Source organism: Rhizobium sp. SJZ105, assembly GCF_007828365.1.
GTDB lineage: Bacteria > Pseudomonadota > Alphaproteobacteria > Rhizobiales > Rhizobiaceae > Agrobacterium > Agrobacterium tumefaciens.
This window is the reverse complement of the sequence record NZ_VIUP01000005.1, coordinates 57,672-115,342: the sequence shown is the minus strand read 5'-3', so window position 1 is coordinate 115,342 and position 57,671 is coordinate 57,672. Positions and strand designations below refer to the sequence as shown.

The 57,671-nt window shown below is 57.7% G+C and carries 47 protein-coding genes and 2 pseudogenes (2 of these 49 cut by a window edge); 23 read left to right on the top strand and 26 right to left on the bottom strand.

Annotation, left to right across the window (positions count from 1 at the left end; all coding sequences use genetic code 11):
* Window positions 1-420: the 5' portion of a glutamate-1-semialdehyde 2,1-aminomutase gene (locus FB593_RS17105; protein ID WP_145166788.1), read on the bottom strand. 984 nt of this gene lie to the left of the window's left edge; the window shows 420 of its 1,404 coding nt (coding positions 1-420); its start codon is at window positions 418-420; its stop codon lies beyond the left edge, outside the window.
* Between the two features lie 214 nt (window positions 421-634).
* Window positions 635-1,363 carry a LuxR C-terminal-related transcriptional regulator gene (locus FB593_RS17100; RefSeq protein ID WP_003517620.1) on the bottom strand — a complete coding sequence of 243 codons (729 nt, stop codon included), beginning with the start codon at window positions 1,361-1,363 and terminating at the stop codon, window positions 635-637.
* Between the two features lie 691 nt (window positions 1,364-2,054).
* Between FB593_RS17100 and FB593_RS17095 the strand changes: the two genes are divergently transcribed.
* Window positions 2,055-6,434, top strand: coding sequence for a CheR family methyltransferase (locus FB593_RS17095; RefSeq protein ID WP_321186286.1), 4,380 nt, complete (start codon window positions 2,055-2,057; stop codon window positions 6,432-6,434).
* A 33-nt stretch (window positions 6,435-6,467) separates the two neighbouring features.
* Here FB593_RS17095 and FB593_RS17090 read toward each other — a convergent pair whose 3' ends face one another.
* The 3 genes from FB593_RS17090 to FB593_RS17080 all read right to left on the bottom strand — a co-directional run bounded on the left by FB593_RS17090 (window position 6,468) and on the right by FB593_RS17080 (window position 10,390).
* The gene (locus FB593_RS17090; protein WP_111851576.1) at window positions 6,468-7,427 is read right to left on the bottom strand and encodes a glycosyltransferase family A protein; all 960 of its coding nucleotides are present in this window, start codon (window positions 7,425-7,427) and stop codon (window positions 6,468-6,470) included.
* Window positions 7,424-8,935, bottom strand: a complete 1,512-nt coding sequence (locus FB593_RS17085; protein ID WP_111793527.1) for an oligosaccharide flippase family protein — start codon at window positions 8,933-8,935, stop codon at window positions 7,424-7,426. Before FB593_RS17085 ends, FB593_RS17090 begins: the two co-directional genes overlap by 4 nt.
* A 222-nt stretch (window positions 8,936-9,157) precedes the next feature.
* The gene (locus FB593_RS17080) at window positions 9,158-10,390 is read right to left on the bottom strand and encodes a polysaccharide pyruvyl transferase family protein (RefSeq protein ID WP_111793526.1); all 1,233 of its coding nucleotides are present in this window, start codon (window positions 10,388-10,390) and stop codon (window positions 9,158-9,160) included.
* 271 nt (window positions 10,391-10,661) lie between these two features.
* Here FB593_RS17080 and FB593_RS17075 point away from each other — a divergent pair, with 271 nt between their 5' ends.
* The 6 genes from FB593_RS17075 to FB593_RS17050 all read left to right on the top strand — a co-directional run bounded on the left by FB593_RS17075 (window position 10,662) and on the right by FB593_RS17050 (window position 17,177).
* Window positions 10,662-11,861, top strand: a complete 1,200-nt coding sequence (locus FB593_RS17075) for a glycosyltransferase family 4 protein (protein WP_145166787.1) — start codon at window positions 10,662-10,664, stop codon at window positions 11,859-11,861.
* A 64-nt stretch (window positions 11,862-11,925) separates the two neighbouring features.
* Complete coding sequence (locus FB593_RS17070; RefSeq protein WP_321186285.1) at window positions 11,926-13,185, top strand: DUF4038 domain-containing protein; 1,260 nt, start codon at window positions 11,926-11,928, stop codon at window positions 13,183-13,185.
* A 254-nt stretch (window positions 13,186-13,439) separates the two neighbouring features.
* Window positions 13,440-14,585, top strand: coding sequence for an MraY family glycosyltransferase (locus FB593_RS17065; RefSeq protein ID WP_065660123.1), 1,146 nt, complete (start codon window positions 13,440-13,442; stop codon window positions 14,583-14,585).
* Between the two features lie 142 nt (window positions 14,586-14,727).
* Window positions 14,728-15,291 carry a YdcF family protein gene (locus FB593_RS17060; RefSeq protein WP_321186284.1) on the top strand — a complete coding sequence of 188 codons (564 nt, stop codon included), beginning with the start codon at window positions 14,728-14,730 and terminating at the stop codon, window positions 15,289-15,291.
* The gene (locus FB593_RS17055; RefSeq protein ID WP_162692320.1) at window positions 15,288-16,565 is read left to right on the top strand and encodes a hypothetical protein; all 1,278 of its coding nucleotides are present in this window, start codon (window positions 15,288-15,290) and stop codon (window positions 16,563-16,565) included. Before FB593_RS17060 ends, FB593_RS17055 begins: the two co-directional genes overlap by 4 nt.
* A gap of 3 nt (window positions 16,566-16,568) precedes the next feature.
* Window positions 16,569-17,177, top strand: coding sequence for an acetyltransferase (locus tag FB593_RS17050; RefSeq protein WP_065660126.1), 609 nt, complete (start codon window positions 16,569-16,571; stop codon window positions 17,175-17,177).
* Here FB593_RS17050 and FB593_RS17045 read toward each other — a convergent pair.
* From FB593_RS17045 to FB593_RS17035, 3 genes are read right to left on the bottom strand one after another with little or no spacing between them, the layout of a single operon-like run.
* Complete coding sequence (locus FB593_RS17045; protein ID WP_019566354.1) at window positions 17,141-18,316, bottom strand: glycosyltransferase; 1,176 nt, start codon at window positions 18,314-18,316, stop codon at window positions 17,141-17,143. The two genes, FB593_RS17050 and FB593_RS17045, sit on opposite strands and share 37 nt — an antisense overlap.
* On the bottom strand, window positions 18,313-19,596 hold the full coding sequence (locus tag FB593_RS17040) for a glycosyltransferase family 4 protein (RefSeq protein WP_038493560.1): 1,284 nt from the start codon (window positions 19,594-19,596) through the stop codon (window positions 18,313-18,315). The genes FB593_RS17045 and FB593_RS17040 overlap by 4 nt, the downstream gene beginning before the upstream one ends.
* On the bottom strand, window positions 19,593-20,795 hold the full coding sequence (locus FB593_RS17035; protein WP_186447938.1) for a glycosyltransferase family 4 protein: 1,203 nt from the start codon (window positions 20,793-20,795) through the stop codon (window positions 19,593-19,595). Before FB593_RS17035 ends, FB593_RS17040 begins: the two co-directional genes overlap by 4 nt.
* 687 nt (window positions 20,796-21,482) lie before the next feature.
* Here FB593_RS17035 and FB593_RS17030 point away from each other — a divergent pair.
* Together FB593_RS17030 and FB593_RS17025 are read left to right on the top strand one after the other, a co-directional pair.
* The gene (locus tag FB593_RS17030; RefSeq protein WP_112222131.1) at window positions 21,483-21,959 is read left to right on the top strand and encodes an Hsp20 family protein; all 477 of its coding nucleotides are present in this window, start codon (window positions 21,483-21,485) and stop codon (window positions 21,957-21,959) included.
* 73 nt (window positions 21,960-22,032) lie between these two features.
* The gene (locus tag FB593_RS17025) at window positions 22,033-22,332 is read left to right on the top strand and encodes a DUF982 domain-containing protein (RefSeq protein WP_035199246.1); all 300 of its coding nucleotides are present in this window, start codon (window positions 22,033-22,035) and stop codon (window positions 22,330-22,332) included.
* 194 nt (window positions 22,333-22,526) lie between these two features.
* Here the strand turns inward: FB593_RS17025 and FB593_RS17020 are convergent, their stop codons facing one another.
* The 11 genes from FB593_RS17020 to FB593_RS16970 all read right to left on the bottom strand — a co-directional run bounded on the left by FB593_RS17020 (window position 22,527) and on the right by FB593_RS16970 (window position 35,219).
* Window positions 22,527-23,774 (bottom strand): glucarate dehydratase family protein, encoded by a 1,248-nt coding sequence (locus tag FB593_RS17020; RefSeq protein WP_111804141.1) that lies wholly within the window; start codon window positions 23,772-23,774, stop codon window positions 22,527-22,529.
* Window positions 23,774-24,571, bottom strand: a complete 798-nt coding sequence (locus FB593_RS17015) for a sugar phosphate isomerase/epimerase family protein (RefSeq protein ID WP_112222067.1) — start codon at window positions 24,569-24,571, stop codon at window positions 23,774-23,776. The genes FB593_RS17020 and FB593_RS17015 overlap by 1 nt, the downstream gene beginning before the upstream one ends.
* Window positions 24,568-25,602, bottom strand: a complete 1,035-nt coding sequence (locus FB593_RS17010) for a hydroxyacid dehydrogenase (RefSeq protein ID WP_162694094.1) — start codon at window positions 25,600-25,602, stop codon at window positions 24,568-24,570. Before FB593_RS17010 ends, FB593_RS17015 begins: the two co-directional genes overlap by 4 nt.
* A complete protein-coding gene (locus tag FB593_RS17005; RefSeq protein WP_112222071.1) occupies window positions 25,599-26,768 on the bottom strand; it encodes an SGNH/GDSL hydrolase family protein in 1,170 nt (389 codons plus the stop codon). Before FB593_RS17005 ends, FB593_RS17010 begins: the two co-directional genes overlap by 4 nt.
* Before the next feature lie 16 nt (window positions 26,769-26,784).
* The gene (locus FB593_RS17000; protein WP_003517575.1) at window positions 26,785-27,534 is read right to left on the bottom strand and encodes an SDR family NAD(P)-dependent oxidoreductase; all 750 of its coding nucleotides are present in this window, start codon (window positions 27,532-27,534) and stop codon (window positions 26,785-26,787) included.
* Between the two features lie 18 nt (window positions 27,535-27,552).
* Window positions 27,553-29,883: an alginate lyase gene (locus FB593_RS16995; RefSeq protein ID WP_145166786.1), complete on the bottom strand. Its 2,331-nt coding sequence runs from the start codon at window positions 29,881-29,883 to the stop codon at window positions 27,553-27,555.
* 70 nt (window positions 29,884-29,953) lie between these two features.
* Window positions 29,954-31,483 carry an extracellular solute-binding protein gene (locus FB593_RS16990; RefSeq protein ID WP_003517573.1) on the bottom strand — a complete coding sequence of 510 codons (1,530 nt, stop codon included), beginning with the start codon at window positions 31,481-31,483 and terminating at the stop codon, window positions 29,954-29,956.
* A gap of 60 nt (window positions 31,484-31,543) precedes the next feature.
* A complete protein-coding gene (locus FB593_RS16985; RefSeq protein ID WP_013761268.1) occupies window positions 31,544-32,425 on the bottom strand; it encodes a carbohydrate ABC transporter permease in 882 nt (293 codons plus the stop codon).
* Window positions 32,426-32,436: 11 nt separating this feature from the next.
* Complete coding sequence (locus FB593_RS16980; RefSeq protein WP_013761267.1) at window positions 32,437-33,366, bottom strand: ABC transporter permease; 930 nt, start codon at window positions 33,364-33,366, stop codon at window positions 32,437-32,439.
* On the bottom strand, window positions 33,363-34,478 hold the full coding sequence (locus tag FB593_RS16975) for an ABC transporter ATP-binding protein (RefSeq protein ID WP_013761266.1): 1,116 nt from the start codon (window positions 34,476-34,478) through the stop codon (window positions 33,363-33,365). The genes FB593_RS16980 and FB593_RS16975 overlap by 4 nt, the downstream gene beginning before the upstream one ends.
* A 30-nt stretch (window positions 34,479-34,508) precedes the next feature.
* A complete protein-coding gene (locus FB593_RS16970; RefSeq protein ID WP_035199230.1) occupies window positions 34,509-35,219 on the bottom strand; it encodes a GntR family transcriptional regulator in 711 nt (236 codons plus the stop codon).
* Window positions 35,220-35,660: 441 nt separating this feature from the next.
* Here FB593_RS16970 and FB593_RS16965 point away from each other — a divergent pair, with 441 nt between their 5' ends.
* A complete protein-coding gene (locus FB593_RS16965) occupies window positions 35,661-36,983 on the top strand; it encodes an NAD(P)/FAD-dependent oxidoreductase (protein ID WP_145166785.1) in 1,323 nt (440 codons plus the stop codon).
* 15 nt (window positions 36,984-36,998) lie between these two features.
* Entirely contained in the window at window positions 36,999-37,700 is a 702-nt protein-coding gene (locus FB593_RS16960) for an SDR family NAD(P)-dependent oxidoreductase (protein WP_019566339.1), read from the top strand.
* On the opposite strand, the gene FB593_RS16955 is transcribed toward FB593_RS16960, so the two are convergent.
* A complete protein-coding gene (locus FB593_RS16955; RefSeq protein ID WP_019566338.1) occupies window positions 37,694-38,464 on the bottom strand; it encodes an IclR family transcriptional regulator in 771 nt (256 codons plus the stop codon). The genes FB593_RS16960 and FB593_RS16955 overlap by 7 nt on opposite strands.
* A 175-nt stretch (window positions 38,465-38,639) precedes the next feature.
* Between FB593_RS16955 and FB593_RS16950 the strand changes: the two genes are divergently transcribed.
* The 7 genes from FB593_RS16950 to FB593_RS16920 are packed head-to-tail and all read left to right on the top strand — an operon-like array spanning window position 38,640 to window position 45,923.
* Entirely contained in the window at window positions 38,640-39,473 is an 834-nt protein-coding gene (locus FB593_RS16950) for a transporter substrate-binding domain-containing protein (protein ID WP_013761261.1), read from the top strand.
* 18 nt (window positions 39,474-39,491) lie between these two features.
* A complete protein-coding gene (locus FB593_RS16945; protein ID WP_003517557.1) occupies window positions 39,492-40,208 on the top strand; it encodes an amino acid ABC transporter permease in 717 nt (238 codons plus the stop codon).
* A gap of 2 nt (window positions 40,209-40,210) precedes the next feature.
* Window positions 40,211-41,023, top strand: a complete 813-nt coding sequence (locus tag FB593_RS16940; protein WP_112222085.1) for an amino acid ABC transporter permease — start codon at window positions 40,211-40,213, stop codon at window positions 41,021-41,023.
* Window positions 41,020-41,766, top strand: coding sequence for an amino acid ABC transporter ATP-binding protein (locus tag FB593_RS16935; RefSeq protein ID WP_013761259.1), 747 nt, complete (start codon window positions 41,020-41,022; stop codon window positions 41,764-41,766). Before FB593_RS16940 ends, FB593_RS16935 begins: the two co-directional genes overlap by 4 nt.
* A 45-nt stretch (window positions 41,767-41,811) precedes the next feature.
* Window positions 41,812-43,128 carry an NAD(P)/FAD-dependent oxidoreductase gene (locus tag FB593_RS16930; RefSeq protein WP_013761258.1) on the top strand — a complete coding sequence of 439 codons (1,317 nt, stop codon included), beginning with the start codon at window positions 41,812-41,814 and terminating at the stop codon, window positions 43,126-43,128.
* Between the two features lies 1 nt (window position 43,129).
* Window positions 43,130-44,590, top strand: a complete 1,461-nt coding sequence (locus FB593_RS16925; RefSeq protein ID WP_112360977.1) for a lyase family protein — start codon at window positions 43,130-43,132, stop codon at window positions 44,588-44,590.
* A 4-nt stretch (window positions 44,591-44,594) separates the two neighbouring features.
* Window positions 44,595-45,923 (top strand): NAD(P)/FAD-dependent oxidoreductase, encoded by a 1,329-nt coding sequence (locus tag FB593_RS16920; RefSeq protein WP_112360976.1) that lies wholly within the window; start codon window positions 44,595-44,597, stop codon window positions 45,921-45,923.
* 170 nt (window positions 45,924-46,093) lie between these two features.
* On the opposite strand, the pseudogene FB593_RS28080 reads toward FB593_RS16920, so the two are convergent.
* Window positions 46,094-47,008, bottom strand: a pseudogene (locus tag FB593_RS28080) (ABC transporter ATP-binding protein); the annotation flags it as partial.
* Window positions 47,009-47,027: 19 nt separating this feature from the next.
* Here FB593_RS28080 and FB593_RS28075 point away from each other — a divergent pair.
* Window positions 47,028-47,156, top strand: coding sequence for a hypothetical protein (locus FB593_RS28075; RefSeq protein WP_414896264.1), 129 nt, complete (start codon window positions 47,028-47,030; stop codon window positions 47,154-47,156).
* On the opposite strand, the pseudogene FB593_RS28070 reads toward FB593_RS28075, so the two are convergent.
* The 4 genes and pseudogenes from FB593_RS28070 to FB593_RS16900 form a co-directional block, all read right to left on the bottom strand.
* Window positions 47,123-47,917 (bottom strand): annotated as a pseudogene (locus tag FB593_RS28070) (ATP-binding cassette domain-containing protein); the annotation flags it as partial. The gene FB593_RS28075 and the pseudogene FB593_RS28070 sit on opposite strands and share 34 nt — an antisense overlap.
* 17 nt (window positions 47,918-47,934) lie before the next feature.
* Entirely contained in the window at window positions 47,935-48,777 is an 843-nt protein-coding gene (locus FB593_RS16910) for an ABC transporter permease (protein WP_035199211.1), read from the bottom strand.
* A complete protein-coding gene (locus FB593_RS16905; protein ID WP_013761253.1) occupies window positions 48,774-49,721 on the bottom strand; it encodes an ABC transporter permease in 948 nt (315 codons plus the stop codon). The genes FB593_RS16910 and FB593_RS16905 overlap by 4 nt, the downstream gene beginning before the upstream one ends.
* A gap of 126 nt (window positions 49,722-49,847) precedes the next feature.
* Window positions 49,848-51,377: an ABC transporter substrate-binding protein gene (locus FB593_RS16900; protein WP_145166783.1), complete on the bottom strand. Its 1,530-nt coding sequence runs from the start codon at window positions 51,375-51,377 to the stop codon at window positions 49,848-49,850.
* A gap of 476 nt (window positions 51,378-51,853) precedes the next feature.
* Between FB593_RS16900 and FB593_RS16895 the strand changes: the two genes are divergently transcribed.
* The 3 genes from FB593_RS16895 to FB593_RS16885 all read left to right on the top strand — a co-directional run bounded on the left by FB593_RS16895 (window position 51,854) and on the right by FB593_RS16885 (window position 56,488).
* Window positions 51,854-53,905, top strand: a complete 2,052-nt coding sequence (locus FB593_RS16895) for a hydantoinase/oxoprolinase family protein (protein WP_112948814.1) — start codon at window positions 51,854-51,856, stop codon at window positions 53,903-53,905.
* Window positions 53,902-55,554 carry a hydantoinase B/oxoprolinase family protein gene (locus FB593_RS16890; RefSeq protein ID WP_233283667.1) on the top strand — a complete coding sequence of 551 codons (1,653 nt, stop codon included), beginning with the start codon at window positions 53,902-53,904 and terminating at the stop codon, window positions 55,552-55,554. Before FB593_RS16895 ends, FB593_RS16890 begins: the two co-directional genes overlap by 4 nt.
* Window positions 55,555-55,723: 169 nt before the next feature.
* Window positions 55,724-56,488, top strand: coding sequence for an IclR family transcriptional regulator (locus FB593_RS16885; protein ID WP_013761249.1), 765 nt, complete (start codon window positions 55,724-55,726; stop codon window positions 56,486-56,488).
* Here FB593_RS16885 and FB593_RS16880 read toward each other — a convergent pair.
* On the bottom strand, window positions 56,461-57,135 hold the full coding sequence (locus tag FB593_RS16880) for a TetR/AcrR family transcriptional regulator (RefSeq protein ID WP_065660147.1): 675 nt from the start codon (window positions 57,133-57,135) through the stop codon (window positions 56,461-56,463). The two genes, FB593_RS16885 and FB593_RS16880, sit on opposite strands and share 28 nt — an antisense overlap.
* 159 nt (window positions 57,136-57,294) lie before the next feature.
* On the opposite strand from FB593_RS16880, the gene FB593_RS16875 reads away from it, so the two are divergent.
* Window positions 57,295-57,671 carry the beginning of a hydantoinase/oxoprolinase family protein gene (locus tag FB593_RS16875; RefSeq protein ID WP_112948815.1) on the top strand. It continues 1,717 nt past the right edge of the window, so the window shows 377 of its 2,094 coding nt (coding positions 1-377); it begins with the start codon at window positions 57,295-57,297; its stop codon lies off the right edge, out of view.

Below are 57,671 nucleotides of genomic sequence, written 5' to 3'. Positions count from 1 at the left end.
ACGGCCGGTAACAGCCCGTGCAAGTCGTATCGCGGCGGATGTCGCATCGGAACCGTTCTTGCAGAATTTGACCATTTCGGCCGTCTGGATCGTATCGAGAAAGGTCGATGCGCAATCCACCTCGATCTTTGACGGGCGCGTGAAATTGCAGCCGCGGTATAGTTCCGCACGCGCCGCCTCTACGATGTCGGCATAGGCATGGCCAAGGCCGACAGCCCTGTTGCCCATGCCGTACTCGATATATTCATTTCCATCGACATCCCAGACATGACAGCCATATCCCCTTTCAATGAAGCCGGGAGACAGGACAGGGTACTGGTCGTCACCCTTTGCATAGGTATGTGCGCCGCCCGGTATGATGTTGCGGGAGCGCAGGCGCAGTCGATCCGAGTTTTCGAAATTTTCGACGAAAGTTTGCATAGCGAAATCCCGGGTCCATATGTCCAATGACCAGAGATTACCGTATCCGGCTCGGTGGCCGTTACCCCGTCTTTATGCTTGGAATGCTAGCCGAAAGGCTTAGAGGAGATGTACAACCTTCTTGTCATAATCGCTCCGATGCGTTTGGATCGTGCGGGGCCCGACACCCGCAGGCAATTATGAATTTACAACAGGTTCACTGCACGACACATGACTAGTTTTTGAAGAGATCGGATATTTTGAAGATCACTTCCGTTCTGTTTTTGGCGTCGACTTTCTTCATGATATTGCGAATATGTACCTTTACGGTGCTTTCACGAAGATTGAGTTCATAAGCGATGATCTTGTTTGGCTTGCCTTGCGTCAAGGCGTTGATGACATCGACCTCACGTTGGGTGAACATGGCCGTGCGCTGACGTTCCTTGTCTTCCGCAACCACGAGCAACTGCCTGAGATCGCTCAGATTTTCAGCTGATACGAAAGCGCCGCCCGCCAATGCAAGTGAGATGGCGCCCACGCACACCGCCAGTCCTATCGACGAGGAGATGTATCCACGAACTCCCGCGTCGAACGCCCTCATGACCTGACGCAGATCGCGGTTTTCAGCGAGAATGACGACCGGCAGATAAGGGAAGTCGGCAATGAATTCCCGCAACTCATGGAGGGATACGTCATCGCAAAAATCGCTGCGACCGACGTTGACCAGGATGCCGCTATGCTGGCCGTTTGGAGCGTGTCTCCAGTCGTCGAGTGATGAAAACAACTCGACTTCCATATCAAGGCCGTATGCGATCAGGCTCTGAGCCAGACACTCACGGTCGAGCGCGCGGTCATCGATGATCGCCAGCTTTCTGACCGAAGTTTCCATAGGTTTCGAGTGCGCAACCACATGGAAATTTGATGAGAATTGGCTATGTCCGTTGTTGGGAACTGATGTCAGCATGTTATGTCCTATCCGCGCTAAAGAGTGCTTTGCGGATCTGTCTGGCTTGGCAGAGACGCAACCGAAGAGTTTCTTTCTAAGATTCGGCACCACGGAAGTTTGAAGTAATTCAACCCGGAACGCCGTCATCAATCAGAACTTCGGAAGCTACTCTGTTGCGGTCTGGATTTTTCGGAATTTAAAAATCGGCCAGAAATCAACAGACGTGGCACTACCCGAATTTCGACTCCGGCATCCTACAATGGAGTATCGCAACTGGAAAAGGTTCGGAAATTACTCACTTTTGATTGAGATTTCGAGCGGGCGTTCAATCTGGCATGATGTGGGTAGACAACCAGACACGCCATAACTGTTGAAATATAATTCTTTCAGGCCATCATCATGTTTTGCGCGACACCACTAACTATAATGGATGCATTATAATCGCGGTCGGATTGATTTATCATCCTCTATTCGTGCTTTTGTTCGCGATGTCGGCAACTTATGCGTGTTAATCGCATTTTGAAATTGCACCTCACGACAATCGGACGCGCTGCGCCCCGCATGTGACGGGGTTTGGTGACTATGTATCCCTGACTGATGATCTCAAGGCCTTGATGGCTGCTTTCAAGACTTGTTGACCCACAACGCCTGACGCTTCGCAAGGGTCGATCTCTATTTGGAATGCGCGTCAATTTTAACGAGAGTGAATATGGCGGAACGCGGCGAGGATAGTAACAAGGTTCCTTCTACTTTCGAGGTAGACACCGGTTCGATGTCCGGATCACAGGAAGGACGTCCTGTTAGGATGTTCCCGATTGTCGGCGTCGGTGCTTCATCGGGTGGACTGAATGCGTTCAGAGCCCTGCTCAAAGCATTGCCTGAAAAAACCGGCTGTGCGTTTCTTCTCGTTCAGCATCTTGACCGGTCGCATGAAAGCATGCTCGCAGAACTTCTGGCAAGCGAAACGACTATGGTCGTAACGGAGGCTGTCAACCTTGCCTTGATAGAGCCCGAGCACGTCTATGTCATTCCACCAAAATTCCTGATGTCGGTTGACGGAGGAAGGATATATCTGTCGCCCCGGCGGGAACTGCATGAGGCACCTCTGCCGTTTGATTTTCTCCTGGGTTCTATGGCCAAGGAATTCGGGCCGTGGGCGATAGCAGCTGTCCTGTCCGGCACGGGGTCAGATGGCTCCTCCGGTGTCCAGCAGATCAGGGATTTCAAGGGACTTGTTCTAGTCCAGGAGCCTCAAGAGGCACAGTTTGGCGGCATGCCCGAAAGTGTTATTTCGCTGGGCATTGGCGCTACGGTTTTACCGGTCGAAGAGATGCCTGCGGCCATCGCCAAACATATTGCGCTGTTGTCGCGGCTTCGAGCCGATCACTCGATGGTGCGCCGAATGCCCCAGCTGGACCGGATCATCGAGATATTGAGGTTTTCCACAGCGAATGATTTTTCGGCCTATAAACATGGAACGATGCAGCGCCGGGTCGAAAAACGCATGGCGGTTCTCGGTATCGAGATTGAGAAGATAGACCGGTATCTTGAGATTCTCGAAAGCAGCGAAGACGAGCGGCAAAATCTCGTAAGGGATCTCCTGATCAACGTCACCAGCTTCTTCCGCGACGGGAAGGTGTTCGACTTTCTACGAGATACCATTATTCCGGATATTCTCCACGCAAAAGCGGCTCACGAAGCAGTGCGGGTCTGGGTCGCTGGATGCAGCACGGGGGAAGAAGCATATTCTCTGGCTATTCTCTTCCTCGAGCTCATTCAGTCCATGGGCCTTCGTCTCCAGTTTCAGATGTTTGCCTCGGACGCTGATGGCGAGGCGGTCGCAATTGCCAGAGACGGACATTATTCACATGAGGCGACCAAGTCGCTGCCGACGGACTTGCTGGAAAAATATTTCGTAAGGGATGAAAACGGATATACCGTGACGGCGCAACTGCGTGGGGCGGTGGTATTCACCGTGCAGAATGTCCTCAGCGACCCACCGTTCTCACGGATCGATCTGATTTCATGCCGCAACTTGTTGATTTACCTCGAAGCGGAAGCCCAAGCCAAGGTTTTGTCGCTTTTCAGGTTCGCCCTGCGGGAGAACGGCATTTTACTGGTCGGAAAATCCGAAACCGTTGGCGGAATGGATGACCGTTTCAAGCTGATTTCGGAATCCGAAAGGGTATATCGGCGTATCGGGCCGCCGGTTTTCGGTGATCTTAATTTCGGTGCGGTTGCGGGCGGAAATGTCAGAATTCCCTCTTCGCTAGGAAAGGTGACTTCAGCGTCGAGGCACAGTGCGCTTGCCGAGGCGGTTTCCCAGGTTCTGCTGGGTAGCTACGTGCCCGCCGCAATCCTCGTCAATCGGAAGTATGAGTATCTCTACTCCATCGGCCCGACAGCAAGGTTCCTGCGGATCGCTTCAGGCCCGGCATCGCATGACCTGTTCGCCATCACACCGACGGCGCTCCATAATAAGATCAGGTCTGCGATCCACCATGCGAGCCGGGATCAAAAGCCGTTCGTAGCCAAGAATGCAAAACTCGACAGCAACGGCGCACACATCGAGTTCAACATTCATGTCGAGCCGCTCTTCAGTCAGGGTGAAGAGCTGTTCCTCATATGTTTTGTGGAGGATGCTGCGCAGGCCAACGGTGTTGTCCGATCGCAGAAATCATCAACGACAGATGCGTCGCCCATTACCGAGCTGGAATTCGAACTGGAGGAGACGCGGGCAGAATTGCAGGGCGCGATACGCAATCTGGAAATTGCCAGCGAAGAACAGAAGCAAATCACCGCCGAAGCGCTGTCTCTGAATGAGGAGTATCAGTCGACGAATGAGGAACTCTTTACTTCGAAAGAGGAACTGCAATCCCTCAATGAAGAGCTGACATCCCTCAACAATCAATTGCAAGAAGCGTTGGAGCGTCAGCGGGCAGTTTCCAACGATCTGCAAAATGTCCTGTACAGCACGGATGTCCCGACGCTCTTTCTGGATTCCAGCCTTCGTATACGGTTCTTCACACCGGCCACCCGTTCGGTATTCAACATCATATCCTCCGATGTCGGCCGTCCCCTCTCGGACCTTAGCGGCTTTGACGGCGACATTACGCTTCAAGTCGACGCAACGGCGACGCTGCTCCGAGGCAACACAATCGACCGAGAGATAGGAGGACCCGATGGTCGCTGGTATGTCCGCCGCGTCAAACCCTATCGCGGCGCGAGCGAGGCAATCGACGGAGTGGTCATCACCTTCATCGATATAAGTGCCCAGAAACAGGTTGCCGAAAGCAGGGAAGCTGCCAAGAAATTCGCCGAGCGGGCGACCGAGGCCAAGTCGCAATTCCTGTCTGCGGCAAGCCACGATCTGCGTCAGCCGCTGCAAACCTTGAAGCTGTTGCACGGGCTTTTGGAAAGGAACGTGGCTGAAGGGCAAGCACGCACTTTCGTCCAGAGGATGGGGGAGACGCTGTCCTCGATGTTGGGAATACTCAACTCCGTTCTTGACATCAACCAGATCGAAGCGGGGATGGTGGAACCGCAGATCGTGAACTTTGCGATTGGCGATCTTCTGGGAAGGCTCTTCAAGGAATTTTATTATCCCGCTCGGGCGGCGGGGCTGCAACTCCGTGTCGTACCGTCCAGCCTTGCCGTTCGCACCGATCCCCGCCTGTTCGAGCAGATCGTTCGCAACCTTTTATCCAATGCACTGAAATACACGCCGAGCGGCAAAATTCTGGTCGGCTGTCGCCGGGTCGATGCAAAGGTTCGGTTCGAAGTGTGGGACACCGGTATAGGCATTCCCGAAAACCATATCGAGGAAGTCTTCCAGGAATACCATCAACTCGACGCATCTGCTGGCGCGGAAGACCGGGGTTTGGGGCTGGGATTGTCAATCGTCAAGCGGCTGAGCGAACTTCTGGGACTGAAGATAGCGGTGCGGTCGCGATTGCATGAAGGTTCTGCATTCATGATCGAGATCGATCGGGGGCCGGCAGGGGAGCCGCTTGCGCCATTGCGTGCGCCATTCGATGACAATTCGCGTCAAGCGATCGCCCTGTCGTCCGCGTCGATTTTGATCATCGAAGACGAAAACGGAATGCGCGATCTGCTCAAGATCGGTCTGGAGCAGACTGGATACGTGGTCGCTGCGACCTCAACCGCTGCCGAAGCGATCGCGATTGTTCGAGGGCTGAAGTTCATGCCCGACGTTGTTCTCGCAGACTATAATCTTCCTACAGGCGGGAATGGCATAGCTGCAATTGAAGATATTCGGCAGGCACTCCGCCAAAATGTTCCGGCACTCATTCTCACTGGCGATATTTCAAGCAAGGCCCTGAGGGATTTTGCTCAGCACGAAATTCCTTATCTGCACAAGCCGGCGAAACTCAAGGACGTCATGCAGATGGTGGAGACGCTGGTCGTTCGCCAAAACGGCGAGAGAGCAGGTCACATAAGCGAACCTGAATATATGGAGCCGATGACGGGCAGGCTCATCGAAGTCATCGACGACCAGCAGGACATAAGGGACAATTTGCGCGCCCTGTTCGAAGGAGAAGGCTGGGCGGTCGCAACCTATGTTTCGGCAGAAGAGTATCTTGCAAACTACAAGCCCGACAGATCAGGTTGTCTGCTTGTCGATGCGTATCTCCCCGGCATGGTCGGCATGGAGTTGTTACGTTTGCTGAAAGAAAGACATCATCGGTTTCCGGTGATTGTGATCACGGGTCGCAGCGATGTCCGTATGGCAATCAATTCGATGCGATATGGAGCGGCCGATTTCATCGAGAAGCCTTTTTCTTACCAGGAAATATATCGGAGCGTGCAGTCGGCCCTCGAGCGATCGCGTGATGCGAACGAGCGCGAAGAGCGGCGTGAAACAGCTCGAGCCACGCTGGCGACGCTTACTCGCAAGCAACGTCAGATCCTTGATAGAATTGTTCAGGGGCAGGCCAACAAGGTCATTGCAGCCGATTTGAAGCTTAGTCAGCGCACTGTCGAGAATCATCGCGCCTCAATCATGCGCCGAACGAAATCCACTTCGTTGCCGGCGCTCTTGCGGCTTGTACTGAATGCAGAAGAATAGGCCTTCATCATCGAAAATTTGGCCGGTCGATCACTATCGGCGGGCGATCGCTGCGCGAATTCGATGTAACGCATCAGGTCGGCGCACAAGATAACCTACCGGCGGCAGAAACGCTGAAGCGGGTCTCAGGCGGAAAGCCTGTGCGAGAAGGGCACCCGCGCCGGGCCGGCGCCGGACCAGATTGGAAAGCGCACACCAATAGGCGCGGTCGCTCAGGCTCGCGCGACCGCGCCGGAGCAGGGTTTGGGCGTCGGCAAGCAAAGCCCCCTCATTGCCAAAGAAGCTTTCGAGCGCGGCTTCGATTTCGGTATTCCAGGCAAGGACGTTATCAAGGATGGCCGACTGGTTGGCACCGTGGATACGGGTGAAATTCTGCACGGCGTCAAGTTCGACGATATCGCCCAGAACTGCTAGCCGCATCCACATCTCGACATCGTCAGTATGGCGCAGTGCTGGCCGATAGTGACCGGCATGTTGTTGAATGTGTGTTCTGGTGACAGCGAGTGGGCCTGGCACCGGGCTGCGTCCCGTCGCGCAAATTTTGGCGATGAAGTCCATGCCCCGATGAAGCTGCATGCCATTGGCGTAGCTGCGAAGGCCCGATTCTATTTCGGCGTCGTCACGGAAGAAGGCGGTGCGCCCGAAGGCCATGTGCGCGCCGGGGTGATTGTCGAGCGCCTCCATCGCGCGCGCGAGTGCTCCTCGCGACAGGACATCGTCGGCGCAGATGATGGCGAAATAGTCCGCCCGGGCCCAATCAATGCCTTCGTTGAAAGACGCGTGACCGCCAAGATTCTTTGGGCGCAGGCACGTTTCGATACGGGGATTTGTTGTCGCGAGAGACCGGGCGACCGCGACACTTTCGTCCGTGGAGGCGTTGTCGATGATGAGGATACGCATGTCCGGTATGTTCTGGCCAAGGACGCTTTCTACGCATCCCTCCAGAAAGCGGCCGTAGTTGTAGTTGGGGATGACGATATCGATGCTGCTCATGGTTCCACCGCTGCGGGAACGACGGTGTCGGGAATGGAAGCCGATACAGGAAGTTTTCCGATCTTGCGCGGACGCCCGGCAAAAGCATCGAACGTCGAACGTATTTCGCTGACGAGTGGGTGACGCAGAAGATACAGGCAAGCGGCCCAGCCTGTCACCGAAAGGAGGACGGCGCCGCCAGCCTGGGCGAGGGAGTAATCGAAGCGGAATCCTATCCAGGCGGATATGGCGAGCGGCCCCGCAATCGCGGCAAGGGTCACAGCGGAACTCGGCCCGGTGGCAGCGAACAGTTCGGGTAGTTTAAAGTGCGCATGGCGTCTTACCAGATAGAAGGCGACGAGCATCTGGAAGGGCAGCGTGACGAACTGACTCAGCGCTACCGCGGTGAGACCGAAGAAGCTGGCAGAGCAAAGCACAATTGCCGAGACGCTGCGGCAGACGAAATTGCCCAGGAAAGCCTCCCGGTTGGCGTTGAGCGCGATCAGCAGCGGCGTTGTCAAAACCATGGGAAACCAGAAGATCGACGCAAGCGCGAGAATCCGGGTGATCGGTACGGCGGCGAGCCACTGGTCTCCAAGTGCAAGGCGCACGATGGGATCGGCGAGAATGGCGACCATGATCAGCGATGGCCAATACAGCACAGTGATGTAACTGAGAGCGCGCAGGTAGGATCTGCGGACATCTCCACCCTCGCGAACCTCGGCGGCGAGCGCCGGGAAGGCGAAGGAAAAGATTGCCGAGAGGAAAATGCGGTCGGGAATGGAGCAAACGGTATTGGCGCGATTGTAGATCGCGACCGCTGTCGGTGTCATGGCAAAGCCGAGCACCAGTTGCGGCAGGGACTCGTATAATTTGTCGACGATGGTTGCAGCGCCCCTGTAACGGCCGAATTCGGCCATACGGCGCCACGACTTTAGAGAAAGGCGTGCGGTACGCTGGGCCGGATCGGCATAGGCCGCAAGGGCGCTTGCAACGCTGTTGCCGACGAGCAGGCCGAGCGCGAAACTGACAAAGCCCCATCCATTGCTGGCAGCGAAGATCGTCACGCCAGCCATAACGACGAGGCCGGTGGTTCGGACGCGTGCGATCGTGCCGAAGGCCAGCCGGCGACGCAGCATGGAAAACGCTGGCATACCCAGGCTTTCGGCCATGACCGCGGCAATCGCCAGGATAAGATAGTGCTGGAGACTGGGCTGGTGGTAGAAAATCGCCAGAAAGGGTCCGCATAGATAGAGAACGATCCCGAGAATGCCGCTGACCAGGAGCAAGAGCGTAAGCGACGTGTTGATGTCATCGTGTTCAACAACATCGAGCTGAATAAGGAAATCGGAAGAAACGAATTCGCGAAAGGCGAAGATCACCGCTGTCACCCCGTAGCCGATTACGGCAAAACCAACTTCCGCAGGCGAGAGCAGTCTCGATACGATCGCGATCAGAGCGAAATTGATCGCAATTCCGAGGTGCTGTTCCAGCATGGCCATGAAAAAGGCGCGGCGGACTTTGTGCATCGAGGGCTCCGACAGCGTCGCCGATAATCGACGGTAGCGTCAAATCTAGAGTGTGGACTTGGACCTTGGAAATCTGACCGTTGGGATGGCAGCCGGATCCGTAGGTGTAGGCCGTTTGGAGAATGTTTGTTGAGGGGCATGCAACAGCGTGCGGTCTACTCCCGTCGAGTATTGAAGAGCCTCGGTATTACGCCGAAAGCATTAGGTTGCAGGACTGCGTGTCTAAGGCGTCACGCTCTGCGGCGTTGCGACGACATCAATTGAGAGAAATTCCCGGCCGAGCAGCGCTTCCTGCTCGGAAAGCTGGCGCTTGAAGCGATCATTGGCGTGGGCAATCCTCTCCCTCACCGCACCGGCTCCAGCGAGTATCTCCTTGACCAGCTCAATGACTTCCTCGACTTCGAACGTATCGATATGCCGGGCGAATTTCTCCTGGTCGAAATCGTTCATCAAATCACCGAACTTTCTGGCGTAACCGATTGATATAGTTGGAATGCCAAGTTTCAGAGAGCAGACAACTCCATGATATCTCGACACCACGGCAAGATCGATTGCTGCCATCTGCTGCATGATGTCGCGCAGCGTTGCGGCAGAGCTGATGTCGATCCGCGACAGCTTGTCCTCGGATAGCATTTCCGTCAGCAGGAACATCAAATCCGCGCAGGCGACCCTGTCGGTAACGTCCCCCATCAAAAGGGTGATGCGATGGCCTTCACCGATCAACCAGCTCACGAGACGTGAGAGCTTGTGGATGTAGGTCTTGTAAATCCTGGCGGCCTCGGGATCGTTGTGACGCCAGCCGCGATAGTCCATAACGCCGACGCCTATTCTCATTGAGCCGCCGGCGGGGCTCTGCCGGTGGGGCACAGGAACAGGAAGATCAAAGGCGATATCGGGGTAACGGTGGTCGCGCGACACGTCGACACCGATCATTTTCATGTAGTTGAGCGAGAAATCGTCCCGGTAGGATCGATAGGAGGCCATCTGTGCGGCCGAGCGCAGGAACCAGCGGCTGAGCCGGCTTTTCATCGGACCGGCACCGATGCTGACAAAGGCGATCCGCGTGTTGCGAAGGCGTGCGACGAGGCACCAGCAAAACACGACAAAGGGCCAGCCGAACCACTTTTCCTGAAAATCATCGAGGATGCCGGTCCCCGGTATTATCATCAGGTCAGCCTTGTCGAAACTAAACAGGGAACTGACCAATAGCATGAGCCGTGAAGGCACCTTGCCGAGTAGCTTGTCCAGTTGCCTCATCCAAGCGTTTGTCAGGGGAGGCCCCCCAACACCCATCGCACGAATATTGAACTTCGCACTTACGACTGTCGGACTTGCACAGATACACAACAGATCGGCATCGGGCCTCATCCTGCGCAGATAAAGGAGCATGGCTTCCAGCGATCCGTCATTGCCCGAATTGCCAGAGCCAAATTGTCCAAGGAGAGTGATCCTCATTTATTTTCCAATCGCAGCCCGGCGCCGACACGCTCGATATGGTATTGATATCCGCTGGATCAGCACGACCCCACACCGACCTTCGGGTTGCGTCTTACGCCAAACGAATAGTCTGGCCGACGCAAACCTCTCAAAGGAAGATACAGCTAAGCCTAAGATGCAACTGACTGTCATCCCGTGGCTTTTTAGTATGTCGCCTTAGCAGCCACTTGTAACCATCCGCCGTCGATCCGTTGCGGCATGGTTGTGGATGCAGGAGCGAGAGTGTCCCATGAAGCTTGCCTATTTTGTCCTTCCTCATATTGGCGGCACCTATTCCGTCTTCAAACATCTTCGCAAAGGCCTCGCCGCCTATGGCATAGACGTGCGATGGCTCGGCGTGTGCAAGGAAACATACGGGCTACCTCTCGATCTGCGGGGTGAAAAGGCATTCGGGCAACTGCTGCGCATGCCCGTCAATCTCAGCGAACGTGAATGTGCATCGCGAATGGCGGCCGCCATCGAAGAAGGCGGGTTTGACGGGGTGATCGTCAATGTTCTTGGCGATCAGTTGCAGACGAATATCGCGCGCTATCTCCCCGAAGGTATCCTGCGTATTCTCGTCGTTCATAATATCTCACCCGGAACATACGCGGCCGCGCGTTCGGTCCGGGACTATGCCCATGTCACGATTGGCGTATCGGAGCGGTGCCGCGCCGATCTGGTCGCGCGCAACGGCTTTTCGAAGGATCGCACCTACGCAATCCCGAATGCGGTGGATAGCGATGCGTTCCGGAGCCAGGCGGTTCGGCGCGTCAACCGGGGGCCGGAACTCAAAGCTCTCTTCGTCGGCCGCATTGAAGATGCTTCGAAAGGCGTGATGTGGCTGCGGGAAATACTGGATGCCTCGCCTGAGGCAGTGCGCCTGACGATCGTCGGAGATGGGCCGGATATGGGCAAGCTCAGGCGAAGGCTAGACGGCCATGGCGATCGCGTCAGTTACGCAGGATCCGTGCAGCTTTCAGACATACCGGTCATCATGTCCAGTCACGATGTTCTCATCATGCCGTCCCGCTTCGAGGGGCTTGGCATGACGATGATAGAGGCAATGGCCGGCGGCTGCGTCCCGGTCGTGTCTCATATCCGGGGTGTGACGGACACGATTGTCGAGCCGGGCCGAAACGGCTTCCTGTTCCCGATCGGCAATTATACGGCAGCGGCTAATGCGATCGCGCGTTTGCATGCCGATCGCGACCTTCTCGAGCGGATGTCGATCGCGGGAAAGGAAATGGTCCTGAACCGCTTCAGCATCGAACGGATGGCCGCACGATATAACGAAGTCATTACCATGACACTCAACGACCGTCCCGGCCTGTCAACAGTGCTCAGGATGGAGGACTGGTCTATTCCCGCCGGTTTGAGGCCGGGCCTTCGAACCTATCTGCCGTTGCCCTTGAAAAACTGGCTTCGCGTCGTTCGTGAACGGCTCTGAAGCGATGCTCGGCGATCAGCGGCGACTTGGACATTTGTGCGGCGTCTTCTTTTTTTGGCTATGCATGTTTTCGACCTGCAACGCACAGGATCCCGTTTTTCCGCTGCAGACGTCGCAGGACGGGCGTTATCTTGAAGACAGCAAGGGTCTGCCGTTCCTGATTGTCGGCGACAGTGCGTGGTCGCTCATTGGCGATACCTCCATTCCCGATGCGGAATTTTATCTGGAAACCCGAAAGCGGCAGGGCTTCAACACCGTGCTTGTATCGTTGATCGAGCATCAGTTCTCCCGCAAGGCGCCGGCGAACTTCTACGACGAGAAACCTTTCGCAGGCGATGCCTTTGAGCAACCGAACCAGGCCTATTTCGAGAGGGCGGAAGCCGTCATAAAGGCAGCCGCCAGTCGCAATTTGCTGGTGCTTCTCTGTCCGGCCTATAGCGGCGCACGCGGTGGCCCCGAGGGATGGTATCAGGAAATGGTCGCGGCCGGGCCAGAAAAGCTGCGGGCTTATGGACGCTATGTCGGGCAGCGTTTTGCGAAGTATCCCAACATCATCTGGGTGCAGGGCGGGGATTACGATCCGCCAGATCGCAACCTGGTCATGGCTGTTGCAATGGGAATTGCGGAAACCAATCCTTCGGCATTGCAGACCGTGCATGGCAATCCCGACACCGTGACGAGCGATTTTTGGCGGGACGCTTCCTGGCTCGATATCGATTCAGTTTATACTTACGGCAATGTCGCGGTGGCGGTGCTGGATCGTTACCGATCTGGACCAAGACGCCCTTTTTTCCTCATCGAAGGCGCATATGAAGGCGAGAACGATGTGAAGGAGCGTCAGGTTCGTCTTATTGCCTATGGTGCGCTGCTTTCAGGAGCGAGCGGTCAGCTCTTCGGCAACAATCCGGTCTGGCATTTTTCCGCCGCCGGGCTTTATGAAGCGAAGGACAGCTGGCAGGGTTCGCTGAACAGCCGTGGTGCTCAAAGCATCACCCATCTGGCCTCGCTTTTCAGACAATTGGCATGGTGGAAGCTCGTACCCGATCAGGGCAGCTTGCTGAAAAGCGATGCGGGTGCATTCGCGGCGCGCGACAGGGAAGGGTCTTTCGCCGTGATCTATCTCGACACTCCTTCCGTTGCGATTGATCTCGACAGTTTGGCGGCAGGCGAGAAAACCCTTCGCTGGTACGATCCCTCGAGTGGAATTTACATCGAACCGATCGAGCGTCTTGGCCGCAGCGGCCTTCGCAACGTGACGGTGCCGGCATTGGCGAATGCTTTCGGCTTTCAGGACTGGATTGCCGTTCTCTCCACACAGGAATGATCACGCATAAGATGCCGCTGGCTGCCGAGTCGTTCATCTGTGGTCGCTTGCCGTCAAGGTCCCAAACCTAGCTCTTTCGATGGTCGATCCGGTTCGGGGGTAGGCAGGGTAGATGTTAATTTCGACACCCTCTCCCTTTGGTGGATTTCACACGCCTTTTGCCCGCATACCCCTCAGGGCCGGTGTTTTTTAGGATCGTCAGGAGGCGAGTTTCGTCGCAAATGCGCCGCCAAGGTTCAGCGTGGGGATAAGACATGTCGGGGATACTCTTCAATACCATCGCTACTTTCATTCTGTGCGTATCCCTCATCGTCGTTCTCAGGCGCCTGACCATTGTGTTTCAGCTTGTGGATCGCCCCGATTCAATCCGCAAACGCCACACGGGAGCCGTTCCGCTTTGCGGTGGCATCGCAATCTTTGCCGCTTTCGCCGTTTCCGCCTTCGTTGGTGGGTGGAGCGAGGCTCTCGGCATGAACTTCTGGCTCGGACTGGCGGTCATCCTGCTGATGGGCGTCGTCGATGATCGCCGGCCGCTGCCCGCGGCAGGACGACTTCTCATGCAACTGGCAATGGCGATCGCTCTCGTAGGCGGCGCCGATATCGGCTCTCTCTCCATCGGCGTGCTGTTCACGCAGCATTCGGATCTGTTCCTGCCGCTGTTTTTCGTCATCGGAGTTCTCTTCGTGACCGGGCTGGTGAATTCGTGGAACATGCTCGATGGTGTGGACGGGCTTGCTGGCGGCACTGCGGGTGTCGCGTTGATCTGGCTGATGATCGTGGCGATCTTCGCAGGTATCGGCGACGTCATCCCGCCGCTCCAGGCACTCTGCGTATGCCTCTGCGCTTTTCTGGTCTTCAACATGCGCGGTCCATGGCGCGCGCGGGCGAGCATATTCCTCGGCGATGCGGGCAGTACCGCACTGGGTGCGACGATTGCTTATGTTATCGTCCTGCTGGCGACCACAAGCGCTGCCGTATCCTTTCCGGCATTGCTCTGGATCGTGATCCTGCCGATCACCGATACGCTCAGCCTGATTGTTCGCCGTATCATGAACGGCCGCAGTCCAATGTCGGCCGATCGCTGGCATTTTCATCATCTGCTGCTGGACTATGGTTTCACGCCGGCGGCGGCAACGAACACGCTGGTCGTCATTTCCTTCATTTGCGGCGGCGTCGGTTTTGCCGGGATAAAAGCCGGTATCCCGCCGGAAATGATGGCGGCCGGACTTCTCGTGCCGATTGCCCTCCACACGGCCTTCGTTCTAACCGCGACGGGCTATCTCTCGAAAACCTGGCTTCACAGGGGTAATTTCGATCTCTACCGCGAGGTGGCGCGTCTCCCTGTCTCCGCCAACGCCGCACCGGAGCCAAGAGCCATGCAATCGGCGAGTGAAGAGTAGTCGCATCATGAAAGCGCCGTGGCCCGGAACGCGAATTCCCTCGACACCGGTTTCGAAAGGACGGCTTTCGCGTTTGCGCATTTCCCAGAACATCAGAAATGTTCCGCCATTGAAACGGAACGCGATTTTACTGGGCTTGATGATGCTGAGTGCAGTCGGGCTCTACGGACTTGCCCTCGTTTCAGCGGGGTCGCTCCTTGTCGTGGAGGACCCGCCTGCGCAGGCCGACGTCATCGTTGTTCTGGGCGGTGACGGTCCACCTCGAGCTGCCCAGGCCGCAAAACTATGGCACGAGGGAAGGGCGCCGCTCGTTCTGGTGACTGGTTATGGGGATTGCGACTTCATCCGCGACATGCTGGTGCGGTTGGGGGTGGATTACGCAGCCGTCTCAACGGAATGTCTTTCGCTCAGCACTTGGGAGAACGCGACATTCTCACAGCCGATACTGACTGGAATGGGAGCAAAAAGCGCCATTCTGGTCACGAGCTGGTTTCATTCACGGCGCGCAGTAAAGCGCTTCCGGTTTGTGATGCCTCAAATTCAGTGGATTTCCCTTCCTGCGCAACGAACCGTGTCGCTGTGGCGGCTTGCCATCAACGGCGACGGGGTGCAGGTGTTCAAGGAATATGCCAAAGCGCTCCTCTACGACCTCAGAAGCAGTTTCGTGCGGGATTTTCCTCCGGTTCAGGCGAGGCTCGCCTCATGAACACGCTTCTGGTTTTTTGCCTCTTTGGTGGTGTTATCCTGCTCATCTGTTGGGGAATGATGCGTCGGGAGCGAATTTACGAGTTCCCGTTTCTGACGGGCGTCATCACGTTCAGTTTCATCTTGCCCCAGGTTCCCGGACTGGCGTCAGAACGATTCTTGCCGGAAGGCGCGTTTGCAAGAACCGCAATCTTTATGATGCTGTGCCTGTTCATGTGCTGGTGGGGATGGAGCAGAACGGCAAAACCCCTTGCATTCTTTCGTATCGATTTCGATGAAACACGTCTGCTGATCGTCGCAGCCGTTCTCTCGGTCGCCGGCGCCTACTTCTATTTCAAGCTTAGCCGTTTGCCGGGAGAGTTGACCATTGCGGTGCAGATGACCGGAGTTCCGGTCATGTACATCTTCTTTTCGCGGTTGTTGAGCTATGGTCTGGCCATTGCGGTGCTTTGCCTTGCACGGCGATTTTCCTGGCTGGCGCTGGCTGTCCTTGCGTTCGATCTCGTCTTTTACCTGGATCGCATCGTGATAACGGGAAAGCGCGCCGAAGCGGTGGAACTCATCATGATGTTCGCGCTGGCATGGTGGTTTTACAAGGGATGGGCGATCCCGCGCATCTTCGTGATCGTGGCACTTTTCCTCGGCACACTGTCGATGAACAGCATGGGCGACTACCGCGCCATCACCAAGGCCAACGACGCTCCCGTGTGGGATGACATCAAGAAGATAGATTTCATCGGCAATCTTGAGAGAGTGTTCCGGGACGGCGGCGACGAGATGCGCAACGCGATCATGCGGATCGACAACACCGCAAACACCTTGCAATTCGACTACGGCAAGTTCCACTGGAACAGGCTGGTGTTCAACTTCGTGCCCGCGCAACTCGTGGGCGTGGAAGTCAAGCAATCCTTCATGCTGCCGGTGCCGGTCCAATCGCGCGACTACAATCCTGTCCTCGGCACGACCGAGACCGGAATGGCGGATGCGTTCGGATCCTTCTGGTATCTGGGAGCGTTCAAATTTTTCCTGCTCGCCTATCTGGTGCGCCGGATCTGGGTGACCGCAAACACGGGGGAGTTCGCTGCGCAATTCACCTATCTGCTGTCGATCATACCGTCCATGCACGCCATCTCGCATCAAACCGACTGGGTTCTCATGGTCTGGGTGCATATGCTGATGTTTGCAGCGCCGGCGCTGGCATTTGCCGTCATACCCGCGCGTGTGCAGCAGCGTCGATACGCGATACGATCCTTGACGTCTCAAGCCGGAGGATAGGCCATGCGCTCACGATACGACGATCCTGCCTTCCAGCATGCAACGACGCCCCTGCCGCGCTTCGGAGGTCCGACCTTTGCGCTGCATTTGCGGCTGAAACGGCTGGTCTGGATGATCGTCTGGCGACTTCTTGCCTCCTGGACGCCGCCGCCGATGCGGCGCTGGCGCAATTTTCTCCTGCGTAGTTTCGGCGCGCGCCTGCATGCCACGGCAATGGTGCATTCCAAGGCGATCGTTTGGTGGCCGGGGCACCTCGTCATGGAGCGTCATTCATCTCTCGGACCTGGGGTGATCTGCTACAACGTCGACATGATCACGATCGGCCAATATGCCTCTGTCTCGCAACGTGCCCATCTGTGCACCGGGTCGCATGACGTTCAGGATAGCGCGTTTCCTCTCGTGACGCGGCCGGTGGTGATCGAGGAGGACGCGTGGGTGGCGGCGGAAGCCTTCGTCGGTCCCGGTGTCGTCGTCGGCAAGGGGGCTGTGCTTGGCGCGCGAGCCGTCACCGCGAAGTCATTGGAGCCTTGGACGATCTATGTCGGCAATCCGGCAAGGCCAGTCGGCTCGCGTCGTCAGGAAGCGGCCGCGTCCAACGCGCTCAGCCGATAACCTTCAAGCGTGGCATGGGCGATTGCCGGCCAGGTGAATTTCTCCAGCACGAGTCGGCGGCCGTTTTCGCCCATCGTCCTCGCCTTGGCGGGATTGCTGAGCACGCTTGCCAGGCCCTTGGCAACCTCGGCCGCGTCAACCGAGACGATAACCCCGGCATCGGCAGCTCCGACTTCGGGAAAGTGACACTGGTCGGTGATAACAACAGGCGTGCCGCAGGCAAGCGCTTCGGTGATCGCCATGCTGAAACCCTCCTGTCGGCTTGGCAGGCAGAAACAGTCGGCATCGACCATGGCTTCGAGCTTCGCTTCGCCGTAGATCGCTCCGACCATAAAGACGCGGTGCCGGATGTTAAGTTTTTTCACCAGGTGCATGAAGTGGCCCTCTGCTCCACCGGGCGGGCCTGCGACGACGAGATCAACGTCGACGTAGGTGTCACAGATAGCCGAAAAGGCCGAGGCAAGGATGTCGATACCCTTTTTGATGTGCAGGCGTGACAGGAACAGAATGTATCGCCTGCCGTGCGCCAGGGCGATTTTCTGCCTGAAATGTCCTCGGGCGGGCAGGGGATCGAATTCCTCGGCAAAAACACCGTTCGGAATGATCAGATTTCGTGCCTGGAGATTCAGCGGCTCTACAGCTGCCATTTCATCGACATTTAACAGGTGCAGGAACGCAGCCTCGTTCAACATCTTGCGGTAGCACAGCATCAGGGCGATCTTCTTTTTCCACGATCGCTGGCCGAGACTCCAATGGTCCAGCATGCCGGCCGGGCAAATGCAGTAGGGTACGCCAGCGGCGCGGGCGAGCTTGGAAGCATAGAGCAGAAATGGCTCCCACACGCCGTGAATATGCATGAAGGAGGCATCTTTCAGCACGGCTTTCAGCATGCGCCGGCCCCTGAAGCAGAACAATGTCTCCAGCCTCCCGGCCGGCGGCAGGAGATGCCAGTGGATATTCTCGAAATGCGGTATGGTGCGGCCAATTTCCTTGACCTGCGCTTCAATGGCGGCGTCGCCATAGCTGACGATATTCACATCTGCGCCGAGGCCGGCCTGTGCAGCGGCTAGGCGCATGGCAACGGCCTGCAAGCCGCCGTATTTGGGATCAATCGAAGCGATGACGTGGATGATCTTCATTTCTCTTTGTTCCCCAGGTATCGCGTGTCATCGGCCATGCAAAGACCCGCCGACCCTGACAGATTCGGCCCGGACAAGGCGGCAAGAAGCCGCTCGCCATATGACTCCACGGTATGTTCAGCTGCGCGCAGGAGTGCATTGGTGGACATGCTTCGCCTGAGCTCAGGATTGTCGGCAAGCGCACGCACCGCAGTTGCGATAGCTTCCGGATCGCAGACGGGAACGATGAAACCTTCGACACCATCGCGAACGACGCTGCCGGTGTTTTCGGTCGTTATAACCGGCAGGCCCGCTGCCAGTGCTTCATAGACGGCGGTCGCGGAGCCTTCGCAGAGCGACGGCAGCAGGAAGACATCCGCCCACCGAAACTCCTCGACGATCTGCGAGCGCGGAACGATCCCTCTCAGCTCGACCCATTGCGAAATCTCCTGCTTGACGTCATCGGGCACACGAACGCGGCCCGCCATCCGGAAGCGGGCGGCGCCCTCCATCAATCTGGCGGCTTCCACAACATAGGGCGATCCCTTGCGCAGCCCGACTTCGCCTACGGTCAGGACCCTGATTGGCCCCGGCATGCGCGCCGGTCTGTCGATGGCAGCGCTGGCATTGACGCCATAGGGAACGACGACACACCGGTCTTCCGGCCCGCCACATGCGACCACGTGCTTGCGGACAAATTCCGACGGGCAGACGATGACATCTGCAAGGCGCCACTCCGCTTTCTCCCGATCGGCGAATAGACGCGCATGCGGATTATCCCGCACAGGGCCGGCCCATTTGGGAAACCGCATCATTTCCTGGTCCAGAAGCGTTTCGACGACATCGCGTGGCGCGATCATTTGCTCGACTGCGGTCCAAAGGCCCTGCTGTTTTGCCGCCCGCATCTGTTCGAGTGCGTCGCCACTGAAGGCGTAGAGCCCATCTGCGCCATGGAAGCCGCGCCGGGCCACCATTTCGGAGAAAACCGACCCGGCCCAGATCGCGTGAGAGGTTTCCTCTACAACGTCTTTCGTTCGCATGTGGCGCAGCACGGAACGGAGGCCAAAGCTGGAAAACACCGTCGTCAGCGCTGTCGGCACGCCTTTGGGCAGCCGGCCGGCAAGCCGTTTGACAGGTGCGGGATAAAGGGTCGCCGGAAACGAATTGACGATCCGGGGCCAACCTTTCGTGGCGCATATATCAGTGTAAAAATGCGCAAGGCGGCCAGCGGATGCAAATATTCTCGGTACGGCATAATGCATGCGGGCGCCGAGCTGACTGACGACGACTTTGTCTTTCATGACGAGATACCTTGAGCGATAGGTGGCCTGGAAGGCTCGACAGTCTGCAGCCCGGCGATCAGCACTGCCCAGGCATCTGCCGCCTTTTCTCGGGAATAGTCGGCACACAGCAGCCGCCGTGCCGCATCCCCCATTGCTGTCGTGGCATCTGGGTCGTCGCAGAGCTTTTCGATGGTGCCGGAGAGCTTTTCGGTCTCTCCGATTTCGACGGTGCTGCCGCATCCTTTGGCTCTGAGAACGCGCGGTACCTCTCCATCAGGGTCGCCGACGAAGATCGTAGGCCTCCCGGCCGCCAGGATTCCATAGAATTTGCTTGGAATGATGCAGTGTTCCAGTTCCGGCAGCAGCGAGACCAGATGCACATCTGCAACGCTCAGGCTTTCAGCAAGTTTCTCCACGGGCTGCAGCGGCTTGAAGATGACGTTCTGAAGACCGAGATCCTGAACGACAGTCTTCACAGCCGCGTGCTGGTGTCCGCCACCAATGAGAAGGAACCGGATATCCTGTCGGTGCTCGAGACGTTTCGCCGCTGCCAGCATAGTGCCGAACTCATGCGCCCGCCCGAAGTTTCCTGAATAGCCAACGACAAACACATCCTGCAGTCCCCACGCCTTCCGCAGGCTGTTATCTTTGGGCAAGACAGGATAGATTTCCTCCCCATCCGACCAGTGATGCAGGACGCTGACGCGATCCTTTGCAAGGCCTTGAGTGAAGAGGAATTCCGCCATCTTGTCAGTGGGGCAGACAACCATGCCGGGGGTTCGCAGAGACCAGTTGCGCGCCTGCGTCAGCCATGGCGCAAGCCACCGTGCACGTTTCCTGAAAAATCCAAGCTCGATTGCGGTCTCGGGAAAAAGATCCATGATCCAGTTCACCATGAGTGCGCCCTTGAGGCGGATCGCGATGCTGCTCATGACGGAGAGGAGCGGAGGATCGGTGCAGACAACGACCGTGTCCGTTGCCCGAACGTTGCGCAGAAGCCAGGCGAATGCCAGCACCTGAAAAAGAAGATAATCAACGCTACGGCGCATGAGGCTGTGCCGGCCGAAGCGACCGCTTGCGAGCCGTTTGATCTGTACACCCCGAACCGTTTCCGTTGCGGGCAACACGCTTCCGGGATGATTATGAATTTCGCGACTTGCAACGACAGTCACATTCATTCCGCGCTGCGCCATTGAAAAGGCGAGCGATGATATCATACGGCTTGTTGCCGACTGGTCGGGGAAACCGTACCTATTCAGGAAGATCGTCCTCACGCTTTTTTCTCCCACGAAATGTCCGGTCTGAAGGAGCATTCTTGGCGAGGTGAAAACAGGCGGCAAGCTGGTCGTAAGGACTAGTGGGCTCATGATACGGAGTGGCTATTACTCCGAAGTTGGCGCCGTACTATCCTTTTGGTAGCTGAAACGCAGATGACGCCCTTATGGGTTATGAAATCCATGATGCCCCGGCCAATCAATGGCAGGGACGGCCGATGTGGATCGCGAACTGACTGCGCGCCGTCCCGATGCGCAGCCGCACGCGACGCTCTGTGGCCTCGAACCGAAGTCCTGTCTTAGATATGGATGTAACACCGAGTCCGACCGAGTTACCCGCCGATGTCCAGGAGAGTGGTGCCTCAATGGCGGTTCCAGGTTGTGCCCAGGCTCGGGCAGAAATCCTGCTTCCCGGGCCGAATATCGGCGTGGCTGGAGGCGTTTGATCGCGCGGTACCCGAGCCATATTTAATACGGGTGCGAAAGCAAATTTCGTTCGCTTCGCATCTTGATTTTGAAAACACGAAAAACCAAATCGTCAGCCGCCAGTCGCTGATGACAGGACTGGCCGTGCTGGAAGCGCCGCTTTTGGCGCTTTGGTACCCATGTTGCTTCAAGGAGGATATGGTTATGGCAACATCTTACGACTATGCACCGTTGTACCGATCGAGCATCGGATTCGACCGGGTCTTCAATCTTCTCGAAAACGCCCAGCGCACCCGCTCGATCAGTGACTGGCCGCCCTATGACATTATCAGGACGGCCGAAGACAGCTATCAGATTTCTATTGCGGTGGCTGGTTTTACACGGGACGAGATCGACATCACTTTCCAGTCCAATCTCCTGACCGTGACAGGCAAGAGGCAGGAGACACCCGCGGAGGGCTACCTGCACCGCGGCATTGCGGCCCGTCCGTTCGAGCATAGGTTCGAGCTCGCCGATCATGTCAGAGTGAACGGCGCCGAACTGAAAAACGGTCTCCTTTCGATCGATCTCGTCCGCGAAATCCCGGAGGCCCTGAAGCCCCGGAAAATCGACATCCAGACCGATGCGGTTCTGGTGCCGACAGTTGCCCCGGGCCAGATCGAAGCACAGAGGGCGGCTTGATTTACATTGTTGGATGAACAGGGGCGCCGTCGCGATGGCGCCCACGAATATCCGGGATGGGAAGGAGAAAGTAATGAAACCCGATATGTTCAGACAGCCTGTTTTCATTCTTGTCGGTCTCGGCTTTCCAGCGGAGGTTCGAAACGTGCTGGAGGCCTACCGACATCTTTCCGAGTGGCCCGCAACAAACCGAGATAGCGCACATTCCATTGCGCTTAAGGCATGTGCTGCCGCGTTGCGCGGCGAGATTGAAGCGGAGACCGCCCGCGGTTTGTTCGTGGCCTTTGCCGAAAGACACGATCTACTTGCACCGGAAGATGGTGTCATCGCCGCGTCTCGTCTTTCGCGCGACAGAGATCCGCATGTGAATTGAGATAGGCCGGATGATGAATGTGTAGCGGGAAGTTGTCCGCTATGCGGGGCGGTATCGTGCACGGGCTCTAGAATGCCGAGCGAGCTGATTTGCCGCCCCTGCGAAGCGATTACCGCGAAGACTGTCACGGTCTGGGTAAGGAGGACAGGTGTGCTGCCTCGAGGTTGACGAGGGTGTAACATGGCATCTTCTCGTCACCAGCGTGGCACACGTCTTTCATAGTCTGGGTCGAAGAGCTTCATATAGGCCGTATCATCACGTTCTTTCATCGAGGTCTGTTCGTAAAGTGCCGCAAGTTCGGTGAGTTTTTGCCGATCGAGCGTCACGCCAAGTCCCGGCCCATTGGGGACATCGAGGCGACCGCCACGGAACGTGAACGGCGTGCCCTCGATCACGTCGACACCGGTCCATGGGTAATGCGTGTCGCAATCGAAGCTCAGGTTCGGCGTTGCGGCGGCAGCATGGACCATTGCCGCCAGTGTGATGCCGAGATGCGAGTTGGAATGCATGGAGACGCCAAGACCCAGTGTCTCGCAAATCTTCCCGAGATGGGTCGAGGCGCGCAATCCACCCCAATAATGGTGATCTGACAGCACAATCTGCACCGCATTTTTGCGGAAGGCCGCGGCGATCTGGTCGAATTCAAGGACGATCATGTTCGTGGCGAGCGGGATCGACGTAGCGGCTGCGACTTGTGCCATCTGATCCATACCGATGACCGGATCCTCGAGATATTCAAGGATATTCTCAAGCTTGCGTGCGATGTAGATGGCCGTGTCCACAGTCCAGCCGCCATTGGGGTCGATCCGCAGCGGATGCTTGGGAAAAGCTTCCCGAAGCTTCAGCATGGTCTCGATCTCGAGATCCGGATGCAGCACGCCACCCTTGAGCTTCAGCGACTGGAAACCGTATGTGTCGACCATCCTGCGGGCTTCGCCAACCATCTGATCAGGCGTAAGTACCTCTCCCCATTCATCCTCGGCTTCACCTATATGGGCTGCGAATTTGAAAAACAGGTAGGCGCTAAACGGAACGCTGGTACGAATGGCGCCACCAAGCAGATCCGAGACCGGCCGCCCGAGAAGCTTGCCCTGAATGTCGAGGCAGGGGACTTCAAAGGCTGAGGCAACCACGTCCGTCAACTTGTGATCGGCCACCGCCGATTTGGCATTGATGCCGCCACTGCCGGGCAATGCGGTGATGACGCGAGATTTCAGCTCGTGAAGATGAAACGGGTCGAGTCCGATCAGGGCAGGGGCCGCCCGTCGCAACCCATCCAGCGCCTTGATACTTCCGTAACTTTCACCAAGGCCGACCGTACCGTCGTCACATATGACCTCGATGACGGTGCGCAACGCATGCGGCTGATGCACGCCTTTACAGTTCAGTAGCGGCCTGTCGGGAATGGCGACCGGTGTGAGGTGAATTTCGGCTATGCGCATTAAAAAGCTCCTTGTCGCCACCAGCCGCGCGCAGCTTTTAGCGCATCGTCCAGCGGGGACAGTTCGGGATGCCAGTGGCGTTCCCATTCCAGACTGAGAGGGATATGTCGTTCATCCGACTGTAAAAGCGAAAGCAGTTCCGCCATGGGAAAATCGCCATGGCCGGGCAATACGTAGCGTCGTCGGCCATCGCTGTCCGTGGTGCTGTCCTTGACGTGCAGATGGACGACATTTTGTGCGATGTGTTGCCAAAGGATTTTGAGATCGCTGCCTTTGGCCCAGGTGTGGTGAGTGTCCCACAAGAGCTTAGATGCTGGCACGCACGCGATGAAGTGGAGAAGCTGCTCGAAGTCCGCCAGCGCGTCGTGTGTTTCGATCATGAGGTCGACATTCAGACCGCGTGATAGTCGCAGCGATTGCCAGTTGTCCAACAGGCCCGCTGCCTGTGTCATCTCATCCTGTCCCAACTGTTTGCCACCGTCGAAGATGCGCAGATAGGAAATGTTCGCGGCTTCCGCCCAGTCTATAAAGGGCTCGATGGCGGAAAGATCGGTGCTGCCGAATAGCCGAATGGATGTGTTTAGGGCGGCAACCTCGAGATCACTTTCGGCCAGAAAGGCTGCAAATCTGGAAGGAGTGGCAAATTCGGCAGTGAGTGCCGGGATGAGGTCGACCGTACCGGAGAGCGTGCGCAACTCCACATGCACGATGCCATGCCTCTGTGCCAGATCGGCCGCTTCGTGCAGGCTAAGTTCGGAGCAGCCAAGCGTTGAAAAACAATAATCGAAAGCGCTCATGCCATACGCTCCATATCCTGTTTGTGGACCGGGTGAAGCGCGGCTTGCCCCGCGACGAAACGTTCGATCTCGGTAATGGCGAGATCGGAAAGCGCCCGCAATTCATTTCCCAGCGCCCCAGCAATGTGGGGGGTAAGCACGACATTGGGCAAATCGTAGAATGGGCTATCCGTCGGCAAGGGTTCCGGCTCCGGTGTATCGATCAGGATACGCAGCCGCCCGGAAAGTGCCTCGGCCAGCAATGCGTCGTGATCGACCAGCCAGCCCCGTGCCGTGTTGATGAAGATCGCATGATCCGCCAGCAGCGCCAGTTCGCGGGCACCAATCATGTGGCGGGTTTCAGGCAGGATCGGCGCGTGCAGGGAGACCACATCGCACCAGGCGAGAAGCTCGTCGAGCTCCATTTTTGTAGCACCAATTGCGGCCGCGTCTTCCACCGAAAGAAAAGGGTCGTAGGCGGCGATCTCGAATTTTCCGCGCGTGAGCATTTCCATGACAAGCCGACCAATCCGTGACGCGCCGACGATGCCGACTTTGCGGGAATGATTGCCGAGATGGGGCAGGCTCATGCCACGTCTGCTGCCAAAACCGCCGGTGCCGCGCTCTACCCGATGCTCGTCTCTCAGACGAAACACATCCTTGCCGCACATGATGATTGCCGCATAGGTAAACTCGGCAACCGGCACGGCCATGGCCGATGCCGCCGTGGTGATAAGAATATCGGATGTTTCCCAGAATTCGGCGGGAGCAACAGCGCGCACCGAGGACGCGGCATAAGCGACCATCCTGAGCTTTGGCGCACGGGCGAGGCGCTCGCGTGTCAGGGATGGCGTGCCCCAGGCGGCGAGCAAAATGTCCGCCTCGGCCAACGCTTCTGCTCCCGCTTCCGTGTCGAAATCCGTGTAGGGGAAACCCGGTATGATGTCGGTTACGGCATTCATACGTGCCCATTCGCGCGAACCAAAGAAACCTTCGGGAAGCTCGTTCCGCATGGCGATCAACAGCCGTGGTTTGTCTTGAGATGGTCTCATCGGCGTACCGGACTTGAAACAGGTCGAACCTCGATGCGGTTGACGTCGATTTCGATCGGTTGAGAACCGGGCCGCAGGATCACATCGAGAAAAACTTCGGGAGGGGCTTCACCTGGCCTGAGTTTCAGGGGAGGAGTTCTGAGCGCCCCTGTCCATTGGGTGGCAGGGAAAGGAAAAAATGTGCCGTCTTCGGCAGGGAAAGGCGCAAGTGCTACCGCCTGCTGTCCTTCGGCTGCAGCATCTTTCAGACGCAGCGATACTCCGAGTACGTCGCTATGCGCCGGCACATCAACATCGCATATGGCCTCCACCCATAAGCCTGTGCCCGGATGGACAAGCCGCCCGCCGAGACGGTGGCTTTGTTCACCTGTTTCCGTGACTGTCAGGGCTGAAAAATCAGAGGCCAGATTGCCAGCTGGATTGTTTACCGGGTCAAAACGATCGTCTGTCGCCAGAATACGGGCCGGCGCTCGCGGCACGATCGCCTCCAGATAGGTGGCAAGCAGCTTTCCTACGGCAAAAGCGCCTGTCACCGCAAAATGGGTGCCGTCGTCGGAATAGCCGGGATGAGGCTCGCCGAATTCACTTTCGGGATCGACCCATGCCGAATTCCAGTCGAAGACATGGCAATTGGCATGATCTGCGGCAAATTCGATGCTCTGCCGGTTGATCCAGTGCGCTTTTGCCCGCTCTGCACCGCCTGCCGGCCATTTCTCGGTGCCACGGGCGAGGATCGGGAGCAGGATGACGGTTTTGCCTGCGTCGAGCAGAGCCGAAACGATCCGCGCCCGTGTATCGGCAATCGTCTGGCGTGTTTCCACCATCATGTCGTTAGTGCCGGCATCGACGATGACCAGATCGAAATCCGATTGCAGCAGTCGCGGTAGCCGCCGTTCGATCTCGATTGCCTTCTGGCCGGAAACTCCGAAATTGAGGCCGGAAAAGAACCGGCTGACACCCGGTCGATTGCTCGGTTCCCAGCCTGTTGGTGCTGATGGATCATGGTGGACAGGGCAGCAAAGCCTGCCATGCGACAATACCTCGGCCCAACTCATCCAGCCGCGGGCCGATGTGGCCAGCGAGGACGCGTCGCCAATATGGTTCTGTTGGACGAGCGAAGTGCCGAGAACGGCAATCCGGCTCGCCCTTGGTAACGATACGGACATGGTTTTTTACCGGATATCAGGAGAACAGGACGCCGCCATTGATGTCGTAGCAGGCGCCGGTGATATAAGCGGCATCGTCGGACGCAAGAAACGCCACCAGACCGGCAACGTCTTCGCTTGAGCCTTCGCGCTTCAGCGATGTGGCGCCTGCCACCCTTTCACGCACTTCGGGTTTGGTGAAGGTGTCGTGGAAGGTGGTGGAGATCATGCCGGGGCAGACGGCGTTGACGCGAATATTCGGGCCAACTTCCTTGGCAAGTCCTCGGGTAAAAGTCATCACGGCACCCTTGGAAGTGGCATAGGCGAGCGCGCCCGGCCCACCGCCGTCACGGCCCGCCTGCGACGAGAAGGTTACGATCGCGCCGCCCTTTGCCATTTTGGGCAGTGCGGCCTTGGCTGTCAGGAACAGCGACGTCAGGTTGACGTCGAGGACCTGATGCCAGAAGGCTTCGTCCATGTCAGCGATTGTCTTGCGGGCGATAAGCCCACCCGCAACATGGACGAGGCCATGGATCTCACCGAATTTGTCTGCGGCAGCAGAAATGGCAGCCTCTACTTCGCTTGCGTTTGTCAGGTCTGCCTTGATCGCCAGAGCCGAACGGCCAAGCTTTTCGATTTCGGCAACAGCCGTGGCCGCACCTTCAGCGGCTCCATTGTAGGTGAGGACGACATTGGCGCCTTCCTGCGCAAAACGAATGGCGCATGCCCGGCCGATATCCCGGCCGGCGCCGGCTACAACAACGGTCATATTGGTAAAACGCTGCATTTGAAGAACCTCGTATGGTTAGAATTGCTTGGGAAGGGAGAGCTTGAAACGCTCGTCGTCGACGTCGCTGAAATAGATGTCGGTCGAAAAACCCTGATCGTCTATGAAGCTGAAGATGCGCTTCGGCTCCTTTAAACTGTAAGGCACCAGAAGGGTGACCAGCCGATGCCGAGTTGCTGCTGGAACCGTGGCGCAGACGTGATGGTGGATATCAAGACCCTCGAACTCCTTGGGATCAATGTCGGGAAAACCTTCGACGGCCGCGATCTGCGGTGTGCCGGCTGACGAGAAGACAAACTGGCCGTAAAAGCCCGCCTTTTGGCCATTGTAGCGAAAGCTCGACTTGCCGGTCTGCGGTGCCCCTGTGGTATGGCAAAGCCATTGCAGTTCCTGGGGCTCGGAGCACTCCACCTCATCGACAATCACGAAATAGCTGTCGTTGACGAAGTGCATTTCGCGCTGCGCTTTCATAACCGACGGGTTCGCGACCTGATAGGCAGACGTCGCATCTCCGAGGATCCGGATATGTCCCGGATTTTCCTCAACCGATACGATACGGCCGGCGGCACGACGCGCGAGTGCCTTGTCCTTTTCCGCATATTGTCCCTTGCCGCCGATCAGGACGGCGTTCTTCGACCGTGTCTGACGGCGCCAGTTCAGATGCATCTGCGAGTTAAACGCCACGTAATAGCCGGACTGGATCGCCAGATCCTCGCCGTAGGCATAGAGGACGAAGGCATTCTGGTCGCCATGGCTATGGCTTAGCGAACCGTAGGGACTGGATTTGAAGACGAATTGCAGATGCCGTTCCGGGTCTTCCATATGTTGCTGGATGGTCGCCCAACCGATATCATCGAAAACAGCGAGTGCCGGCAAGTCTGCAGGCGAGACTGCTTCCACCTGCTGATAGTCGTGACGATAGACGAGATCGTCGAAGTTCAGGTCCCACCAGCCGTAATTGTAGAAGGCCATTTCTGTGCCCGTCGCATCGGCCTTGATGTGATCGAAATACCATTGGTAATGGCCGTTGCCGGTAACGCCGGCAAATTGCCGAACATTGTAACCCAGTTTCAGGCCGGGAAGATCGCCAAGCGTGGAGTCGTCGCCAAAATTGGCGCGACGGGTTCCCGGCGCCTTGGTATAAAGCGGGAAGCGCCCCGTGTTCTGGAAAAATGGCCGCTGATAAAGATCGTAACCGATATAGGAGCGGACCAGATTGGCGGCCTCTATGAGATAAGCCATGCCGGTCATCCAGTAATGTGGCCCTTCCGCCCAGCCACCGTCAGTTCCAGCCCAGGGAGAATAGAGGGTGGCGAGGAATTCAACGGTATAATCGAGCCATTCGCCCGCCTCGTCGCTTTCGCCCTGAAGTGCGATACAGGCCGGCGTCAATACTGCCGAAAGCGAACGTACGGCATGGCTGTCATAGGGAAACACGTGGATGCGGGCATGGGCAATAACATGGTCGGCGACCTCCCGCGTTCGTTCAAGAAGAACCGAGCGTACGGTCTCGCGCTCGTCTTCGCTCAGATAATCGTATAGCCAGTCATAGCCCCAGGCGAGTGCCACGACGACGCGGAACCCCGCCTCGTCATTATAGGCCCGGGAGGTCGCGCCTTTCGGATCCCAGCCAGCGACTGCCAGCAGCCACTTGCGCGACGCATCGAGTAGTTCGTCGCGTCCGAGCACCCGACCGGCAATGGCCAGGTGCCGGATCGCATAGATCACTTCCTGGCAGTCGATATACATCTGTCGCCAGAGTCCTGCGACACGCATATTGTTGGGATAAGGCTGAGGTTCCGGCATGACTGGCCGCTCAAGCCAGGGTTTTACCGATTTCTCGTAGAACTCGGACCAGCTGCAATGATTGGGGTCCTTTGCCACCGCCTCCGAGAAGCAGCGCAACTGTTCCGGATTGAGCCAGAGCCGTGGATGGCTGGCATGCGCGGCTGCATGACGGGCCTGCCTGCCAGGTAGTGGCGTTTTCGGCAGCGAAGCGTCGATCTCGAAGCTGCGCACGGTACTCCAGTTGGAATCCGGCGTCGCGGACGTCTGGCCCCACAACGCATAACACCAGTGATAGCGGCCTTCCGGAAGGGCTTCGTCCGGCGTGAAGAAATTCCACGCGAGATCTTCAAAGACGAGCGTCTTTTTGTCTGCAAAACCGGGATCGGACGAAATCCGCAATACGTAGCGCGCACCGTCGTCGATGTCGGGCAGCCATGAAAAGCGCGGAGGGTTCTCCGTCGGCGGTACTTCTTCGCTCGGCTCGTAGCCAATGGTCAATGAACCCGGCCGGGGTTCATCGAGAAGTGTCTGTCGGGAGATGGCCGGGGCAGAGGGACACATTGCGCTCTAACTCCTATGAAAACAGAAGGGAAAGGATGGCGGCGACAAAGCCGCCATCACGGTCGAAGGTTTATTGCGCGGCCTTGTACTGGCGGTCATAGGCCGACTGCATCATCTTGATGACCTCGTCGTAACCGAGGGCCGTGAGGCGCTTCTTGTAGGCATCCCAGCCGGCATCGACGTCCTGGGCACCCAGTATCCAAGTCTGCTGCATCTCGGTCATGTAGGTGAGGATGCTCGGCCAGTAGCGGTCGAATGTCGCCTTTTCCTCTGCGTTCAGGGAAACGCCCATGAACTCATCCTTGAGGCAGTTGCACTTGTCGTACATATCGATGCCTTCAAGCGCGATCTTGTTTGTCCACTGGCGCTCATATTCGTAGTCCATCCAGTATCCGCGCGGGATCGCCGCACCGACCGCCCACAACTGGGCATTCACCGGGTCCTTGTTGTCGAGGATTTCCTTCTTGAATTGCGGCTTGCCATCGACCATCTCGTAGGTCAGGCCCTCGACGCCGAAATTCGACAGGATGCGCCCCTGTTGAGAGAACCAGAAATCGAAATACTTGATTGTTTCGACCGGGTGTTCGTTGGTCGCCGAAATAGCCCAGCCGACGGGCTGGACACGCAGCCGACGGGAATCCTCAAACCGTTGGCCCGAGACCGTCTTTGGCGGCAGCATCGGCTTTAGCGCGAAACCGTTGATCTTTGGCGACAGGGCGTCGTTGTAGGTCGAGGTGCTGGCGAACCAGTCATGCGTCATGCCGCCGAGATTGTTGCCCAGCAGATATTCACGCGAGCGAGCACCGCGGGTGAAAATCTCCTTGTCGATCAGGCCTTCCTTGTACCATTTGGCCACGTTGGAAATCCCGGTCTTGTAGTTTTCCTCCGCCCAGGGATGACGAAGTTGTCCGTCATAAACGGCAAAGTCGCCATAACGCTCGGATCCGGACACGCGCGCATCCCACAGATTGATAAGGCGGACCGCATCGATTTCCTCACGGGCAAAGTAGGGAACTTCATCCTTGAGACCGTTGCCGTTCGGGTCCTTGTCACGGAAGGCTTTCAGAACTTCGTAGACCTCTTCCGGTGTTTCCGGCTGCTTCAGCCCAAGCTTGTCGAGCCAATCCTGGCGGATGAACCAGCCGCGCGAGAACTTGCCATCAGGGACGTAAGGGATGAAATAGAGCTTGCCGTCCGGTCCGGAGATGGCGTTGCGGATTTCCTTGTGGCTGTCGAAGAATGCCTTGAGGTTGGGGGCGTTTTCCTCGATCAGGTCATCGAGTGGAATGAATGCGCCCTCCAACCCGTAGCGAATGAAGTCTTCCTTCAGCCCGCCCGTGGCGTCGCCGCCGACGATGTCGGGAAGGTTGCCCGAGGCGATCAGAAGGTTGAATGCATCGCGGCTGCTGGTGGTCGCCAGCGACGCCACGTTGCGGACATGAATGTTGGTGATCTCGGCGGCCTTTTGCTCCACCGGCCATTTTTCCGAGTAGACGTATTTGTCACGGAAGTGGAAGTGGATCGTAAGCTCCAGCGGATCCTTGGAAATTTTCCCTGAATCCTGCGCCGATGCCGGCAAGGCCAGGGTTGCGGCTGTCATCAACGCCAGTAGGGGCGTGCCTTTTCGTAGTGCTCTCACAGGTTCTCCTCCCTTGTGCTGCTACTCTTTCACTCCGCCCAGCAGAATTCCTTTTGTGAAATACTTCTGCGCGTAGGGGTAAATGATGAGGACGGGAATGATGGAAGCGATCATGATCGCGGATGTTACCGTCTCGAATGAATAGTGGGCGGTGAGCAGACTCGATGCGAATTCGTCGTTCGAGTTAAGATCGACGATCACGCGCTTCAGATAGACCTGAAGCGGGATCTTTTCCTCGCCGCGCAGCAAGACCATCGCCCAGAAGTAACCGTTCCACCGCGAAACGACGCAGAACAGCGCAACGGTGACGATTGCTGGCTTGGAAAGCGGAATGAACACCTTCCACAGCAGCTGCAACTCGCTTGCGCCGTCCATTTTGGCGGCTTCTTCGAAGGACTTTGGCACCGCTTCGAAGAAGTTGCGCAGCAGAATGACGTTGAAGGCGTTTGCCGCAAACCCGAGGATGATGCCGAAGCGGCTGTCGAGAAGTCCAAGATCGCGCATGTTCAGAAAGAAGGGGATCATGCCGGCGTTGAACCACAGCGTAAAAGCGATGGCGATGTTGAAGAAAGTGCGGCCGCGCAGGCGTTTGCGCGAAAGGGCGTAGGCTCCGGGGATCATGATCAGCAGGCTCATCAGCGTGCCGCCGAAGGTGTAGATGAACGTGTTGCCATAGGCGACCCAGAACATCCTGTCCGACAATACCCTGTCGTAAGCGGCAAGGGTCACATCAACCGGCCATAGCGTGACACGGCCAGCCGTGACGGCGGCCCCAGAAGATAGCGAGACCGACAGCACATAGATGAAGGGATAAAGCGTCGACAGAACGAACAGACCCAGAAGAATGGCATTTGCCCAGCCAAAAATCCTGTCGCCGCGGGAATATAGATTGAAGTTTGCCATCTTTCAGCTCCTCACCAAAGCGATGTCGACGAGACTTTTCGGCTGATGCGATTTGCCGAATAGACGAGGACGAAAGCGATAACCGCATTGAACAGTCCGGCGGCCGTCGCGAGATCGTATTGGGTACCCTGCAAGCCGGTGCGGTAAATGAAGGTGGAAACGACATCTGCCGTTTCATAGGTGGATGGCCGATAGAGCAGAATGATATATTCGAACCCGACCTCGACCAGATTGCCGATGCGGATGATCAGCATGATCACGATTGTCGGCAGGATGCAGGGCAGGGTGATCCGCCACATCATCTGCCAGCGCGATGCCCCGTCCACCCGGGCGGATTCATAAAGCGTCGGGCTCACGCCAGCGATGGCGGCGAGATAGACGATGGATTCGAAGCCCGCTTCCTTCCAGACCGACGAGCCGATATAAATCGGACGAAACCATTCCGGCTGGGTCAGGAAGTATATCGGCTCGAATCCAAGGCCTTTCAGCAGAAGATTGACGATGCCTATCGACGGCGACAGGAAGTTGATGACGATGCCGGCCACGATCACCACCGAAATGAAATGCGGCAGGTAAACGATCGTCTGGGCCCAGCTTCGGGCAACGCTGTTTTGAACCTCGTTGAACATCAAGGCCAGGATGATCGGTACCGGAAACGCGAAGATCAGGCCGAGAGCGCTGATTTTTAGGGTGTTCCAGAAGGCGCGGATGAACATGTCGTTGTGAAAGAGCTCCGCGAAGTTTTCAAAACCGACCCACGGGCTCTTTGCAATGCCGCGAAAAATCGAGAAGTCCTGAAACGCGATGACCAGCCCGTACATGGGCTTATAGAGAAAGACGGCGAACCAGATAATCATCGGAGCGAGAAGTAGGTAGAGCTGCCAGTCGCGGCGAACATCTTCCTGGAGATCGTGAAGGCGTTCCTGAAAACCCTTTTTCATGGTCGCGCCCCGCTTGGGGTTTTCAGCGACCTTCCGGTTGCCGCATCGAAGACATGGATGCGTGTGGTATCGATGCCAAGTCGGGTGACGCCGTTGAGAGTATGATCGCCGTAAAGTGTTTCCGCCTTGGCGATAAATGGCTGGCCATCAGCCCTGCCGTGGAGCAGAGCCTCCGCGCCCAAGGGCTCCACGAGGTCGATGCTGCAATTGAGGTTTTCACGACTGTCTTCGGTCTCTACCGACATGATTTCGGGTCGCAGGCCGAGTTTGACCTGCTGTCCTTCCGTCGCATTTTTCGCAAATGCTTCCGGGACGCTGAAGCGTTGTCCGGCACTACCCGTGATTTTGACCTTTACGGTGCCATCCTGCTTTTCAATCGTCCCGTCCAGAAGGTTCATGGGCGGTGAGCCGATAAAACTTGCGACGAACGTGTTGGCCGGTTCGAGGAAAACCTCCATCGGCGAACCGACCTGCTCGATATGGCCGCCATTCATGATGACGATGCGGTCCGCAAGTGTCATTGCCTCGACCTGATCATGCGTCACGTAGATGCTGGTGGCGTTCATCCGCTTGTGCAGCAGTTTAATCTCGGCCCGCATGTGGGTGCGCAGCTTGGCGTCTAGGTTCGAGAGAGGTTCGTCGAACAGGAAGATTTTTGGCCTGCGCACGATGGCACGACCCATGGCGACACGTTGGCGCTGGCCACCGGAAAGATCCGCCGGCTTGCGGCCCAGATATTCGGTGAGCCCGAGGATCTGTGCAGCTTCTGCCACCGCTTTATCGATAACCGCTCGCTTTTCGCCCCTGACTCGCAGGCCAAAAGCGATGTTATCGGCCACGCTCAGATGCGGATAAAGCGCGTAGTTCTGAAACACCATCGCGACATCGCGGTCTTTGGGCGCGATCTTGTTGACCACTCGGCCGTCCATTGAAACGGTGCCGTCCGAAATGTCTTCCAGCCCGGCGAGCATGCGCAGCGTGGTGGACTTTCCGCATCCCGAAGGACCTACGAGGACAACGAATTCCTGCGGCTGTATGGAAAGATTGATACCGTGGACGACTTCAAGGGCACCATAGCGCTTGACGACGTCGTTGATTTGAACTGCGGACATGAAAGGCCCCTCCTCAAAAGCCTTGAATGTTCAGTCAGGCGTCTTCTGCCCCCGTGACGCGCGCTTCCTCGTGACGCGCGTGTTTACCTGCTCGATGAAGGTCCAGATCTTCGGGTTCTTGGAGAGTTCTGCGATTTTGGTTTCGAGTGATCCGAGGTGGCGCTGTACGGCCTCTCTTGCCGCTTCGACATCGCCGGATTCGATTGAGTTCACGATTGCTTCGTGCTCTTCGATAACCTTCTCGGTGCGACGGACTGCAAAAACGCGCTTCAGGTGTCGCATTCGGTCCATTTCGCCTTTCGCCTGATTTACCACGCTCCAGGCTCCAGGAAGGCGAGCTGCCGAAAAGATCGTGCGGTGGAATTCCTCGTCGAGCAGGAAAAAGTTGGTGAATTCCTCATCCGCGGCAGCAGTGCGCTGCTGCGACAGACAGGTTTTCAGCCGTGCTATGTCTTCCAGCGAATGCCGCTTGGTGGCCTCGATCACAGCGCCTTCTTCCAGCTTGAACCGGATGAAACAGGCCTCCATGTACCGCTGAACGTCGATCGGCGAGATGTAGGTGCCACCTTGCGGCACGACAGTCACGAAACCTTCTTCAGAAAGGCGAATGATCGCCTCGCGGACGGGCGTTTTGCTGACGTGCAGCAGTGTCGCGATCTCCTTTTCCGACAGCGCCCGCCCTGGGAGCAGCTTCACCTCGACAATCAGTTTGCGAAGTAAGGCATGGATCCTGTTGGTCATGTTTCCTTCAGCCGGCAGGTCTTGGGGGGTGACGAGTTCGGACAGCGGTAACGATGGGAATTCAAGGGTAACAGACATATCAAATGCCTAACTGATATATTAGAATTGAAAGTGACATATCTTTTGATTTTCCTTGAGTCAAGCCCTGGGCAGTCTCGTGTTGGCGGTTGAATAATCGGTTCCGACCTCAATGCGTCCGGCAGTGGCCGGTGTTGTCTCGGCAATCTGCCGATCCATGCTTGCCTCGTCTCACGGAAAAAAATCACTATATGAAAAAACAACGCCATGACGGTCGTAATATGAGATCGCGATTGACGATTTGCTGTAAAATCTGGCACGCATAGAAAATCAGCAGTGCTCATCTGTAATCCATGTCGAGACATCTTTTCCCGGAACTGTGCCGTTCCCGGATTACCTTCGTGTGCCTTGAGGAGAACGAATTTGGGAAAATTTTCACCTTTTGACCAAACCTTGTGGTTTGCAACCGCAGCGCCCGCACCGAAAACCGCGAGGCTCGAAGGCCGTGTCGATGTGAACGTCTGTGTCGTGGGCGCGGGATATACCGGACTGACGACGGCGCTGGAGCTGGCGCGCAGGGGCGTCAAGGTTGCTTTGGTCGAAGCGCAAGAGGCAGGTTTTGGCGGTTCGGGCCGCAATGCCGGCCACTGCACCCCGACCTTCAGCTATTACAGCCTGCCGTCGCTCGGAAAAATTCTGGGCGAGCCCTGGGCGGAGCGTCTTATTCACCGCCAGACGCGGGCCAATGATCGCGTCGTCGAGATGATCTCGACCTACGGAATCGACTGCGAATGGGTCCAGAATGGTTATGTTATGGGCGCATTGCGTCCCGGCGCCATGTCCACGCTGCAGATGAAGTCTGATGCATATGCCGGCGCTGGCGCGCGCTGCCGGGTCATTGGCAGGGACGAGGTCGAAGCGTTGACAGGCAGCCCTCGTTTTTATGGCGCCTGGTATCACGAGGAGGGCGGTCATTTGAACCCGCTTTCATACGCACGTGGCCTTGCGCGCGCCGTTATCGCAGAGGGCGGGCAGGTGTTTACCGCGTCCCCGGTCGAGGATGTCCGGCCAGAGGCCGGGAAATGGTCCGTGCGAACGCCCCGGGGCACTGTGCTTGCTGAAAAGGTGATCTTCGCGACCGGCGCCTACACCGTCGGTGGCTGGAAAAACCTCGATAAAAGCTTTCGCATCAAGAAAGTGTTTCTCGCGGCCACCCAGCCGCTCGATCCGGAAACGCGCGCAAAAGTCCTGCCCCACAATACGACCATGCATGATGGGCGCGGCGATATCTATGTCTACAAATACAACCGTGAAGGTCGCATTGTTGCCTCCATGTTCCCCATGGGCCAGCGTGGCGCCGACCCTGACTATACCCGGCAGGTTCTCACAGACCGGCTGAAATTCCTTCATCCGCAGATCAGCGAGGAAATCCGTTGGGAATATTTCTGGTTCGGTGAACTGGACATGCAGATGCGCACTGTCCCGAGGCTCTATGATCTGGCGCCCGGCATCATTGCCTGTACGGGACTTTCTGGCCGCGGCGTGCCAACCGGCTCCATGCTTGGCGGCGTCTTGTCAGAATGGGCGCTGGGCGTGCCGGACAAGGACCTCTCCCTGAAAGTCGAACCGCTGCACAAGGCGCCGTTGCTGATGTCCTTCGCGCCCGGTCTGCGCCTTCGTTATTTTCGCATGCAGGAAAATCGTGCAACCCGCAAGGAAGGCGCCACCCTTCTGCCCCATGCCTGAGAAAGGAAAACCTATATGACCGACAGGAAAACCGTCCTCATTTCCGGAGGCAATCGCGGTATCGGTGCTGCCACCGGCAGGGCCTTTATGGAGGCCGGCTGGAAGGTCTCGCTTGGAATGCGCACGCCGCTACTGCCGGAATGGGCAGATCCAGCGTTAGTCCACGTGCAGGCCTATGACGCGCTCGCCCCGCAATCGCCTGTCGACTGGGCTGCTGCCGTTCTGGCACGGTTCGGGCGCATCGATGCTGTTGTTGCCAACGCCGGCGTCATGGTGCGCAAGACCGTGGTGGAAGCGACTGACGAGGAGTTCGCCTCATTGATGGACGTCAACGTCAATGGCCCGCGGCGCCTTGTGCAGGCCTGCTGGGACCCGCTAATCGCGTCCGGAGCTGGTCGCGTGGCGATTGTCGCCTCGCTATCGGGGAAAAGGGTCAAATCGGCAGTGTCTGGCGCCTACTCGGTCTCGAAATTCGCAGCCCTTGGCCTGTCGCATGCAATCCGTCATGCCGGTTTCGACAAGGGTGTAAGGGCGACCGCCATATGTCCGGGTTTCGTTGCGACTGATATGGGGCTGCCTCTGGCAGGCGCGACGCCGTCGGACACCCTGACCCAACCTGAAGATATTGCCAGCTCCATCCTGCATGTCGTCAGTTTGCCGAACCGCGCGAGTGTTTCAGAATTCTGGGTCAACTGCCTGCTCGATGACAGCTATTGATCGACGATCGCCGAGATTTCGTCCTTCAGCAGCATCGCATATTGCTCCAGTGTGCCGGGCTCCAGCTTGGCACTTAAAAGTGTGAAGCCCAGGGAAGCGTTTGGCGTTGTACCATCCGAAAAAATCGGCACGGAAACGCCAGCAATCCCGGGTATAAGCTCGCCGACGTCGATTGCATAACCGCGTTCGCGTGTTTCAGCGATCAGTCGGCGCACTTTGTCGGCGGTGAGATCGCGGTAGGCGGCATAGCGCTCGATATTGGCGCGGATGATGAATTCCTGTTCGTCCTCTTCGAGGAAGGCGAGCATGGCAATTGAGCCTGGACCGACGCCAAGCGGGACCGAACCACCGATCGAGCCGGTCAGTGTCGGCACCACGCATTCTCCGTCGCGTCTGTCGAGGCAAACGGAATCGTGGTTCAGCCGGGCCATCAGGTGGATGGTATCGCCGGTTCGGCGCCGAATGCGGGTCAGCGCCATTTCGCAGCGGCTGATGATGCCAGGTCCACGTGCGGCGCGTGCACCGTAAATCGCCATACGCGCGCCCAGCCGGTAACAGCGCTTCCTGTCGTCACGGGCGAGTAGCTTGTGGCCGACCAGCGTGTTGAGGATGCGGTGGCAGGTAGCCGTGTTGAGTCCGGATCTGTTCGTCAGTTCCTTGAGCGTGACGCCTTGTACGCCGCCGTCTGCAACAAGATCGAGAAGAGCTACCGCTCGATCCAGAAGCTGCGCGCCACCGGAGGAAGATTGGGTGGATTTGGCCATATTGTCTCACATTATGAAAATAAAATCTCAATAACTTGTATAATGAGAAAACTGCGTATTCAATGACCAAAATTGAGCAGATTAAATAAGTGAATATTTTGTAGGCAGCTTGATTTTGAAGACGACCTGCGGGTTTCGAGAACGCCAGACCCGCTTGAACAAACAGGGGAACAAAATGAAGAAAAAAGCAGCAAACATTCTCGCAACTACCGCCCTGGCGGCCTTGGGCATGCTGGCGGCCAGTGCCGCGCTCGCCGGTACGCTTGATGACGTCAAGGCCCGCGACAAGCTGATCGTCGGCGTCAAGAACGATTATCCACCTTATGGGTATCTCAACGACAAGGGTGAGATCATCGGCTTCGAAGTCGAACTGGCGAAATACGTCGCCAAGGAACTTCTGGGGTCTTCAGACAAGATCGAATTTGTGCCGGTCGTTGCCGCCAATCGTATCGAGTTCCTGACCGCTGGTCGTATCGATGCGATTTTCGCGACGCTTGGCGTCACGCCGGAGCGCGACAAGGTCATCGATTTCACCACCGCTTACGTATCGTCGCCAGGCCCGGCCGTCATGATGGCCAAAGAAGCGACCACCAGCAAATGGGAGGAACTGAAGGGTAAGCCAGTCTGCGGCATTCAGGGATCCTATTATAACAAGAAGATGACCGAGGAATTCGGAATCCAGCTCGTTGCCTTCAAGACCCAACCGGAGGCCATGCGCGCTTTGCGCGACAATCGTTGCGTAGGTTTTGTCTTCGACCAGATGACCCTTGACCTCAAGGTTCAGGAAGCGGACTGGAAGGGCTACAAGGTCGCCGTCCCCACCTATGAGTATCTGCCGATGGCAGGTGGTATCCGCGAAGGCGACAAGGCGTTCCAGGAGGCTGTGGACAAGGCCATCACCAAGGCGGAAGCCGAAGGCAAGATGATCGCCTGGGAAACCGAGTTCAATATTCCCCACGCCGATTACATTGCCGAGCGCGCCAAGGCTGCCAAAGCAAAACTGAACTGATAGGGTCTGGAGCAGCTATTGTTCGGTCTTGATTATTCCTGGCTTACGGATCCAGCCTATCAGCAATGGCTGCTCACCGGGGTCCTCAACACACTCAAGCTTGCGGCACTGTCATCCAGTGCCGCGATCATCATCGGCCTTCTCGGTGCGCTTGCGCTGACTTTGCGGATTTTCTGGCTGGATGCCATCATCGAGCTGTTCGTGGAGGTGTTCCGCAACACGCCGCCACTGCTGCAGATGCTTTTTGCCTATTTCACGCTGTCGACACTGGGGTTGAAAGTCACCGATCCCTCCACCGGTCTGCAGATGCCGCTACTGAGTGCATTCGCCTGCGCCTCGATTTCGCTCAGCCTGTTCGGCGGAGCGCTGGCGATCGAGGCTTTCAGGTCCGGTATCGAAACCATGCCGCGGTCGATCATAGAAGCGGCCCGGTCGCTCGGATACAGCCGGTGGTCGCGTTTCTGGAAAGTTGAGGCGCCGATCGCTGTGCGCATCAGCCTGCCGGCGATTACCAACATTCTCACCAACCTGTTCAAAACAACCTCTCAGGCTTCGGTCATTACGGTGCCGGAACTGATGTACTACGCCGGCCAGATCTACAACGACACCTTTCGCACACTCGAGGTCATGATCCTCGTGCTCGTCATCTATGTGGGGCTCGTATCCATCCTGACATTTGCAATGTCCAGGCTCGAAGCCTGGATGGCTTTCCCCGGTTATGGAAAGGGACACTGACCATGGCCTCCACCATGACTTACGAAAACAAGAAACGCGCCGTCCTGCTTTTCATCGCGCTTGCGGTGGCAATCTGGATTGCGATCGATGCACTCGCCGGCGGCGCGCAACACTGGAACCGCGTCGCCGTGCGCCTGCCACTGCTCCTGACAGGCTCCGGCTCCGGCTGGCCGATAAGCGGCGGCTTCATCCTCAACATCCTGCTGTCGATTGCCTCCATGGCGGTGGCGACTACCCTTGGCACAGTGATGGGTCTTGCGACGCTCGCAAAATCGCCCTTCATTCGCCTGCCGGCATTTTTCGTCATGAATTTCCTGCGAAACTCGCCTTGGCTCGTCCTGCTTTTCGCGATGCTTTACATTCTTCCTTTCGAGATGAAGATATTCGGCTTCGTCGTTCCTTTCCCGCCTTTCGTAAAGGCGGTCATCGGGCTGGCGTTACCGACGGCGGCAAACTTCTCCGAAGTCATTCGCGGCGCAGTGCAGTCGATCCATAGCGGTCAATGGGAGGCGTCCCGTTCGCTCGGTTACACCCAGCTGCAGATCTATCGTTACGTCATCCTTCCCCAGGCCTTGCGCCGGATGATACCTGGCTGGATGAACCTCTATGCCCTGCTGATGATTGCAACTGCGCTTGCCACGGTCACGGGTATTCAGGACGTTTTGACCATCCTCAACACCTCACTGGCGATGGAGAGCGAACGGGCGCTCGTCTATTTTTATCTGACCATCCTCTTCCTGTTTTTTGCGTATTGCTACCCGATCGCGATCTTCGCGCGGCGCCTGGAGCATGCGGTTAAAGGAGACAATCTATGAACCGCTCCAACGCCCTGATCGAGATCGATGGCATCCGGAAATCTTTCGGCACGTTCGAGGTCCTGAAAGGAATTTCCCTCAGCGTCGGCAAGGGGGAGGCTGTCTGCATCATCGGACCGTCCGGTTCCGGAAAGTCGACCATTTTGCGCTGCATCAACGGCCTGATTCCGGTCAATGAGGGTTTTATCCGGGTGGGAAATCACAAGGTGCACGAGATGCGCACCGAGAAGGCAATGCGGCCATTGCGCCACCAGGTGGCGATGGTGTTCCAGCAGTACAATCTCTTTCCGCATCGCACCGCCCTGGAAAACATCATGATGGCGCCGATCCAAGTGCTCGGCCATGACAAGGCAGAGGTCGCGGATCGCGCCCGGAAGCTTCTCGCCAAGGTGCGCCTGTCGGAAAAGGCCGACAGCTATCCTGGCCAGCTTTCCGGCGGCCAGCAGCAACGCGTGGCTATTGCCCGCGCACTTGCCATGCAGCCGGAAGTCATTCTTTTCGATGAGGTGACTGCCGCCCTGGACCCAGAAACGGTCAAGGAGGTTCTCGTTACGATCCGCGAGCTTGTTGAGGAAGGGCTGACCTGTGTCCTCGTCACCCACGAAATGAAATTCGCGCGTGAGGTTTCACACCGCGTCTGCTTCACCGACCGGGGGTTGATTGTTGAAAGTGCCCCACCCGTCGAGCTGTTCGACCATCCAAAAGATCCGCGCACACGCGAGTTTCTTGGCCAGGTTCTGTGATTGCCCAAAACTCCTGAAAGGCGGGCCTCAGCGGCCCGGTATGCAATGCGTAAGTTTGACGATATCTACGCCGCCGATTTCAAGGAAGCTCCCTATTGGTGGGAGGAGGCCGAGCCGGAGACGAATCTCGAACCCGTTCCCGAGTATGCCGACGTCGTGGTGGTCGGCTCCGGCTATGCCGGTCTTGCTGCCGCAACCCACCTCGCGCGTGCCGGACGCTCCGTTGTCGTGCTGGACAGTGATCGGCTCGGTTCCGGCTGCTCGACGAGGTCCGGCGGAATGGTGTCCAGCGGCCAGAAGCTCGTCGTTGGCGGCGCGATCAAGGGAATTGACCCGGAGTTGATCAACCGGCTTATCGGCGAAAGTAACGAAAGCTTCGAATATCTGAAAATGTTAATCGACACGGAGAAGCTCGATGCCGGGCTGAAGCTGACTGGTCGCTTCTTTGGCGCCCACACCGCAACAGACTACGTGACGCTGAAGCGCCACGGCGCTCTGCTTGCCGAAAAGACTGGCGTGAAGGTCAGCTTCCTTGATCGAGATCAGCAGCGCGCGGCCATCGGTTCGGATTATTATCACGGGGGTATGCTGATAGATGACTATGGCGGCCTGCATCCGGGACTTTACCACAAGGCGCTGCGCGGGCGGGCCAAGGCTGCCGGTGTCATGCTGCGTTCCCACGCCCGTGCTGGCGTCGTTGAGGACGGGCCAAACCGCGATAAGATTGTGCCAACGGCGCGTGGGACGATCCGCACGAAGGATGTGATCGTCGCGACCAATGGCTATACGGCGGATGATGCGACGCCGGAATTGGCGCGCCGGCTCGTGCCCGTAAAGAGCTATCAGATCGCTACCGAGCCGTTGCCGGCCGATCTGATGGCTGAGCTTATCCCGCAGGGCCGCATGATTTCGGACACCCGCCGGGATCTCATCTTCAGCCGACCATCGACGGACGGGACGCGGCTGCTGTTCGGTTCGCGCCCGGGAGTGTTCGAAATGTCGGAAAGGCGCGCCGCAAAGCACATCTATGCCAGGATGCTGGCTGTTTGGCCCCAGCTCGCTGGCGTCAAGATCACCCATTCCTGGGTCGGAAGTGTCGCCATGACGGTTGACAAGCTCGCTCATATCGGTGAGCGCGATGGGGCGAATTTTGCGGTGGGATGCAATGGCAACGGTGTCGCGCTGATGACCTATCTCGGTTATCAGACGGCACGAAAGATCCTGGGCGAGCAAAACGCCAAATCGGCGTTCGACCGGCAAAAATTCACCGCCGTTCCTTTCTATTCCGGCAAGCCATGGTTCCTGCCTGCCTTTACCGGATGGTATCGTCTGCGCGATTTCCTCGACCGGCCGGGGCGTTGAGATGGATGAAGGGCAAGCGGAAATGCGCCTGGAAGAAGATGCGCTCGGAACGCGGCTGATGCCGGCCGCCCTGGCCTATGGCATCCAGACGGCGCGCGCGGTCGAGAATTTCTCGATTTCCGGCCGGACGATCGCCGATATCGAAGGCTTCATCCCGGCGATTATTGCCATAAAGCAGGCTGCCGCACGGGCCAATTGCAGGGCCGGCGACCTTGATCCGCAGATCGCCGGGGCAATCGAAATGGCTGCGAGCGAACACGCCGTAATGCCAGGCAGGCAGGATTTTCCTGTCGATATCTATCATGGCGGCGGCGGTACTGCGGCCAATATGAATGTCAACGAAGTCCTGGCCAACAGGGCAAGTGAAATTCTGACCGGCAGGAAGGGACAGGATCCCGTTCATGCCAATACCCATGTCAACATGGCGCAATCCACTAACGATGTCATTCCCTCGGCAATGAAAATGGCGGTTGGGGGTGAACTGGCTGGCCTCCGCGCAGGTCTGGGCTCTCTCGTCGATGCTCTTCGGGTCAAGGAGAATGCCTTTCGCGACGTGGTCAAGCTTGGTCGAACCTGCTTGCAGGATGCGCTCCCTGTCACTTTCGGTCAGCAGTTTTCAGGTTATTCAGCCGCCTTTGAGCGACAGATGGTGGGGATGTCTGGTCTGGAAGACGTTTGTCTGCGGCTGCCGCTTGGCGCCACTGCCGTCGGCACTGCCTTTGGCGCCTCGCAAGCCTATCGCCGCTTCGTCTTCGAAGAATTGCAGGCACTGACCGGCAAATCTTATCAGCCGGAGGAGAATTTTTTCGACGCGCTGCAAAATGCCGACGATTGGGTGAGGATTTCAGCCGCATTGAAAGCAATCGCCCTGACCCTGTCGAAATTTGCGGCCGATCTGCGCCTGATGTCATCAGGACCGCGGGCGGGGCTTGCCGAGGTCACCCTTCCGGCGGTGCAGCCGGGTTCGTCGATCATGCCGGGCAAAGTCAATCCGGTTATGCCTGAAATGATGATGCAGGTCTCCTTCCGTGTGATCGGTAATGATGCCACAGTCACCCGCGCCGCCGAGGGTGAACTTGACCTCAACGTATGGGAATCGATCATTCTCGAAGCCATCAGCGAAAGCATCCGTTTGATGCGACGCGCGATCCCGCTTTTTGTCTCCCATTGTATCTCGGGGATAATCGTCAATACGGAGCGCGGCCTCAGCGATGCATCCGGATCGCTCGCCCTGTCGACAGCACTGGTGGCGATCTACGGCTATCCGGCGGCATCTGCCGTCGCCAAGCATGCGGCCACCAACGGCCTTTCAGTCCGGGAGGCTTCCGTGGCTTGCGGACTGATGACGCGAGCGGAGGCCGACCTGCTTTTTTCCGATGTTGCAGCATTCGCAGACCCGGACCGGACCGAGCAACGGATCGCCAGCTTCCGCAACCGCACGTCCACCCTCAACAGGCGCTAAAAAAATGTCCAGAATAATTCCTGATGCCGTCTTGCCGTCGAAGACCCTGCCTGCGCACGTGGATGTCGTGGTTATCGGTGGCGGCATCATTGGCGTATCGACAGCGTTGTCTCTGGTCGAGCGTGGCATCAGCGTTGCCGTCTGTGAAAAGGGGCTGATCGCTGGTGAGCAATCGTCCCGGAACTGGGGCTGGGTGCGCCAGATGGGGCGTGATCCGGCCGAGTTGCCGCTTTCCATGGAAAGCTTGAGGCTCTGGAGAGGCATGAACGAGCGGGTCGGCGCCGAAACCGGGTTGCGCCAGTGCGGCATTGCCTATCTGTGCGAGACGGACGCTGACGTCGCCTTTTACGAGGAGTGGCTCCAACATGCCGCCGCAGTGGGTCTCGACTCGCGCATTGTGCGCGGTGAGGCAATGCACGCGCTGGTGCCGGGCATGGGCAGGCAGTTCAAGGCCGTGATGCACACTCCGAGCGATTGCAAGGCCGAACCGTTCATGGCGGTTCCCGCCATGGCACGCGGTGCTGCCGCAAAGGGTGCCCATATCCTCACGGGCTGTGCGGTCCGGTCAATCGAACGCTCCGCCGGGAAGGTAAGCAGTGTGGTGACGGAACATGGCGAAATCCGCTGCTCTTCCGTCGTGCTGGCGGGTGGCGCGTGGTCCAGGCTTTTTGCGGGCAATATGGGAATTGATATTCCGATCCTCAAAATCCTGGGCAGCGTCGCGCGTCTGTCGGGTGTTGATGGCATGACGGATATGCCGGTGGGCGGTAACGATTTCGCCTTCCGTCGCCGTCATGATGGCGGCTTTACGGTAGCGCAGCGCAACGCGGATATCGCGCCCGTCACTCCGGATAGCTTCCGTCTGTTCGCCGACTACCTGCCGTCGCTCGTTAAAAACTGGCGGGCATTACGCTTTCGGACAGGCGGGCAGTTCCTGCGGGAAATGGCGATGCCCCGCCAATGGAAAAGTGACGCTGTGACGCCGTTCGAGCAGATCCGCATTCTCGATCCCGTTCCGTCATCGAAGCTCATTTCCCAAGGTATCGACAAGTTGTCTAAGTCCTTCCCGGCATTTGCAAATGCCCGCATCACGGCTACCTGGGGCGGCCTCATGGATGTCACGCCGGATGCCGTTCCGGTGATCTCTGCTGCAAGTGCCATTCCCGGCCTTTATCTGGCCGTCGGATTTTCCGGCCATGGGTTCGGTATCGGCCCCGGTGCCGGAGCGCTCACGGCTGATCTGGTGACAGGCTCAAAGCCATGCGTCGATCCGGCGCCGTTCCGTCTGGAGCGTTTCGGGCGACTGCACCGCTCGCTGGAGAATTTGCGGTAAGATTTTTAAAGATCAAGAGAGGGCGCCCGGTGCGCGGTCCCGCTTCTGCGAGACGTGCTACAGGCGGGCTGATACTTGCCGCGCCGGTCATCCCGCAGACATCTTACGGCTCGGAAACGTCCAGGTTTCCCGTCAGGCCGTCCAGGCTGATACGGACGCCCAGGGCCAGATCAGGCCCACTCCTCATTCCACACCTGAACCATGTGGCCGGGTGTAACTTCGCGATATTCGCGGTTTGGCGGCGTGAAGGTTTTCGGCCGGATTGGGCTGCGCAACTCTGTATCAGCGAATTTGCGCCGCATATTCCTGCGTGAGGGATCTGGCAGCGGCACGGCCGATAGCAAGCGCCGGGTATAGGGATGTTGCGGATTGGAGAAAACAGCTTCGCGCGGTCCGGTCTCAACGATTTCGCCGAGATACATTACAGCTACGCGATGGCTCATGCGCTCGACAACTGACATATCGTGGGAAATGAACAGCAGGCCGAGTTTCAGTCGCTCCTGAAGGTCCAGTAACAAGTTTACCACCTGAGCCTTGACTGAAACGTCGAGTGCCGAAACCGCCTCATCGGCAATGATGAGTTCGGGTTGGAGCGCCAGCGCTCTTGCGATGCAAATGCGCTGGCGTTGCCCTCCGGAAAACTCATGCGGATAACGGCTCGCCATCGCCCCAGCCAGACCGACTTCGCCAAGCAGATCACGCGCAAGCTTTCGGGCATTGCGGGGCGTTTCCAACCCATGGATCAAGAGAGGCTCCGCGATGGCGTTTTCAACCGTTAGGCGGGGATTGAGGCTGGCGAACGGGTCCTGAAAAATCATCTGAACTTGACGGGACAGGTCCGATCTGGTGAAGGAGCCAACATCCGCGCCGTGGATATGGATTGAGCCGGAATGCGGCCGGTTAAGCCCGGCCAGCAAGCGGCCAGTGGTCGATTTTCCGCAGCCCGATTCACCTACCAGCGCAAGTGTTTCACCTCGCGACAGCGAAAAGCTGACATTTTCGACCGCATGCACGCGCGAGTGCACCATCCGGGTGAAGGCGGATCGCATCTCGAACCGCGCCGACAGGTTCCTGACCTCGAGAAGCTTGCCGCTCGCCGCGTCGATGGTATTGGGCCGCTTCTTCTGTGGCAGTGCCTGTCCTGTTTCCATGTCGATAATCGGGAAAGGACTGGGGCCATCTTCGCCGGCCGAACCGAGTTGCGGCACCGCGGAAAGCAGGGCGCGCGTATAGGGCTTTTGCGGGCTGGCAAAGACTTCTGGTGTCGTGCCGGTCTCAATCTGGTCGCCGCGATACATCACCAGCGTACGGTCGGCGATTTCAGCGACGACACCCATGTCATGGGTGATGAAAAGCACAGCGGTGCCTTCCTCTTCCTGCAGGGTTTTGATGAGGTCGAGGATCTGCGCCTGAATGGTGACGTCGAGCGCCGTGGTCGGTTCGTCGGCAATCAGAAGGGCGGGGCGACAGGCAAGTGCTATCGCAATCATCACGCGCTGGCGCATGCCTCCGGAAAACTGGTGCGGGTAATCGTCGATACGTTTGGCAGAGGAGGGAATCCGCACTTTCTCCATCAGTTTCAAAGTTTCCGTCCGTGCCACGCTTTTCGAAATACCGTTATGGGCAATGAGGGCTTCCGCGATCTGTTCCCCGACGGTCAGTACCGGATTGAGGCTCGTCATCGGTTCCTGGAAGATCATCGCCACCCGGTTGCCACGGATTTCACGCATGCGAGCAGGGGAAGCGCCGATCAGTTCTTCGTCGTCGAGCTTGATCGAGCCTTCGATGCGGCTCGTCTTTTCCGGCAGAAGCTGCATCACGGACAGTGCCGTAACACTCTTGCCGGAACCGCTTTCTCCAACAATCGCAAGTGTTTCCCCGGCACGGATGTCTAGGTTCAGCTCGCGAACAACCGGGTTGAACGTGCCGTCGCGCAGGAATGAGACCTTGAGATTGCGGATGGAGAGGACAGGATGAGGCGTGGTTTCGGTCATTGTCACTTTTTCCTGTTTCATACGCCGCTCTTGCCGCCGCCCGCAAGGACGGCTCCTGCCGCCGAACGCGGGTCGAGCCAGTCGCGCAGCAGATCGCAGACCCCGTTGAGCACGAGGATCATCACGACCAGCGCCAGACAGGGCCAGACAAGCAGCATGGGCTGATGAGCGATGGCCGCCCGGCCGGTTCCGATCATCAGCCCGAGTGAGGGCGAGGGAGGGACGACGCCGAGACCAAGGAAGGACAGGCCCGATTCAAGCACAACCGCCGCCGCCGTGACGAAGCTGGCCTGAACCAGAAGAGGTCCCATGATGTTGGGCAAAATGGTTTTCAACATGATGCGGATGTTACTGGCACCCATGGCCTGTACCGCCTCGACATAATCCTGCGAGCGAACGGTAAGCACGCTGGCATAGGCGATGCGGGTGAAGCCGGGAACGAACACTGCGGCAAGCACGGGGATCAGTGTCATGGGGCCTGGCCCATAAAGGGTTACGGCGAGCATGGCGAGGAGCAGCGGGGGGAAACAGAGCACGACATCCATGGCCCTGAGCGTCAGGATTTCCGGAAAACCTCGCATGTAACCGCCGATAATGCCGAATGCGGTACCGATGACGCCCGAAAGGATGGAGGTCGAGAGGGCGATAAACAGCGAGATACGGATGCCGAAGACCAAACGGGAGAGAATGTCGCGGCCCATTTCATCCTGCCCGAGCGGGAAAGCTGAAGAAGGCCCGGCGAACCGCTGACCCATGGTCATCTTCAGAGGATCTGACAGGGGCAGTACTGGAGCAAGCAGGCATATCAGTGCGATGAGAGCGAGCAGCAGCGGCCAGACGAGACGAAGCGAGCGCGTCATTTGCGAATCCTCGGATCGGTGACACCGTAGACAATATCGACGATGAGGTTGAGCGTGATGAACAGGGCCGAAATGACCAGGATGACCGCGGTAACTGTGGGGTAGTCGCGTGAATTGACGGCGCTGACCAGCATGCCGGAGAGACCCGGCCAGTTGAAGACGTATTCCACCAGCACCGTGCCGCCGAACAGGCCGCCAAGATTGAGCGCGAAGACCGTGATGACCGGCATCAGCGCGTTGCGCAGCACGTGGCGGGCAATGATGCGCCGTTGCGGCAGCCCCTTGGCGCGTGCGGTTCGGACATAATCCAGCGGCAGAACATCGAGCACTGAGGCACGCGCGATGCGCACGACGATCGCCGCAAGACCGAGCGCTATGGCGAAGGCGGGCATTGCCAGCAGGATCAGATGCTTGCCGGGGTCGTCTGAAATATTGACATATCCACCGGCTGGCACCAGCTTCCACATCTGGGCAAAGACCAGAATTATCAATGTACCGGCGACGAAAACCGGGATGCCCTGGGCAAAACCGGCAAGAAAATTCGAGACGCGATCGAAACTGCCGCCCTGTCGCAAGGCTGCGACAACGCCGACCGGTAAGCCGATGATCAAACTGAGGATCGCGGCGGCTGCGATCAGCTCAAGTGTACGCGGCAGGCGTTTGGCAATTTCGGGTGCGACCGGTGAACCGTCGATCATCGAGTTGCCGAGATCAAAGCGAATGAGGCCGGACATCCGATCGACATATTGCGTCAGTATCGGCCGGTCGAGGCCCAGATCGTTGCGCAACTGCGCAACCGAAGCCGCGTCGGGCGTCGAACCTTCTCCTGAAAGCAGCAGTTCAGCCGGATCGCCTGGCACCATATAAATGGAAAGAAAGACGAGGCTGGTAACGACCCAGAGCAGTGCCAGAGAAATGGCAATTCGCTGCAGGAACCAGAACATGAAGACCCTCCGGCAGTCAGCCATGCAACGTCAGCCTGAAAATACTAGCCTTTCAGGCCTCTTCCGCACGGAAGATGAGAAACGGGTGCCCGGACAGGCGAGTGCCGACCGGGCTAATTCCAGATGTTACGACAGCGAAAGCTCGTCGAAAAGGCGACCGGAGAAGGGAGAAATCTGGTCCGGAAGCATATGGAAATTGTTGACGCGCTTCAGGTGGGCAAAGCCGGTGGCGCGGTAGGAAAGACCGCAAAAAGGCGTGTATTCGATGACGAGCTTGTCGACTTCGGCATATATCGCCTTGCGCTTTTCCAGGTCGAACTCCGCACGGCCCTTGGCGAGCAGCTCGGTCAGGCCTGGAACCTCGAAATTGCGTGAGCGGAAGAAGGTCGGCGACAGCGTCGGGTCAATAAGGGCGCTTGTCGCATCCGGATCGAAGGTGTCGAGGCCGAGACCCTGAATGGCGAAATCGCCCTGGCCACGGTTACCCATGGTAACGCGGGTGGACCAGTCGGGCATCGTCAGTGTCACGTTGATGCCGACTTCAGCCAGATGGCCCTGGACGATGACGGCGGTATCGCGGTGCATGCCGTACTGCGCGGTCGAGAGCAAATTGACGGTCACACCTTCTGCACCGGCCTCCTTAATCAGCGCCTTGGCGCGGTCGGGGTCGTAGCTCTGCCCCTTGGCGAGTTCGGCGTTGTAGAACGGCGTCGCGGACGAGCGCGGCACGCCTTCGAGCACTGCGCCACGACCGAAGAACACGCCCTTGACGATCTCTTCGCGGCGAATGGCGAGGGAAACGGCGCGCCGCAGGCGCTGGTCCTTGAACGCACCAGCTCCGTTGAACGACAGGAACATGAAAGCGCCTGTGGCAGCTGTCTCAAGCGCAACACTGGCGTCCTTGTCGAGCTGGTCCATTGCGCTCCACGGAACGTAATCGATCACATCGACATCGCCCGCAGTGATCGCTGCAACACGTAGGTTTTCGTCGGCGTAGGCGGTGACACGAACCTTCTTGAAATGCGGCAAGCCGTCCTTGAAATAATGCGGGGAGGCTTCGAAATCGAGGCCTACGCCCTTTTCTGCATTGGCCAGCGTGAACGGGCCCGCGCCTATGCCATGGTCCTGTTTGTCGGTCGAACCCTTGGCGATAATCTGCAGGAAGGGGTTGGCGAAGAGCGCCGGCAGCGCCGCGTTCGGTGATTTCGTCAGGAGCTTGAAGGTGCGGTCATCGACAATCTCGACCTTTTCGACTTCGAGCATCGCATCACGGGTATAGGCACCGGAGCCCTCCGCCTTGATCTTCTCGATATTCCATTCGATGTCGGCCGAGGTGACGGGCTGGCCGTCGGAGAATTTAACATCCTTCAGCTTGATCACCCAGGCGCGGTCGCCGTCTCGGTCGAAGCTTTCGGCCAGTTCACCCACAAGTTTGCCTTCTGGCGTGTAGGCCATGAGGAAACGGTTGATCAGCGAAGAAACGAGTTGGCCGGCATAGCCGATATTCACCCACGGTTTCAGATGAGCGGGATAGGTGGAAAGGCCGATGCGCAATGTGTCGGAAGAGGCCTGCGCAAAGGATCTGGACGCTCCGATGGCAAATGCGGCACCTGAAGCGGCGGTCAATTTCAGAAGGGTACGGCGATCGAGTATCATGGTTAGTTCCCCATTATGTGTTGATACATGCTTGCCAGCCGGCGTGGACGATTTCGGCGCGCCACCTTTCCGGAAAAGTGTCGGTCCCGGTGGGCGTGATCTGGTCCCGTCGATATCGAAAACAATAAAGAGAGCCTTTTCCGGGTGTCAAGCGAAATTCCATTAATTAATTCATTGGGAAATCCTTGTGTCAAATAACGGAATAAGACCGCAAATTTTTCAACCTCCGGCGTAATTTCGGCTTATAATCTAATTATAGGAATAGCAGAAATATTCTGGTCGTAATAATGGAATTGAGATTGACAAGGGAATGAAGCCGATCATAGGGTCTGAACAACTGGCCCGGATTGCCCGGCAGCCGTTTCTCCGGGGCCGAAGGCTTGGCTTTCGCAGCGGGCGGCGCATGCAATCAAGGCAGTGTCGCACGACCTCCAGATGAGGCGTTGCCTTATGACATCCAGAAGAAGGAGCGAGCCATGGCATGGCGGATTGGCGTGGATTCCGGTGGTACTTTTACCGACGTTTGTCTGTTTGAGGATGAGACGGGCGAGGTGGTGATCTGGAAGGTTTCATCGACACCGGATGACCCTTCGCGCGGGATCACGCAGGGTGTGGCCGATGGCATCGAGCGCGTAGGCATCAAGGCAGAGGACGTTTCTTATGTCGGTCACGGTACAACGGTTGCCACAAACGCGCTCATTCAGGGTCGTGGCGCAAAAACAGGGCTTCTGACGACCGGTGGTTTCCGCGATCTGCTGGAAATCGGCCGTCAGAAACGCCCGGACCTCTATGATCTCCAGGCAGATAAGCCTGAACTTCTGGTCGAGCGTCACCTGCGCTTCGGTATTGAAGAGCGTGTTTTGGCCACTGGCACTGTTGAAACACCACTGGACGAGACTGCATTGCGCGAAGCGGTGCGGGCTCTGAAGGCCGATGGCGTAAAGGCGGTCGCAGTCAATTTTCTGTATTCTTTCATGCACGCCGAGCATGAGAAGATCGCGGCCCGCATTCTGGAAGATGAGTTTCCTGAAGCCTTCCATTCGCTGTCACACCGTATCGCGCCGGAATTCCGTGAGTTCGAGCGATTGTCGACCACGGTCGTCAATGCCTATCTTGGCCCCGTCATGCAGGGTTATGTGAAAGCGCTGTCCGGCAAGCTCACCGATCTCGGCATCACGGTTGCGCCGCAGCTCACCCAGTCGAATGGCGGCGTTATCGGCTTTGATGCTGCTGCCGAAATGCCGGTACGCACGGTTCTGTCCGGTCCCTCGACCGGTGTTGTCGCTGCCCAGGCGGTTGGTCGGATGACCGGCATCGACAACCTCATCACGTTTGACATGGGCGGTACCAGCTCTGACGTTGCACTGCTTGCTGATGGTCAGTGCCGAGTGGTGAACGAGTCGGTGGTCCACGGTTATCCGATCAAGGCTCCGATGCTCGATATACACACGGTCGGGGCCGGTGGTGGCTCGATCGCCTATATCGATTCCGGCAATCACCTGAAAGTCGGTCCACGTTCTGCAGGCGCCAATCCTGGTCCGGCCTGCTACGGCCTTGGCAATGACGAGCCGACGGTCACTGACGCCAATGTCGTACTTCAGACACAGAACCCGGAATATCTGCTCAACGGCCGAATGAAGATTGACCGTTCGCTGTCGGTAAAGGCCGTCGAGCGGCTTGCGGAAAAGCTCGATATGGGCGTTCTGGAAACCGCGAACGGCATTCTCGACATCGTGACGGCCAACATGGCCAAGGCCATTCGCGTGATTTCGGTCCAGCGTGGCCATGATCCGCGTGACTATGCGCTGGTCGCCTTCGGCGGAGCAGGTCCGGTGCATGCCGTGCGTCTGGCCCGTGAGTTGGGCATGAAGCGCATCGTCGTGCCGAAGACGCCGGGCGTCTTATGCGCTCTTGGCCTTTTGATGACGGATCTGAGAACGGACTTCTCTGCGACTGTCCTGCATCGCCTCGACCAGGTGGCGTCGGGAACGATCTCCACGCTTTATGATGGCCTTTCAGCTCAAGCCAATGCCTGGTTCGAGCGTGAGAAAATCGCACCAGCCGCCCGCGTTGTCACCCGCACTGTCGATTGCCGCTACGCCGGCCAGAATTACGAGATCGCAGTCGCCTTGCCGGAAGGACCGATCACCGAGGAAACCTTCCGCCTCGTCAAGGAGCGTTTCGAGCAGGCGCATCGCCAGCTCTATGGCTTCATCGCCGAAGGTGAGCCGGTGCAGCTTGTTACCTATCGTTTGGTCGCAAGCGGCGTCGTCGAAAAAGCAGCGTTCAAGGCCCGCGAGATGGAGGGCGAGGATTCCTCTGCTGCGATCTCCGGCAAGCGTGATGTCTGGATGGCCGAAGCCGGCGGTTTTACTGCGGCGACGCTCTATAACCGCGATCTGCTGAAACCCGGTAACGTAGTCGCCGGTCCTGCCATTATCGACCAGATGGATTCGACCACGGTTCTGCCGCCTGGATATGTCGCCACGGTCGATGCCTATCTCAACCTCATCGTGGAGGGAAAATGATGACGAATGCAGCCATCGCACAGAACACTGCTGCAGCACTCAATCCGATAACTGTCGAGGTCATCGGCAGCGCATTTGCCTCCACCGTCGAGGAAATGGGAGAGGCGCTCGTTCGTGCCAGCTATTCCACCAATATCAAGGAACGCCGCGATTGCTCGACGGCACTGTTCGACGCCAGGGGGGCAATGCTTTGCCAGGCAGAACATATCCCGATGCATCTCGGATCGTTTATCGGCTTTATTCCCTATATTCTGGAGCATGTGGGCGCGGATAGTCTTGCGCCCGGCGACGTGTTTATCGGCAACGACGCCTATGAGGGTGGCGGCACCCATCTGCCGGATATCGTTCTGGCGGAGCCGATTTTCCAGGACGGCAAGTTGATCGCCTGGGCGATCAATACAGCGCACCATTCCGACTTCGCAGATCGCGGCCATGCCCACATATATCAGGAAGGCCTGCGCATTCCCCCGGTTCGCCTCTATCGAAAGGGCATTCTTCAGGAAGACATCCAGAAGCTGTTTCTCCTGAACTGCCAGGTGCCGCATGAGCGAATGTCGGACCTGCGCGCCCAGATGGCAGCGAACCGCCTTGGCGTGACGCGCCTCAAGGAACTCTGCGACAAGTATTCCACCGGAACGGTTCTCGCTGCTGGTCGCGAACTGATGGACTATGCCGAACGCAAGATGCGCGCCGGCATCGCTTCCATTCCAGATGGCACCTACAGCTTTTCGGATATGTTCGATGCGGAATCGCTGCGGGACGAGCTCGAATTTTCGGTGACAATTACAGTCAAGGGTGACGAGATGCATCTTGATTTCGTCAGCCCGCCGCAGGTTCGCGCGGGTCTGAACGTGGTCTATACCGCTCTCCTCTCCACAGTCTATTATGCGGTGAAGACCGTTGTTGATCCAACCGTCCTGCCGAATGCCGGTCTGGCCCGGCCCATCCATGTGACGGCGAAAAAGGGCACATTGCTCAATTGCGCTCACCCGGCCGCAGTCGATGGCCGCATTGCGGCATGCCAGCGCGTGGTCGATCTCATCCATGGCGCACTCGCGAAGGTGGTTCCGCACCGCGTCACCGCGGCCTGCAACGGATCTGTCGCGGTTGCGAGCTTCTCTGGTACACGCGCGGACGGCAGCCTCTGGGTCTATCTCGAAACTATCGGCGGCGGTTTCGGGGCGCGACATAACAAGGATGGCCTGGACGGCGTGCATGTCCACATGACAAATACGTCCAACCTGCCACTGGAATCGCTTGAAACCGAATATCCGCTGACGCTGGTTGCCTATGAATTGGTCGACGGTTCCGGTGGTGGCGGACAGTTCAGGGGTGGCATGGGTCTTCGCCGCGTGTATCGCGCAGAAGCAGATTGCCGGGTCTCCATCGGTGGCTCCCGCTTCGTCTCGCGCCCCTGGGGTCTGGATGGTGGCCTTGCAGGTGGTCTTGGCTCCTTTACCATTCTCGGTGCGCCCGAGCGGCTGGTGAATGGTGCCGGCGACATCTTCAAGGGTGACATTCTCGAGATCGTAACGCCCGGTGCCGGCGGATATGGCGAGCCCTCCATGCGCGACCCGGCATCCATTGCAGCCGACGTCCGTGACGGACGCATTTCCTCCGAAGCGGCCAAATCCGTTTACGGGCTCTGATTTCCCAAGCTGGCCCGGTTTCCCTCCATAGGGAGCCGGGTCTTTTTTGGGCGAGCGGCTTGAGGTTCCAATTTTTTAACCCGCTTGACTACCCATGCCATATTGCCTAATCCAGTTCCAATTATCGGATTTTAATGAATGATATATTCACCGAAACCCAGGGGACAGCATGGCAAAGCAATCGTCCAGCAATGTGGAACGCGGTGCGGAAATTCTTCTGGCGCTAGGCAATGCGGGTGTCGGCGGCATGAGCCTTGCTGAAATCGCAGATGGGATCGGTGATGCTAAATCGGCGGTGCATCGGGCTCTGACGGGACTGTCTCATTACGGTTTTGTTGAGCAGAGCGGTCGGCGCGGCAACTACAGGCTGGGTAGCGCGATTTATGCGCTGGCGCAGCGCGTGCCAGGTATTGGTGATCTGGTCGATCTCTTCCGTCCGGCGCTTATTTCCATCACCGCCGGCACAAACATATCAAGTTTTCTCATGGCGCGGTCGGGTTTCGAATCCGTTTGCCTCGATTTCCAGCTCAGCGCGGCGCCGGTCCAACCCTTGCTTTCGGGCGTGGGCGGGCGTCTGCCGCTCGGTATCGGCCATGCCGGGGTTTGCATGATGGCACGGCTGGACAGGGAATCCCGCGAACGCATCCTCGAAATCAACGCCCCGCATTACGAACAATGGCAGATCGAAACGGATACCATCCGCGCCGAGATCGAGATGTTCCTCGAAAAAGGCTATGTGATCGGCACGCGCAAGGCGGCGGGGTACGAGGTCTGGACGCTTTCCTTTGCGCCCGCGCCCGGTGACAATCGTTATGGCGAAACCGGGGTTTCTCTGCTTGCGCTGGCCAACAGCGTTTCGGATGACGAGGCACAGCGCTGCGTCGCGCTGATGTCTGAAGCACTGCCCTACAAGTGGTCCGGCCTCAACGCGTAACGCCGGATCATTTCCTGGACATGGGCAAGGCGCGCGCTGCGCGCCGGTTCAGCAAGAACGTCCCGCCCGAAGGTAAAGCGGATGGTGTGTGCCGTGGAGACCGTGGCCCAGCACAGATTCGAGATTGACAGCCATAACTCGACAGGGTCCAACCGAGGGCGAAACACGCCAGCTGTGACGCCACGCTCCAGAATGCCCGCCACCATCCGGGAAATATTTCCCGCATATACCGTTTCGGGCTCCGATTCGCGGATGTTCTCGCCACCGTGCAGGTTCTCGATGCCGACAAGCGTCAGGAAGCCCTGATTGTTCCGGTAGTAGTCAAAGGTGAACTCCACAAGCCGGTCGAGCGCAGCAACCGGATCCGAAGGCATCGCCAGCGATTCCTCTGCATCGCGCATCGCCCGGTAAGCGTCTTCCAGCACATGCCGGAACAACACTTCCTTGCGGGAAAAATGCCGATAGACAAGTGCCTTGTTAACGCCAGCCGAATGGGCGATGGCCTCGATATTTGCACCTTCCAGACCGTGCGCAACGAATTCGCCTGCCGCAGCCACAAGAATGGCCTTGCGGGTGCGCGAGGTGCGCGCCGCGTGTGATCCTGGCGGCTTTTCCTTCACCTTTGTTGCCTGCGGCCTGTCGTTCATTCATGTCGTCCTTCCGTGGCCGGTGAATATCATCTTTGCCTCGTCTTGTCCTCTCTTCGGCAAGGAACGAATTTTGCAGCGTTGTCGCCAACAGCTCTTTACAGCTACCGTTGCTTCTGTTTTTGTAACGACAACGTTACTGTTACACAAGAGGCAGTTATGACCCCGCATATACGTGTCGCATCCGACGTCGGCGGAACTTTCACCGACAGCATTGCCTATGACGAGACGACGAGAACAATTACGGTCTCGAAGGTATCGACCACGCCGGTCAACCGTGCGCTCGGCACGCTTGAAGGCCTGCGAACGGCCCTAGGCCTGCAGGGCGCGAGCGGTGCGGATGTTGCGTATGTCGGCCATGGCATGACAACGGCAACCAATGCCGTTATCCAGCGCAATGGCGCAAAGACGGCATTTCTCACCAATCACGGCTTTCGCGATCTCCTTGAAATCGGCCGCCAGAACCGTCCGACGCTGTTCGATCTGACCAGAGTGAAGCCTGAACCGTTGGTGCCGCGCGAACTTTGTTTTACGGC

Excerpts from the sequence above, each read along its gene's own strand:
- FB593_RS17045 (WP_019566354.1), bottom strand. The coding sequence starts at position 18,316 with ATGAAGATCATCCACGTCATCGCTTCGATTGATCCCAAATACGGCGGC.
- FB593_RS16895 (WP_112948814.1), top strand. The coding sequence starts at position 51,854 with ATGGCATGGCGGATTGGCGTGGATTCCGGTGGTACTTTTACCGACGTT.
- FB593_RS17095 (WP_321186286.1), top strand. The coding sequence starts at position 2,055 with ATGGCGGAACGCGGCGAGGATAGTAACAAGGTTCCTTCTACTTTCGAG.
- FB593_RS16985 (WP_013761268.1), bottom strand. The coding sequence starts at position 32,425 with ATGGCAAACTTCAATCTATATTCCCGCGGCGACAGGATTTTTGGCTGG.
- FB593_RS28075 (WP_414896264.1), top strand. The coding sequence starts at position 47,028 with ATGGTATTGGGCCGCTTCTTCTGTGGCAGTGCCTGTCCTGTTTCCATG.
- FB593_RS17040 (WP_038493560.1), bottom strand. The coding sequence starts at position 19,596 with ATGAAAGACAAAGTCGTCGTCAGTCAGCTCGGCGCCCGCATGCATTAT.
- FB593_RS17090 (WP_111851576.1), bottom strand. The coding sequence starts at position 7,427 with ATGAGCAGCATCGATATCGTCATCCCCAACTACAACTACGGCCGCTTT.
- FB593_RS17010 (WP_162694094.1), bottom strand. The coding sequence starts at position 25,602 with ATGAGACCATCTCAAGACAAACCACGGCTGTTGATCGCCATGCGGAAC.
- FB593_RS16955 (WP_019566338.1), bottom strand. The coding sequence starts at position 38,464 with ATGGCCAAATCCACCCAATCTTCCTCCGGTGGCGCGCAGCTTCTGGAT.
- FB593_RS16930 (WP_013761258.1), top strand. The coding sequence starts at position 41,812 with ATGCGTAAGTTTGACGATATCTACGCCGCCGATTTCAAGGAAGCTCCC.
- FB593_RS17080 (WP_111793526.1), bottom strand. The coding sequence starts at position 10,390 with ATGAGGATCACTCTCCTTGGACAATTTGGCTCTGGCAATTCGGGCAAT.
- FB593_RS17020 (WP_111804141.1), bottom strand. The coding sequence starts at position 23,774 with ATGCGCATAGCCGAAATTCACCTCACACCGGTCGCCATTCCCGACAGG.
- FB593_RS16925 (WP_112360977.1), top strand. The coding sequence starts at position 43,130 with ATGGATGAAGGGCAAGCGGAAATGCGCCTGGAAGAAGATGCGCTCGGA.
- FB593_RS16970 (WP_035199230.1), bottom strand. The coding sequence starts at position 35,219 with ATGACCAACAGGATCCATGCCTTACTTCGCAAACTGATTGTCGAGGTG.
- FB593_RS17000 (WP_003517575.1), bottom strand. The coding sequence starts at position 27,534 with ATGCAGCGTTTTACCAATATGACCGTTGTTGTAGCCGGCGCCGGCCGG.
- FB593_RS16905 (WP_013761253.1), bottom strand. The coding sequence starts at position 49,721 with ATGTTCTGGTTCCTGCAGCGAATTGCCATTTCTCTGGCACTGCTCTGG.
- FB593_RS17025 (WP_035199246.1), top strand. The coding sequence starts at position 22,033 with ATGAAACCCGATATGTTCAGACAGCCTGTTTTCATTCTTGTCGGTCTC.
- FB593_RS17035 (WP_186447938.1), bottom strand. The coding sequence starts at position 20,795 with ATGATATCATCGCTCGCCTTTTCAATGGCGCAGCGCGGAATGAATGTG.
- FB593_RS17055 (WP_162692320.1), top strand. The coding sequence starts at position 15,288 with ATGAACACGCTTCTGGTTTTTTGCCTCTTTGGTGGTGTTATCCTGCTC.
- FB593_RS16910 (WP_035199211.1), bottom strand. The coding sequence starts at position 48,777 with ATGACGCGCTCGCTTCGTCTCGTCTGGCCGCTGCTGCTCGCTCTCATC.
- FB593_RS16885 (WP_013761249.1), top strand. The coding sequence starts at position 55,724 with ATGGCAAAGCAATCGTCCAGCAATGTGGAACGCGGTGCGGAAATTCTT.
- FB593_RS17065 (WP_065660123.1), top strand. The coding sequence starts at position 13,440 with ATGTCGGGGATACTCTTCAATACCATCGCTACTTTCATTCTGTGCGTA.
- FB593_RS17005 (WP_112222071.1), bottom strand. The coding sequence starts at position 26,768 with ATGTCCGTATCGTTACCAAGGGCGAGCCGGATTGCCGTTCTCGGCACT.
- FB593_RS16990 (WP_003517573.1), bottom strand. The coding sequence starts at position 31,483 with ATGACAGCCGCAACCCTGGCCTTGCCGGCATCGGCGCAGGATTCAGGG.
- FB593_RS16940 (WP_112222085.1), top strand. The coding sequence starts at position 40,211 with ATGGCCTCCACCATGACTTACGAAAACAAGAAACGCGCCGTCCTGCTT.
- FB593_RS16935 (WP_013761259.1), top strand. The coding sequence starts at position 41,020 with ATGAACCGCTCCAACGCCCTGATCGAGATCGATGGCATCCGGAAATCT.
- FB593_RS16980 (WP_013761267.1), bottom strand. The coding sequence starts at position 33,366 with ATGAAAAAGGGTTTTCAGGAACGCCTTCACGATCTCCAGGAAGATGTT.
- FB593_RS16960 (WP_019566339.1), top strand. The coding sequence starts at position 36,999 with ATGACCGACAGGAAAACCGTCCTCATTTCCGGAGGCAATCGCGGTATC.
- FB593_RS17100 (WP_003517620.1), bottom strand. The coding sequence starts at position 1,363 with ATGCTGACATCAGTTCCCAACAACGGACATAGCCAATTCTCATCAAAT.
- FB593_RS17060 (WP_321186284.1), top strand. The coding sequence starts at position 14,728 with ATGCTGAGTGCAGTCGGGCTCTACGGACTTGCCCTCGTTTCAGCGGGG.
- FB593_RS17070 (WP_321186285.1), top strand. The coding sequence starts at position 11,926 with ATGTTTTCGACCTGCAACGCACAGGATCCCGTTTTTCCGCTGCAGACG.
- FB593_RS17015 (WP_112222067.1), bottom strand. The coding sequence starts at position 24,571 with ATGAGCGCTTTCGATTATTGTTTTTCAACGCTTGGCTGCTCCGAACTT.
- FB593_RS16995 (WP_145166786.1), bottom strand. The coding sequence starts at position 29,883 with ATGTGTCCCTCTGCCCCGGCCATCTCCCGACAGACACTTCTCGATGAA.
- FB593_RS17050 (WP_065660126.1), top strand. The coding sequence starts at position 16,569 with ATGCGCTCACGATACGACGATCCTGCCTTCCAGCATGCAACGACGCCC.
- FB593_RS16975 (WP_013761266.1), bottom strand. The coding sequence starts at position 34,478 with ATGTCCGCAGTTCAAATCAACGACGTCGTCAAGCGCTATGGTGCCCTT.
- FB593_RS16900 (WP_145166783.1), bottom strand. The coding sequence starts at position 51,377 with ATGATACTCGATCGCCGTACCCTTCTGAAATTGACCGCCGCTTCAGGT.
- FB593_RS17030 (WP_112222131.1), top strand. The coding sequence starts at position 21,483 with ATGGCAACATCTTACGACTATGCACCGTTGTACCGATCGAGCATCGGA.
- FB593_RS16890 (WP_233283667.1), top strand. The coding sequence starts at position 53,902 with ATGATGACGAATGCAGCCATCGCACAGAACACTGCTGCAGCACTCAAT.
- FB593_RS16950 (WP_013761261.1), top strand. The coding sequence starts at position 38,640 with ATGAAGAAAAAAGCAGCAAACATTCTCGCAACTACCGCCCTGGCGGCC.
- FB593_RS17075 (WP_145166787.1), top strand. The coding sequence starts at position 10,662 with ATGAAGCTTGCCTATTTTGTCCTTCCTCATATTGGCGGCACCTATTCC.
- FB593_RS17085 (WP_111793527.1), bottom strand. The coding sequence starts at position 8,935 with ATGCACAAAGTCCGCCGCGCCTTTTTCATGGCCATGCTGGAACAGCAC.
- FB593_RS16920 (WP_112360976.1), top strand. The coding sequence starts at position 44,595 with ATGTCCAGAATAATTCCTGATGCCGTCTTGCCGTCGAAGACCCTGCCT.
- FB593_RS16880 (WP_065660147.1), bottom strand. The coding sequence starts at position 57,135 with ATGAACGACAGGCCGCAGGCAACAAAGGTGAAGGAAAAGCCGCCAGGA.